We start from the raw sequence: 56205 nt of genomic DNA, 5'->3' as shown, positions 1-56205 counted from the left end.
TCCGCTGCCCTCCGGCACCACGACGAGGCACACGGTTCCGTTGGCCCCGCGCGCGGCGTAGTACGGCGAATCCGTCAGGCCGTCGGCGTCGCGGTCCGTCCATCCCGCCGAGCCCAGATAGCGGAAGGACTCGGGGTCGAACGTCTCGGGCATCGGCACCAGCGGGATATCCCTGGCGGTCTGGATCCGGTCGAAGACCCGGCCGACCTGCGCCGACTGGTCGTCCGTCGGGGTTGGGTCGCTTGCCGTCGTCGCCGGCGGTTCCCCGCCGGCCGAATTCACCGCGGTCGTGACGTTGCTGCCCAGCAGCGCCCCGAGCAGCACAGCGCCGGCCAGGCCGGCAGCCACCAGCACCCGGCCATGGGGGTGCAGCCCGGAACCCTTCTTCTCGGGCAGAGTCTCCGGCGACGGCCACGGGCCGGCCGCGTCCGGCTCCGGCCCGGCGGATGGTCCGGCGGCTGGCGCGGCGGCTCCTCCCGGCGGCTCCGCGATACCGGCGCGGGCCGCGTCGATTGCCGCTCCGATGGCCGACCGCTCCGCCGCGATGTCCGCCTGGAGCTCCAGCAGCGCCTCCGCAACGGCCCGGTCGCCGGCGGCGTCGCCGTCCGCCGCGAACACCCGGCGCTGCAGCGCGCGCAGCCGCTCCACGGGTGCCGGCCGGCCGTCGGGCGCCGGGTCATCCGGGTGCGCCTCCCACCACAGGGCGTCGAGGACCGCCAGCCGGCCGCGGTAGACCGCACCCACCGCTGTGAGGAAGGCCGGATCGTCGAGGGCCTGCCGATACGGATCATTCTCACGCTGCGCCTCTGCCACGACACTCCCGTCGTTGTTGCGCACATCCTGCCACGGGCCGGCGATTCCGGCCGCGCTAGGCCGGCCGGAGTCAACAGGGGCGGGGGAGGTCGGTGGGGCACAGGCCCCTCCGCCACGTGCGCCGGGGCGGGTCGGCCGACTCCACCTCGAACCGCCCGGCCGGGGTCCACTCGAGCACCAGATTCTGCGTATGCGGCGTCGCAGTGGCATCGACGGCGACGTCAGTGGTCCAGAAGAGCCGCATCCCGGTTTCGGCGAACTCAGCCGTGCTCACACAGGTGGATGCATGGCGGGCGTCGGTGACCATCGCCAGGAGGCACACCCGGCCGCCGGCGCCCCGGGCGACGAAATACGGGGGCTCCGCCCGGGGGCCGGCAATGTCCCAGCTCACCGACCACACCGCACGCAGCGACGACCGGTCGAAGGAGGACGGCACCGGCGTCGGTGGGATATCTGTCACAATTCGCGCGCGGTCGAAGATGGCGAGGGCCAGAACCGGGGCCTCATCGATGTCGTCCGCTGCCGTCGACGACGTCGGCGGCAGGACCGCGTCACGCGCGGGCGTCGCGGCCAGCTGGCCACCGATCACCAGGCCGACCAGGACGGCCGCGGCGAGGTAGGCCGCCAGGCGAACTCTCGCCGGGCGGCCGGGCGCGAGCGGGCCCGGCGCCACAGGCACGGGGAAAGCTGCCGGGGCCTGCACCACCGGGGGCGCGGCAGGGGCCTGCACCAACAGGGGCGCACCGACGCGGCGGCTCTCGTCGAACCGCACGGCAACGACGGCCGCGTCAATCGCCATCCGCTCCCGGGCGATCTCACTCTCCAACTCTCGCAGAGCGCCGATCACGGCGGGGTCGCCGACGGCATCGGCATCCGCGGCGAACACCCGCCGCTGCAGGTCCCGGACCCGCGCCTGGGGCGCGGCCGTGCCGCTGGGCGCGGTGTCGTCCGGATGCGACGCCCACCACAGCGCGTCGAGGACAGCCCAGCTCCCCCGGTGTGCAGCGCGTACCGCCTCGAGGAACAGCGGATCACGCACCGCCCGTTCGAAGGCGTCGTCCCTCGGGCCCGGCACCGGTACAACCATGATCGGGCACCTCCTGACCACGGCCAGAGGGCTCCTGCGCTGAGCGGGGTGGAGTCCAGTCACCGTCCTGCACATTTTGGCACGATGGTCGTGTTCCAGCCCCCTTTGATGGGGTGAAAAAGCACCCAACCGGTAGAGTTCCATGCCGGCGGCCGTCCTTGGCGTGCCACAGTGCCGGTTGCAAGATGCCCGCATGATCACCACCGAGAGGCGGCCGGACCGGTGGGGTGGCCCGCGCCAGGCGCACTGGCAGCAGGCCACGGACTGGCCCCTCAGCATCGCGGCCCTGGTCTTCCTGGCCGCCTACTCGGTCGTGGTCATCGCCCCCGTCGACCTGGCGACCGCGGGCGTCCTCAGGCTGCTGATCCTGGTCACCTGGGCGCTCTTCCCGGTGAGCTACGTCGTGAACCTCGCCCTCGCAACGCACCCCTGGCAGTGGGCGAGGCGGCATCCGCTGGCTCTGCTCTTCGTGCTGCTCCCCTTGCTGCGCCCGCTGCGACTGCTCCGGGTGATCGCTCACAGCAGCGTCTTCCAGTCCTCCGCCGGCGCCGCGTTTCGCGCCCGGGTACTGGTCTACCTCGCCAGCGCCGCGGTGCTGGTCACCTATATCGCCGCATTGGCTGTGCTCCAAGCCGAGCGGAACGACCCCGCCGCGAACATCACCTCGTTCGGCGACTCGCTCTGGTGGGCGGCGGTGACCGTGACGACGGTCGGCTACGGGGACTTCACGCCGGTGACCGTGCGGGGGCGCGCCATCGCCACCGGCCTGATGCTGGGCGGCGTGGCCGTGCTCGGTGTGCTCACCGCGACGCTGTCGTCCTGGATCGTGCAACGGGTCACCGAACTCGAGAAGGACGGCTCCGGTAACGAATAGGGCCAGCGAGGCGGGAATGATACACTCTCTGAATACCCTTAACGAACCGCTGTGCCATTTTCAGTCGCATGCTGTACCCGGTGATCCGCCCCGAGTGCGTCCAATCGGCTGTCGCAGCACCGCGGTGGAGCACGTCCGCGCCCGGCGCTGACGTTCGGGTGATACGTCAACCACGCTCAAAGAATTATGAGGCTGCATCAGATGATTTTCGAAGTCGGCGAGACCGTCGTCTATCCCCACCACGGCGCAGCAACGATCACCGCGGTCGACACCCGCACGATCAAGGGTGTCGAGAAGCGGTACATCACGCTCACCGTGCACCAGAGTGATCTGGCCATCAACCTGCCCATCGACAACGCCGAGCTCGTCGGCGTTCGCGACGTCATCGACGCCGCCGGTGTCGAGGCCGTCTTCGACGTGCTCCGCAGCGAGGTCGAGGAAGAGCCCAGCAACTGGTCGCGCCGGTACAAGGCCAACACCGAGAAGATGGGCAGCGGCAGCGTCTACCGCGTCAGCGAGGTCGTTCGCGACCTGTGGCGCCGCGACCGCATCTCCGGCGTCTCCGCCGGCGAGAAGCGGATGCTCATCAAGGCCCGCCAGGTGCTCGTCTCCGAGCTCGCGCTCGCGCAGAAGTCCACCGAAGAAGAAGCCTTCGTCACCCTCGACGACGTGCTGAACGCCAGCGTCGCCGAGGTCGCCTAACCTCTCGCCCGCGGCATGCGGATGACCAGCCGCACATCCCCCGGGCGACAGGTGTCGCCCGGGCTGGTGCCCGTGCTGGTCACGGCGCTGCTCCTGGGCAGCTGCGCGGCGCCCGCGCCGGCAGCCCCGGCGGCCCCGCCCGCCCTGCCACCCGCCGGGGTCGGTCTGGACTATCAGCTCGGCGGCGCATACGACCCGCCGGCCGGCGTCGGCGTCATCGTGCGCGACAGCACCGAATCACCCGCCGCCGGCTTGTATTCGGTCTGCTACCTGAACGGGTTCCAGACCCAACCGGCCGACTCGGAGCGGGTCCTGACCGACTCCCCCGACCTGGTCCTCACCGACGGCGGCGAGCCCGTCCGCGACGAGAACTGGCCGGACGAGTTCCTGTACGACACGAGCACCGCCCAGTCCCGCTCCGCCATCGCCGCACTGCTGCTGCCGGCGATCACGGCCTGTGCCCGCGACGGCTTCGACGCCGTGGAGATCGACAATCTCGACTCGTTCACCCGATCGGCCGGTCTGCTCACCGTGGATGACAACCTCGCCCTGGCGGGCCTGTTCGTGGCGGGCGCGCACGCCGCCGGCCTCGCCATCGGACAGAAGAACGCCGCCGAGCTGGCGGGCGAGCTGGCCGGCACGTTCGATTTCGCCGTCGTGGAGGAGTGCGACCGCTGGCAGGAATGCGGGCTGTACACCGGGGCCTACGGCGACCAGGTGTGGGCGATCGAGTACGCGGACGACCTTCGGCTGGACTTCGCGTCGGCCTGCGCCGAACCGGGCCGGCCGCGGTCGATGATCTTGCGCGACCGCGACCTCGTGGCCGCCGGCGCCCCCGGCTACGTGTACTCACGCTGCTGACGGGCTCGTTCAGGCTCGCGTGGCGGTCCGCCGCTCCGGCCGGGTCCGGAGCAAGGCATCGAGTTTGCCGAACGACTGCCGCCAGCCCACTGCGCCCTTATCGCTCAGCTCCTCCGGGAAAGGTCCCTGCACGATGCGCAGCAGGGTGCCGTCGCCGTCGGGGGTGAACTCGATGCTCAGGACGAGGCGGGTGCCGTCCCGCACCCCCGGCATCCCCCTCGCATCCTCGTACCCGACGAGCCTGGCGTTCTCGTCCACCTCGGTGAAGACGGAGTCGACGGGCGAGGTGATGGCCGGGTTGTCGTTGTTCACCATGACCAGGCGCCAGTAACCGCCGGGCCTGGCGTCGACGCGCACGGTGGAGCGGGGCACGTGGAACCCGAGCGGGCCGAACCACTCGGCGAGTTGCTCCGGATCGGTGAAGGCCCGGTACACCCGGTCGGGCGGCGCGTCGAAATACCGTTCGAGCCGCATTTGCGTGATGGTTTGTTGAGACATCGGTGACGTCCTCTCCGGCATCCGGGTGGTGCCGACACGTTGACTATGCGCGCACCCGTCAGAACTGGCAAGGTGTTGATTCTTCGCGGTTCACCGGGCGGATGCGCCGCCGGACCAATCCGCCGGCCCGAGGGTGGCGAACCAGTAGTGCGAGGCGATCCGGCCTCCGGTCAACCACCAGGAGCTCCCCATGCGTTTCATTCCCACCAAAGTGCACGCCGTTCTCGACTATGTCGTGGCCGTCGCCCTCATTTTCGCCCCGACCATCTTCATGTTCGAGGAGGTCGGCGGCGCCGCCGTCATCATCCCCCGCGTCCTCGGCGTGGGGCTCATCCTCTACAGCCTCTTGACCCGATACGAGCTCGGCCTGGTCAAGGTCATCGGCATGCCGGTGCACCTGGTCTTCGACGTGCTGGCCTCGGTCTTCCTGATCGCCTCGCCGTTCCTGTTCGGCTTCGCCGACGAGGCCCCGAACGCGTGGGTCCCTCACATCGCTGTCGGCATCGCCGTGATCCTGGTCGTGCTCTGCTCCAAGAGCCAGCCCGGCGCCAGCGTGACCGACACCCGCACCAAGTCCCACGCCACCACCGCAGCCTGACCCGTCCCCCGGGATGACTGGCCCATTTCCGCTAGTGCAGCAGCCGCTGCAACCAGCGAAAATGGGCCAGTTTTGTGTGGGTCACCGGCGGGGACGCAGCAGGCGCCAGAGCAGGGCGCGCTCGGTGACGCTCCAGAGCGCGCTGACCGTGAGGTAGAGCGCGGCAGCGAGCGGCACGAAGGCCGCGAAGACCACGCTGATCAGCGGCAGCCAGCTGAGCGCGCGGGTCATGGTGAGCTGTGCCGCCGGGGACAGCCCGGCGGCGGCGGGCGACGCGGCCGGTGGTGCGCCGACCGCGGGCGTGGTCGCACCGGCGGCCGCGGCCCCCTGGGCGAGCATCAGCCGCCGGCTGAGCAACTGCGCCACCAGAAGCACCGCCAACAGGAGCAGGCCGACAGCGAGGACGGCCGGCGCCTGGCCGGCACCCCAGCCGGTGAGGATGCTGGCGCCCAGAGGGCTGCCGAGCAGCCCGCCGGCCAGCAGGGCGTTGTCGTGCCCGTTGATGTCCTGCAGCACGAACAGGCCGTAGACGATGGAGAGCACGGGCGCTTGCACGAGCAGGGGCAGGTAGCCGGCCAGCGGCGACGCGTTCTCGGCCGCATAGAGCGCCATCGTCTCGCGTTGCAGCCGGGCGGGGTCGGTGCCGTGTCGGCGGCGCAGCTCGGCGAGGCGGGGAGCCAGCCGCTGGCGCAGCTGCTGGGCACGGGCCTGGGAGACCCCCACCGGGATCAGTACCAGGCGCAGGGTGACGGTGACGACGATGATCGCCAGGGCGGCCGCATCGGCCGCGGCGAGCGGAGTGAGGAACAGGGTGAGGTTGTGCAGAACGCGGTAGGCCGCGTCGAGAACGGCCGCAATGGGGCCGAAGGCATAGATGTCCATGGGAGTCTCCCGGTCGGAAATACGGAAAGTGGGAACCGTGTGGTCGCGACAGGGTTGGCGCGCAGAGCAGGCACCCGATGGGGTGCGGTGCGCAGAAGGCGCCCTAGGCGACCGGGAGGGCGCGGCCCGGGGCGCGCGGTTGAGGCTTGCCCGGAGCATCCGGAACACTCTGGCCGACCTGGGAGGCCAGTTCGGGGTAGGGCCGGGCGACCGGTGTGCCGGCGCCGCTGAGCACCATGACCAGGATCGCCAGCACCTGCTGGGCGGCGCCGGTGACGGCCAGGGCCGAGGCGCACAGGGTGAACAGGGCCGCGAGGGCGAGGAATTCACCGAAGCCGCGGCTGCCCAGCGGCAGGGCGGCGAGGCTGAAGCCCGCGCCCGCTCCGAGGCCAAGGGCGACCCACAGCCGGGCGGTCGGCGACGCGGGCGGCATCGGCATCCGTGCGCGCATCCGTGTCCTTTCCCAGTCACCGTGCCAGTCGTGCCGGCCAGCCTGGTTCGGCCGCCCGCGAGTGGGGTGCGAGCTCAGAGGGCCCGCATCGAGTTGTTGCGTTTTTCGTGCGTCAGCTCGGCGACGCCGAGGTGCTCGAGCAACGGCGGCAGGTACATGCCGAAGCGTCCCCGATACCCCTTGCGCAACCCGTACCAGCCGCCGACGGGGTTATCCGACGACCGCCCCCAGGCTTCGACCGAGCCCTCCGGGGCGGGTTTCTGCTCGTCGGCCGCGCCCAGCGACACCCAGTCGCCCTGCGCGACCAGCCAGGCGTGCAGGTCGTCGATGGCCCTGGCCTGGTACTTCAACGTGGTCGAACCGACCTGGCAGACGAGCTCGTCACCCTCCCGGTACATCGAGTAGGCAGCGGTGCCCGGCGCGGTGGTGAGGCTCCACGGTTCCGCTTTACTTCCCTCGACCATGGGGTCTCCCGTTCACACGCGTCACCGGCCGCGTCCGGGTCGGGTGCACCGTTGATCGCCAGCCTAGGCACTCCGGTGGGCGGGCCGCTATGGGCGCCGGCCGGCCGGCGAGTACGCTGAGCCCACGCACACGACCCGGACGGAGCGCTTCATGGCGAAGAAGTCGGCAGACGCCACCCCCCGCATGAACAAGAAGATCTACGAGGCGGAGCTGAAACGGTTGCAGGCCGACCTCGTCACCATGCAGGAGTGGGTGCGCGAATCCGGCGCCCGGATCGTGGTGATCTTCGAGGGCCGGGACGCCGCGGGCAAGGGCTCGGCGATCAAACGGGTGACCCAGTACCTCAACCCCCGCATCGCCCGGGTGGTCGCCCTGCCGGTGCCCACCGAACGCGAACGCGGCCAGTGGTACTTCCAGCGCTACATCAAGAACCTGCCCACCTCGGGCGAGATCGTGCTGATGGACCGCTCCTGGTACAACCGCGCGGGCGTCGAGAAGGTGATGGGCTACTGCACTCCCGATGAATACCGCCGGTTCCTGCACCAGGCGCCACTGTTCGAGCGGATGCTGGTGGAAGACGGGATCCTGCTGGTCAAGTACTGGTTCTCGGTCTCGGACACCGAACAGGAGGCCCGGTTCCGGTCCCGCCAGGAGGACCCGATGCGCCGGTGGAAGCTCTCCGAGACCGACGTGCTCTCGATCACGAAGTGGGTGGACTACTCGAAGGCGAAAGACGAGATGTTCGTGCACACCGACATCGCCGAGGCCCCCTGGTGGGTGGTGGAGAGCGAGGACAAGCGCGCCGCGCGCCTGAACATGATCAGCCATCTCCTGTCCGTGGTGCCGTACGAGGACATGGAACCGCCGGTCGTGCACATCCCGCACCGGCCGCCGGGGTCGGATTACGAACGGCCGCCCCGGGAACTGAACCGGCCGGTGCCCGACCACGCCGCCCGGCTCGAGGACCAGGCCGGAACGAAGAAGAAGGGCAAGACCGGGAAGGGCTGACCGGGTCAGGACTGGGTGGTTCGTGGCGCGGCGCCGAGCATCAGCTCGAGGGCGGCGTCGAAGACCCCGCTCATGTCGATCGAATTGTCGTGCAACCACTGCAGCTGCAGTCCGTCGCTGAGTGCGGTGGCAGCCCGCGCCAGCACCATCGGATCGATGTCGGCGCGCACCGTGCCATCCAGCTGGCGCTGCCGCACGCTGTCGGCGAGAGACCCCACGATCTGATCGTACCGCTCGCGCACGTACTCGTGCGCCGGATGCTCGGGGGCCTCGGCTTCGGCAACCAGCCGGGAGTACAGCTGCACGAGCCCTGGCACCGTGCCGTTGTGCTCGATGGTGCGGCTCAGTGTGTCCAGGATGTCGTGCTCGGCGCCTTCGAACGCCGCCCGGTCGTGCTCGTCTCGTTCGCTGACGACCTCGGCCATCAGCTCCTCGCGGGAATCGAAGTAGTGCAGCACCCCGGCCTTGGTGAGGTTGACGGCATCCGCAATCTCCTGCAGCGAGGAGTTGCGGTAGCCGTGCTTGGCGACGACGGCCAGGGCCGCGTCGAGGATCTCGCGTCGCTTGGCGGCACCCTTGGCGTACCGTCGTGCCGGGCCGTGGATGCTCATGCCGTCACCCTACCGCCGACCAACCTGACCACAAACCTACCGTTGGTAGGTTCCGCTGGTACGCTACCACCACCGTCGGTACCGCCGGTGGCATCGTGAGCGGGCATCGACGCCCGCTGGAAGAAGGACTCTCACCATGACGTACACCTCAGCGGCGGACACCGCCCGCCTGACCGCGCTTCTCGAGCGGCTCACCCTCGACGAAAAGGTGCAGCTGCTCACCGGCCGGGACTTCTGGACCACCTGGCCGATCGAGAAGATCGGCCTGCGCCGTTTGCTCGTCTCCGACGGCCCCAGCGGCGTGCGCGGCGAGGTCTGGGACGAACGCTCCCCGTCACTGAACCTGCCCTCCGGTACGGCCCTGTCCTCGAGCTGGGACGGCGAGATGGCCGCCCGTTACGGCGCCATGTCGGCCGTCGAGGCCCGTCGCAAGGGCGTGGACGTGGTGCTCGGCCCGACCATCAACCTGCACCGCTCGCCGCTCGGCGGACGCCACTTCGAGGCGTTCAGCGAAGACCCCGTGCTCACCGCCGAGATGGCCGCCGCCTACGTGGCCGGCGTGCAGGACAACGGCGTGGGCGCGACCCCGAAGCACTACATCGCCAACGACTACGAGACCGAACGCTTCACCGCCAGCACCGAAGTGAGCGATCGCGCCCTGCGAGAGCTGTACCTGCTCGCGTTCGAGAAGTCCGTCACCGACTCGCACGCCTGGCTGGTGATGAGCTCGTACAACTCGATCAACGGCGTCACCGCCACCGAGAACGACCTGCTCGAGACCCCGTTGAACTCCGAGTGGGGATTCGACGGCGTAGTGGTCAGCGACTGGACCGGTGTGCGCAGCACCGCCTCCGCCCGCGCCTCGCAGGACCTGGAGATGCCCGGCCCGGACGGGTTCTGGGGCGCGGCCCTGGTCGCCGCCGTGCGGGCCGGCGACGTCGCCGAGAACGACATCGACCGGAAGGTGCTGCGCATCCTGCGCCTGGCCGCCCGGGTGGGCGCCCTGGCCGGCTTCGACGCCGTACAGGCCGCGCCGGTGACCGTCGAGGACGGCATCGCGTTCGCCCGGGAGGCATCCTCGGCCGGCAGCGTGCTGCTGCGGAACGTCGATCAGGCACTCCCGCTTGCGGCGGAGAGCCTCCGCAGCGTGGCCGTGATCGGCCACAACGCCCTGCACGCCCGAACCCAGGGTGGCGGCAGCGCCACCGTGCTGCCGGAGAAGATCGTGACACCGCTGGACGGCATCCGCTCGGCCCTCCCGCACGCCGAGGTGAGCTACTCGGTGGGCGCCGTCGTGCAGAACGGCATCGCCGAGCTTCCGTTGGACTCGATCGTCAACCCGGCCACCGGCACCGCCGGCATGCTGGTGCGTTTCCTCGACGCGGATGGCGCGGAGCTGTTCCGCGAAGACCGGCTGGCCACCGCGCTCATCTACTTCGGCGGCAACGCCCCCATCCAGACCGCGCACACCATCGAACTGTCGATGACGTGGACCCCGACCGATTCGGCCACCGTGCCGTTCGGCTTCGCCGCCGTGGGGCGTGGCCGCATCTTTGTGGACGGCGCCGTGGCCCACGAGGGCGAGGGCCTCTCGGTGGGCGGCACGCTGGGCGCCAACATGATGGCCCCGCCGTCAGTGGTCACCGCCGTGGCGGCGGTCGCCGGCCGGCCGGTCGCGTTGAAGGTCGAGTTCGACCTGTCGACCCGCGACATGGACCTGCCCGGGGTGTTCGGTATCAACGTCGGCGTCGAGACCGACGATTCCGGCCCCGCGGCGCTCCTCGCCGCCGCCGTCGATGCTGCCCGCGCCGCCGATGTGGCCATCGTCGTGGTGGGCACCAACGCGCAGGTGGAGTCGGAGGGCTTCGACCGCAGCGATCTGGATCTGCCCGGCCGCCAGGACGAGCTCGTGCGCGCTGTGGTCGACGCGAACCCGCGCACCATCGTGGTCGTCAACTCGGGTTCCCCGGTGCTGCTCCCCTGGCGCGACGAGGTGCAGGCGATCCTGCTCAGCTACTTCGGCGGTCAGGAATACGGCAACGCCCTTGCCGACATGCTCTTCGGCCAGGCCGAGCCCGGCGGCCGCCTGCCCACCACCTGGCCGAAGGAGCTGACCGATGTGCCGGTGCTCGACGTCACCCCGGAGGACGGGATCCTGCGCTACGACGAAGGCATCCACATCGGCTACCGGGCCTGGCTCAAGGCCGGCACCGAGCCGGCCTTCGAGTTCGGCTTCGGCCTGGGCTACACCGAGTGGGAGCTCGCCGACCTGACGGTGGCGCCCACCGTGTCCGCGGACACCGACGGCTGGCTGAGCCTCTCCGTGACCAACACCGGCGAGCGGGCCGGCAAGCAGGTGGTGCAGGTGTACCTGAGCCGCGCCGACAGTGCGATCGACCGACCGGTGCGCTGGCTGGCCGGCTTCGCCGCGGTCTCGCTGGAGGCCGGCGCATCCGCCCTACTCGAACTGGCCCTGCCCGCCCGCGCCTTCGCGAATTGGGACGAGGGATGGCAGTACGAGGCCGGCGCCTTCGCGGTGCACGTGGGCACCTCGGTCACGGACACCCCCCTCACCGGAACCGTCGACCTGGTCTAAGCCCTCGCGAGAGCGGCCGTGTGGTTACTTCAGCGCGCTGAGGTGACCACATCCCCGCTCTCGCGAGATCACTCGGGGAGGGCCGCGGCGGCGGAGGTGGCGGCGGGGGCCGCCTCGGCCAGGAGGGCCCGGGCGGCCAGGCCGATGATGGCACTGTAGGTGGGGTAGGCGAAGCGCACGTGCGCGAGGGTGGCCACATCCACGCCGGCGGCGATCGCCGTGGTGACCGATTGCACCACCTCGATCGCGTTCTCCCCCACCGCGTGCGCGCCGAGGATGAGGTCCCGGCGGCGGTCGGAGATGAGCATCAGGAAGCCGCGTTCGCGGTCGTCGATCACGGCCCGGTCCAGGCTCGAGTACGGCACCGTCGCGACCACGCAGAGCGGGTCGCGGGCGCGGGCCTCAGCTTCGGTGAGCCCGACCCCGGCGTAGTCCGGGTCGGTGAACCCGCCGGCCGGCAGCAGGTGGTGCGGGGTGCGCCGGTTGGTGCCGAGCACGGCGTTCTCGGCCGCGGCCTCCCCCTCGAACTGCGCCGCTTGCACGAGCATGTCACGACCGTTCGCGTCGCCGACGGCGAAGATGTGCGACACCTCGCTGCGGAAGTACTGGTCGACGGGGATCGCGGAGCGCACCGTGGCCACGCCGGCCGTCGCCAGGCCGAGGTCGTCGACATCCGCCGGCCACCCGGTGGCCATGATCACGGCGTCGAAGCTGTCGGCGACGGCTTCTCCGGCCATCCGCCAGGTGAGGGTGAGCGAGCCGTCCGGTTGCCGCTCGAGGGACTCGACGGTGTCGATGCCGGTGTCCACCCGGGTGCCCTGCTCGCGGAACGCCTTGGTCACCGCCGCGGAGATCGCGGCGTCCGAGGCCATCAGGATGCGCGGGGCCACGTCGAGCAGCGTCACCCGGGAGCCGAACGAGCTGAAGATGGTGACCAGCTGGGCGCCGGTGTTGCCGCCGCCGATGACCGCGAGGCGTTCGGGCAGGGCGGGCAGGGTGAGCACGTGTTCGGGCACCGTCGCGAGGTCGGCGCCGGGGATCGGCAACCGGCGTGAGTGCCCGCCGACGCAGACCAGGATGTTGTCCGCGCTGATCCGGCGGCCGGAGTCGAGCACCACGGTGTGCGCGTCGACGAACCGGGCCCGGCCCTCGAGGACCAGGTCGATACCGGCCGCACTGAACCGCTCGGCCTCCCGTTTGATCGCCCGCACCCGGTCCACGGACCCGGTGACCCTGGCTGCGGTGGTACGCCAGTCGAACCGTTGGATGACGGCCTCGATGCCGTAGGTCTCCGCGGTGCGCACCTCCCGCATCAGCCGGGCCGCCTTGGCGAGCGCCCGGGTGGGCACGCAGCCGGTGTTCACACAGGTGCCGCCGGTGCGGTCGGATTCGACCACCACCACCCCGGCGCCGAGCTCGGCAGCCCGCAGGGCCGCCGCCGTGCCGGCGGGGCCGGCTCCGATCACGAGCACGTCGTAGTGTGAGCGCATGCGAACCTCCAGACAACAGAATGGAGCACCGATCCTGTCAGTGCGGCCTGGGAGAAGACCCTGACCAGCAGGCTAGGCAGCCCCCGCCGCACCCTTGGCGGTCTTGCCCCGGCCGGCCTTGGCCGTCCGGCCGGCCTTGCGCAGGGCGCGCTGGCGGGCATCCTCGGTTTTCATCAGCGTGCGGGTCTCATTCAGATCGCCGAGCAGGGGGCGCCACCAGGCGGCCGCGGGGTCGGCGTCCACCAGGATCGTGCGGATCAACAGGGTGAGCGGGATCGCCAGGATGGCGCCGATGGCGCCGAGCACGATGGCCCAGAACAGCACGGATGCGAAGGTGAGCGACTGGCTGAGCGCGACGGCGTTGCCCACCACCCGGGGCTGCACGATGGACTGCACGACGGCATTCACGATCGCGTAGATCACGATCACGGGCAGCGCGAGCGCCCAGCCGCCGACGAGGAACCCGAACACCGTCGGCGGAATGATGGCGAGGAAGTAGCCCACGTTGGGGATGAAGCTGCGGAGGAACGACGACAGCCCCCACAGAAAGGCGCCGGGCACCCCGAGCAGCACCAACGCGATCGCGTTCAGCGCCCCTTGGGCGATTCCCAGGAGAGTCGTGGCCACCAGGTAGCGGCGCACGCTGGACGCGAAGTTCGTCAGGGCCTCGACCAGCGTCGGCCGGGAGGGTCGCAGCTGACGCAGCAGGTTGGGCAGGTAGCCGGCGTCGGCGGCCATGAGGATGAGCATGGTGAGCACGATCACGAGGGCCACGGTGATGTTCGTGATGCTGCCGAAAAGTTCGGACGCGAACGAGAGTAGGTTACTCGGGTCGAAGCTCGCCTCCACCGCCTGCACCTGCGCGGTACCGAAACCGAGGCTCGCGAGCCAGGCGGACGCGTTCGCGCCGATGTCGCTGATCTGCTCGCGAATTGCGGCAGCAGAGCGGCGAACTGGCCGAGCGCGAGCCCCAGGACGAACACGAAGGCCGCCAACACCACGAACACCGTGATGACCACCGATCCGGTCGCGAGGCCGCGCGGGACCCCGTGGCGTTCCATGCCGCGCCGCACCGGGTGCGCGCAGATGGTGAGCACCAGCGCCAGGAGGATCGGCGCCGCGATGCCGGCGATCGCGGCCAGGCCGAACACCACCACGGTGGCTCCGCCCAGCCCCATGAGAATCGACGCGCTGCGGTGGGTTACCACCGGCGCAGCCGGTATGGCCGGGCGCGCCGCCCGCCGGGCGTTCTCGGCGCCTGATCGGGTCCTGGCTCGCCGCTACATGGGCTTCCCTTCGCTTGCGGTCAGCGTCAGGCACAGTGTCCTCCAGCGCATCCCGCCCCGGCGTCACCCGTTTCGGGTGAGCCGGGTGGCGTCCGAGCCGGATAGCCGCCGGATGCTGAACCTGGCCATCTGCACGGCCGCGGCAACTGTACGGTCAGCGAACTCTCAGCCGCCCGTAACCGGGGGTTCGTTCCCCGCCCACCCGGATCCCTAAGCTCGAGGGATGAGCCTTCGCGACATTCCGCTGACCACCGCCTCCGGAGACACCGTCACCCTCGCCGACTACGCCGACCAGGTCGTGCTCGTGGTGAACGTGGCCTCGAAGTGCGGATTGACCGTGCAGTACGAGGCGCTCGAGGAGCTGCAGAGGACCTACGGCCCGCGCGGTTTCACCGTGCTCGGGTTTCCCTGCAACCAGTTCAAGGGCCAGGAGCCCGGCAGCATGGAGGCCATCCTGGAGTTCTGCTCCACCACCTACGGGGTGACCTTCCCGCTGTTCGACAAGGTCGAGGTGAACGGCGCCGACCGGCACCCGCTCTACGCCGAACTGACCCGGGTGGCGGATGCCGACGGCACAGCGGGTGATGTCGGCTGGAACTTCGAGAAGTTCCTGGTCACCCCGGCGGGCACGGTGCACCGGTTCCGGCCGGCGACGGTGCCGGGTGCTCCGGAGATTCTCAGCGCCATCGAGGCCGGGCTGCCCGTTGCGGCCTAGACCCCCACGTCGCGCTGCCGAAGCGTGAGCGCCGCCAGGACCCCGAGTACCAGCGCGGCCAGGTAGAACAGCGCCAGCGTCCAGGCATCCGCGCCGTGAATCAGAGGGTGGTGGCCGTAGGCCGCGTAGTAGGGCGACAAGGCGTGCAGCCAGGCCAGATCGGTGCTCTGGTTACCGACGGCGTTGAAGACATATCCGCCCACCGCCACGGCGGTCCCGCCGCCGATGCCCCAGATGCGGCGCCCGGTGAGGGCCCCGCAGAGTAGCGCGGTGCTGCCGCAGACCAGCGCGTGCCCGGCGAAGAGCAGGCAGGTCGAGGCGAGGTTCGCTGCGTCGATGTCGAGCTCGGCGGGGCCGTTCCAAAACAGCACCATCCGGAACGCGACCGCCGCCAGCGCCAGGATCTTGACCGCCAGCGCGGCGAAGCGCTGCACCGCCACCTCCATCCGGGTCACCGCGTGCGCGAGGGTCAGCTCCAGCTGGCCGGATTCCTCGTCGCCGCCAATGGCCGCCGCACCCCAGCTGATCGCCGCGATGCTGATGAGCAGGAAACCCATCAGGCCGAAGAAGGTGGACTGGGCGTAGCCGGCGCCGGTGCTGATGTTCTCGTAGTTGATGGTGCGGGTCAGCGCTGGCGGCAGGCTGTCGATGAGGTCCTGCATCTGCGAGTTGCCGCTCATGCTCGGAAAGATCGGCAGGTAGAGGCTGAGCGCGGCGATGAAGCCGAGCGACCATCCCACCAGGGAACGCCAACTGTCGGTGAGCGACTTGGTGAACACCGGCAGCGGGCTGCGCCGCTCCAGCGGAGCCGGCACAACGGCCGGACGGGCCGAGGTGGCCGTCATCGCCGGGCCGCCGGTGCTGCTGATGCCGCGGGGGATGATGCTGGAGCGGAGTACAGCCGCAGCACCGACTCCTCCAGGTCGGGCTCCTCCACCACCAGGTCGGTGAGGTTCAGGGGGGCGATCGCCTGGACGAACGGCGCGATCGCACCGCTGAACACGGCGGTGGCCTCTGTGCCGGTCGCCGCGACCGGCAGTCCAGCTCCGCCATCCCGGTGAGCGGCGCCAGCCGGCTACGCAGTTCGGCCACGCCCACACCGGTGGCGCTCATCCGCAGGTGCCGGATCGCGGAGCCCCGCAGCGCTTCGACCCCGGCCACCGTGATGATGCGGCCGTCCCGCAGGATCGCGACCTCGTCGGCGGCCTGTTGGATTTCGCTGATCATGTGGGAAGAGAGGAAGACGGTTTGACCGGCGTCGCGCGCCTCGCTCACCAGGCTCAGGAACTCCTGCTGCATCAGCGGGTCGAGTCCGCTGGTCGGCTCGTCGAGCACGAGCAGGTCCGGCTGGTGCATGAACGCCTGCACGATGCCGAGCTTCTGCTTGTTGCCCTTGGAGAGGGTGCGCACGGTGCGGTCGGGGTCGAGCCCGAACCGGTCGGCCAGGTCGTCGACGCGGCCCTGGACGACGGGTCCGGAGATGTTGGCGTAGTGCCCCAGCAGCCGGCGGCCGGTGGTGCGGCCCTCCAGGATGAGTTCCCCGGGCAGGTAGCCGATGCGGCGGCGCAGTTCGGGACCGGCGTTACGGGAATCGGTGCCGAGCAGTGTCGCCCGGCCGGAGCTGAGCCGGATGAGATCCAGGAGTGCCCGCATGATAGTGGTCTTGCCCGCCCCGTTCGGCCCGATCACCCCGAACACGCTGCCGCGGGCGATGCTGAAACTCACGCCGTCCAGGGCCACTGTCGTGCCGAACCTCTTGACCAGGTGGACCGCTTCAATTGCGGCTTTAGCGGCGGGCAGCGACGAACGCAGGGTCATCACAGTGCCGAGCTTAGGCAGCCGCGGTGGCCCTCACAAGGCTCCTGCACCCCTGTGCAGAAGTGCTCAGTCGCCCTGGTAGACCCGGTGCGCTGAGCGTGCTGTTGCGCCCAGCCTAGCGGCCCCGCCCCTCGCATGCGGGCGGCTCGGGAGGATGCGATGTGCAGGTTGTTTTCAGCTTTTCTCACCCGATCCGGGTGATTCAAAACGGCGCAGGGTGATTAGCGTGGTGGTCGAGAGAAAGGCGCCGCCATGAGCTTCTGGTCGAGTTTTTGGGATTTCATCGGGTTCTTCTTCTGGACCTTCGTGTTCGTGTCCTATTTGTTCGCGCTGTTCGCAGTGATCGGCGACATCTTCCGGGACCGGGAGATGAACGGCTGGGTGAAGGCGGTGTGGCTGATCTTCCTGGTCTTCGTGCCCATACTGACCGTCCTGGTCTACGTCATCGCCCGCGGACGCAGCATGGCGGAGCGCCAGGTGAGCGCCGGGATGGCGCAGAAGCGCTCCACCGACGAGTACATCCGGTCGGTCGTCGGCGTCAATCCGGCGCAAGACATCGCCCAGGCCAAGCAACTCCTGGACTCTGGAGCGATCTCGCAGGGCGAATACTCGGTACTGAAGGACCGTGCTCTGGGCAACACCCAGGCCGGTCCGACACCGTCTAGCGCTCAGCGAGGCGACGGGCGTTCAGCCACAGGTCGAGTTCAGCGGCCGGGATGGGCTGCGACATGAAGAAGCCCTGGGCGTGGTCGCAGCCGTATCGGGCGAGTTCGTCGTAGGCGGCGCCGGTCTCCACGCCCTCGGCCACCATGCGCAGGCCCAGGCTGTGGGCCAGGTCGATGGTGGCGGCGACCAGCGCCGCCGCCTTGGCGTCGTTATTCATGGGCAGCACAAAGGATCGGTCCAGTTTGAGTTCGTCGATAGGCAGTTCGCGCAGGTAGGACAGCGAGCTGTACCCGGTGCCGAAGTCGTCGACGGCGACCTGGATACCCGCCTCCCTCAGCCGGGTGAGCACCGAGCGGGCACGTTCCCGGTCGCTCATCAGGAAGTCCTCGGTGATTTCGAGCATCAGCGCCGATGCCGCCAGCCCACGCTCCGTCGCCATCCCGATGATCTGCTGGGGAAGGTCGATGTTGACCAGGGAACTCGCCGACATATTCACGGCGATGGTGAGGTCGTGCCCGCTGGCGTGCCACTCGGCGGCCTGGTCGAGGGCCTTGGTCAGAACGATCCGGGTCAGGGAATGCATGAGCCCGGACTCTTCGACGAGGTCGAGGAAGTCTTCGGGCAGCAGCAGTCCCCGCTCGGGGTGCTGCCAGCGCACCAGCGCCTCGACTCCGGTCACCGCCCCGGTGAGCAGGCTGACCTTGGGCTGGTAGTAGACCCGGAGCTGGTCCTGGCCGAGAGCCAGGCGCAACTCCTGCAGGGTGCGCAGCCGCGCATCACCGTGGCTGTCGTCCTCTGACCGATAGATGTGCGCCCCCACGTGCGTGGCTTTGGCCTTGTACATCGCCATGTCTGCGCGGCGCAGCAGGTCGCTGAGATCGTGGCCCTGCTCGGGGAAGAGCGCGATGCCGATGCTGGCGCGGGTCTGGACGGAGAGGCCCTCCAGCACAAATGGCGTCTCGAGGGCGTCGCTCAGGCCCAGCGCCACCGCCATGGCCTCCGCCTCGCCGGCCCCGCCGAGAAGGACGGCGAATTCGTCGCCGCCCAGTCGGGCGAGCATGGCATTCCGCGGCAGCGCGGCGCTCAGCCGACCACTGACCTGCACGAGCAGCTGGTCGCCCACGTCGTGGCCCAGGCTGTCGTTGACCTCCTTGAACCTGTCCAGGTCGAGCAGCAGCAGGGCGCACTGCCGTTGCCGGGCGGCGACCCGGCTGACCGTGAGCAGCGCCGGCGCATCGGCATACAGCGCCCGTCGGTTGGGCAGCCCGGTGAGGTCATCGGTGCGGGCCTGCCGGCGCAGCAGACGGTGCCGGAACACGAGCGGAATGGCCGCGAGGGACACCGTGAGGCCGGCCAGGACCACGGCAGCGACGGGCTGGACGATCTGGGTGCCGACCACCAGCACGCCCAACCCGGCTGCCACGGCCACGGCGGGGACGAAGAGTGCCGGGGTTTTGGTGTCGGCGAGGACCCTGCCGGAGCGCGGCCGCCCGATGGCGTGCACCCAGACGGCCATCAGCGCCAGGCCGAACGCCCACGCAGCGTCCATGGGCAGGCCGGCGAAGTAGCTGCCGCTGACCTCGAGAAGCGCGAAGACGACGTCGGCCGCCGCGAAGAACAGGAGGCCCCCGACCAGATAGATCCAGCGCGGACCCATGGTGAGCCCGGGCGAGGACGCGATGCCGGCGATCGCGGCCACGAGCAGCAGGTCGAAGATCGGGTACGCCACCGCGACGCCGGTGGCCAGGGCCTCCGACTCGTCGATCGCCGAAGAGAGCACCGGGCCGAGGAGGGCGGCGAGGATCGCCGCGGAGCCGAGCGCTCCGACCGCGCTGTCCAACAGCACCGACCAGGCAAGCCCGCGCATCTGGCTTCGGATCAGGGCGACCAGGGCGGCGAGCATCAGCGGATAGAAGAGCAGATATCCGATGTCGGCCGGCGAGGGGAACGGCGCCTGGCCGGCCGCATCCATGGAGAACACATAGTAGGTATCGGCGGCGGAGTTGAACGTGACGGCGAGCGTGGCGAAGAGCACGTCGGGGCGGCGGAAGCCCGTGCGCACGGTGGCCATCCAAAACACCGCGGCGGGGACCCACTGGGTCAGCTCCCCCAGCACCACGTCGACGAAGGCGTTCGGGCCCTCTCCGTGCAGCAGGAGCCCCACGGTGTACACCGCCACCAGGGCAAACATGGCCCAGATCAGCCAGCGGTCGGCGCGCAGACGGGAACGGGTGTCACGCAGTGGTGCTCGCACGTGACTCTCCCCCAGGTCTCGGCCCCAGCCTAGCAACAGGGACCGAGAACCGCAGTCGCGCCGCCGCGGTTCGCGGTTAGCGGGCGCCGGCGATGAGTGCCCGCACGAGGTCGAGCTGGGCATCGTCGGCGAACGCGCCGGAAAGTCCGACGACGCTGGTGCCGGCGGCCAGGAACTCCGGTGCGTTCAGGGCGGTGACGCCGCCGGTGGCGATGAAGTTCGTCTCCGGGTACGGGCCCTTCTGTGCCTTGACCCAGGCGGCCCCGAGCAGGGCTGCCGGGAAGGCCTTGACCCAGGTGAGGCCCAGGGCGCGGGCCTGCAAGATCTCGGTGGCGGTGGCGATGCCCGGCAGGTGCGGAATGCCGCGGCGGACGCTCTCGGCGACAATCGCCGGGTCGAGGCCGGGCGAGACCGTGAACGCGACGCCCACGTTGGTCGCGGCGTCGAGCTGCTCCAGGGTGGTGACCGTTCCGGCGCCGACGACGAGCCCGCGCTCGGCGGCGGCGTCGGCCACGGCCTGCAGCACGGGAACGGCGTCGATGGTCTGGATCGGGATTTCAACGTGCTCCACGCCGGCGTCCCAGGCGCGCGCCGACAGGCGCACGGCCTCTGCGGCGGAGAGGCCGCGGAAGACCGCGATCACGGGAACCGTGAAGAAGTCGCCGGGGAACCACTGGGTGGGAGTGATGGCGGTGCTGGTCGATGCGAACATGCGGGTTATCTCCTCGGTTCGAGTGCGGGGTCGGAGCTCAGGGCGACGCTGGCCAGATCCACGCTGTGGGGTTCGTCGGCGTGCAGGCGTCTGCCGAGACCAGGCCGGAAGTCCTCCCGGCTGCCCAGCGCCCAGGCCGCGCGGGAATGGCCGCGGGCGAGGCACTCCGCGGAGCCCTCCCCGCTGATCAAGCTGGACAGGTAGCCGGCGGCGAACGCGTCACCGGCGCCGACGGGTTCGACCACGTCGACCTTGCGAGCCGGCACCACCGTGACGGTCTCGGTTCCATCGGCGGCCAGCGCGAACTCGGTGGCGTCGATCGACGAGTCCTTCACCACCAGGTAGGGCAGGTCGGGTAGCAGGGCGCGCACGTCGGCAGCGGTGACAGAGCCCCACAGCACGGCGGCTTCGTCGAGTCCGACGAGCACGACGGTGGCCTTGCGGGCCAGGGCGAGCAGCCGCGGTGCGGCCTCCTCGACGCTCCAGATGCCCGGCCGGAAGTTGATGTCGAACGAGACCGTGGCGCCCCACCCCGCCGCGCTGTCGAGGACGTGCTCCACCAGGGCGGAGCAGGTCCCCGACAACGCGGGAGTGATACCGGTGGTGTGGATCCACCGGGCTCCGGCCAAGGGCCAGTCGACGGCATCCGCGATCTTCAGCGTGGATGCCGCCGAGCCTGTGCGGTAGTAGAACACGTGTGCTCCACTGCCGGTGTCGGGCTCCTTGAGGTAGAGCCCGGTCGGTGCGTGGGCCGTGCGGCCGGCCCACCGGGTGTCGACGCCGGCACCACGCAGGGCGTCGATGATCTTGGTGCCGATGGGGTCGGTGCCGACCTTGCTGACCCAGGCCACGCGGTGGCCGAGCTCGGCCAGGTGCATGGCCACGTTCGACTCCGCACCGCCGGTACCGAGGGTGAAGCCCGTGGCGGTGTTCAGCGGAGCGGTGCTGGTGGGCGTGAACATGCCCATCGTCTCGCCGAAGCACACCACGGTGGGCTGCACGGCGTCGTTCTCCTGGGGAGAGGCCATCACGTCACGGCTCCGATGTGCCACGGCACGAACTCTTCCTGGCCCACGTCGAACTCTTCGCTGACGGTCTGGGTGCCGCTGGCGACGGCGATGATCATCTCGAGGATCTCGGCGCCGACCTCGTCGACGGTGGCATTGCCGTCCGCGATGCGGCCGGCGTCGATGTCGATGTCGCCGCCCTGGCGCACGAACAGTTCGGTGTTGGTGCCGACCTTGATGCTCGGGGTGGGCTTGCAGCCGAAGACCGAGCCACGACCGGTGGTGAAGACCACCACGGTGGCGCCGCCGGCGACGAGGCCGGTGACCGACACCGGGTCGTAGCCGGGGGTGTCCATGAAGCCCAGACCCCGAGTGTCGATCGGTTCGGCGTACTCGTAGACGGCGGCGAGGTCGGCGTGGCCGGCCTTGGCCACGGCGCCCAGCGACTTCTCCAGGATGGTGCTGATGCCGCCCTCCTTGTTGCCCGGGGACGGGTTGTTGTCCATGGTGCCGCCGTTGGCGGAGATGTAGGTCTCCCACCAGTCGATCCGGTCGATCAACTTGTGGCCGACCGCGGGGGTGGTGGCCCGGGCGGTGAGCAGGTGCTCCGCACCGTAGATCTCCGGGGTCTCGGCGAGGACGGACGTGCCGCCGTGCGCGACGAGGACATCGGACGCCCAGCCCAGGGCGGGGTTGGCGGTGATGCCGGAATAGCCGTCGGAGCCGCCGCAGTTCAGGCCCAGCACCAGCTCGGAGATGTCGATGGGTTCGCGGTGGCGGGTGTTGATCTGCTCAGCCAGGGCGAGGATCTTCGCAACGCCCGCGGCGACGGTGTTGCGCATGCCGCCGGTCTCCTGGATCGACAGGGACTCCACGACGGTGTCGGCGGGCAGGGTGCCCTCGCCCAGCACCAGGCTGGTGGGGGTCATCTCGCAGCCGAGGCTGAGCATCAGCACGCCGGCGATGTTGGGGTGCCTGGCGTAGCCGTTCAGGGTGCGCAGCAGCACCTGGGCGCCGTCGCTCCCCAGCACCAGGCCGCAGCCGCTCTGGTGGGTGAGGGCGATGACGCCGTCGACGTTCTCGAACTCGTCGAGCGCGCCGTGCCGGAACTTGTCGGCGATGAGCTTCGCGGTGGTGCCGGAGCAGTTCACCGTGGTGAGGATCGCGATGTAGTTGCGGGTTCCGGCGCGGCCGTCGGCCCGGCGGAACCCCTGGAAGGTGCGCCGTTCGGTCGGGGCCCGCAGTTCCGTGTGCACGGTGCCGAATTCATGGGTGCGGGCGGCGAGGTCCATGCCGATGTTGTGGCTGTGCACCTGTTCGCCCCGACGAATCGGCGCCGTGACGACGCCGATGGACTGGCCGTACTTGTGCACGGTGGCGCCGACGCTCAAGTCAGTGAGGGCGACCTTGTGACCGCTCGGCACCAGCGTGGTGACGGTCAGGACACCCTCGCCGACCGGGAGGGACTCCCCCGGCAGCAGGTCCCGGAGGGCGACGGCGACGTCGTCGCCCTCCGCCATGACCAGTACGGAGGTGCCGGTGGCGATGCTTTCGATGTGTGACATGAGAATCGATTCCTTTGGTGGGTACCGGGCGCGGCCGGGTTAGAGACCGAAGTAGTTGTCGGCGTTGTTGAAGCAGATGTCTTCGACCATCTGGCCGAGGATCGCCTCGTCGTCGGGCACCTCACCGAGCTCGACCCATTCGCCGATCAGTTCGCAGAGGATGCGGCGGAAGTACTCGTGCCGCGGGTAGGAGAGGAAGCTGCGCGAGTCGGTGAGCATGCCCACGAAATTGGACAGCAGGCTCTCGTCGGCGAAGGTCTGCAACTGCAGCCGCATGCCGCTGCGGGTGTCGTTGTGCCACCAGGCGCTGCCCAGCTGCATCTTCTGCACGGTGTCCTTCTGGTACGAGCCCATCAGGGTCACCAGCGGCATGTAGTCATTCGCGTTCAGCGAGTAGAGCATGGTGCGCGGGATGGAGTTCTCGGACTCCATCGAGTCGAACAGCGCGGCGAGCGGCTCGGCCACCGGGCGGTCGTTCAGGCCGTCGTAGCCGGTGTCCGGGCCGAGCTTGCCGAGCATCACCGTGTTGGTATTGCGCAGGGCATGCAGGTGCAGCTGCATGGTCCAGTTCTTGACCGTGTACATCCGCATCAGCGCCTGAAGGATCGCGGTGCGGTACTGCGCGTTTTCCAGGGAGCTCAACGCGCCGCCGCCGATGGCGGTGGTGACGATGGCGTCGAGTTCGGTCTCGGTGGCCTCGGCGTAGACGACGGTGTCGAGGGCGTGGTCGGAGAGGCGCCCGCCCATCGCATGGAAGAAGTCCACCCGGGCGGACAGGGCTGACACGATGTCGGCGAATGCGCCGATCCTCACGCCGGCCGCCGCGCCGAGGGTGACCAGGTAGTCGGCGAAACCGGCCGCGGAGATGTTCATGGCCTTGTCCGGGCGGAAGGCCGGGACGACGGTGAACGACTTCTCGCTCTGCAGGAGCTCGTGGAAATGCAGGTCGTCGGCCGGGTCATCCGTGGTGCAGATGGCGGTGACGTTGCTGGAGCGGATCAGGCTGCGGCGGGAGAACTCCGGCGTGGCCAGCAGGGCGTTGGCCCGGTCGTAGACCTCGCGGGCGGTGTCGCGGCTGAGCACCAGGTCGATGTCGAAGAAGCGCCTCAGCTCCAGGTGGGTCCAGACATAGAGCGGGTTGCCGAGGGCCTTCTCGACGGTGCCGGCCCAGGCGTAGAACTTGTCGAAGTCGTCGCCGTCGCCGGTGATGAGCTTCTCCGGAACTCCGTTGGCGCGCATCAGGCGCCACTTGTAGTGGTCGCCCTTCAGCCACACCTCGGTGATGCTGCTGAAGTTGTCGTCTTCGTAGATCTCCTGGGGGTTCAGATGACAGTGGAAATCGATGATGGGCATGTTCTTGGCGTGGTGGTGAAACAGCTTCTTCGCCATGGCGGTGCCGAGCAGGAAATCATCGTTCAGGAGCATGTTCTTACCTTGTGTCGTTGCAGTGGGGGCGGTGAGGGTGGGAGCACTCATGCGGGCACCGCCACGTCCGCGAGGGTGGCCCGAACGCCCTGGGTGCGGAGGCTGGTCACGCCGGCCGAGACCAGGTCGACGAGGCCGTCGATGGCGGTGAGGTCACTGCCCCACAGCGTGGTGTCGGCCAGGATTGTGGCGACGTAGGCAGCCGTGTCATCGGCGGCAGCGGCGTACGCGGCGTGGAAGGCCGCGATGGTCTCGGCGCTGTCGACCGGGGTGACGGTCGCTGCCGGGTCGCCGCTGTAGGTGAGCAGCAGGGCGGACAGCGCCAGGGTGACGCGGCGCGGCAAGGTGCCGTTCTTCGCGTGGAAGCCGAGCAGCACGGGCAGCAGGCGGCTCGTGAACTTGGAGGCGGTGTTCAGCGCGATCGCGGCGAGTTCGTGGTGCATGAACGGGTTCTCAAAACGTTCCTTGACCGACTCGGCGTATGCGGCGAGTTCGTCGTGCGGCAGGTCGAGCACCGGCATGATCTCCTCGTACATGACGGCTTCGACGAGCGGGCCGAAGTCGGCGTCGAGCATCACGTCGCGCACCGTCTCGACGCCGGCGAGGCGGGCCAGGGTGGCCATGGTGGTGTGCGGGGCGTTGAGCAGGAACACTTTGCGTTCGCGGTACGGGGTCATGTCGTCGGTCACGGTGACGTTGAGGCCGGCCTTGGCCAGCGGCAGGGTCTCGGTCAGCTCAGACGGGCCTTCGATGACCCAGAGCAGGAACGGTTCGGCCGTGACGATGAGGCGATCCTCGAAACCGAAACCGGCGCACAGTTCTTCGGCGCGGTCCTTCGGGTAGCCGGGCACGATCCGGTCGACGAGGCTGGAGTAGAACGTGTTGTCGGTGTCGACCCAGGCCACGAACGCGTCGCTGAGTTGCCAGTTCGCGGCGGTGGCGAGCACCGTTTCCTTGAGCTTGGCGCCGTTGTGCTCGATGAGTTCGCACGGGATGAGCGTGAATCCCTTCTTGCCGAGTTCGAAGCGGCGCTGGAGCAGCGCGGTGAGCTTGCCGGGGAAGCTGGCGTGCGGGGTGTCGCCGAGTTTGTCGTCGGCGTTGTAGACGATGCCGGACTCGGTGGTGTTGGAAAAGATGAACTCGATGTCGTCGTCGTCGGCCAGGTCGAGGTAGGCCTGGTAGTCGGTGTACGGGTTGACCGTGCCGGTGACCACGGTGATGACCTCGTGGCTCTGGACTTCTGCGCCGTCCTGCTTGCCCTCCAGCAGCACCGTGAAGAGGTTGTCCTGCTCCTCGAGCATGGCGACCAGGCCGCCCGCGAGGGGCTGCACGATCTTGACGCCGCCGTCGAACAGGCCTTGCTTGTTCAACTGCTGCAGCTGCCAATCGACGAATCCGCGCAGGAAGTTGCCCTCACCGAACTGGATGGCTCTGGTGGGCAGTTCCGGCTTCGGGTAGATGGTGCTGGTAAGTCTTTCCATGACTTTCGCTTCCTCAATTGTGTGGTCGTGCTGCGCGGTGCGGGTGTTCGGAGTGCTCAGGAGGAGCGGGGTGAGCGTGACGGTGACGCGCATCCGGTGGCTGGCGGCTGGGGCGAGCACCATGGCCTGGTCCCGGACGTTGCACGCCTCGACGCACACGGTCTCGGTCCACTCGTCGTCGCCGTAGTCGCCCATGGCCGCCGCCTTGACGATGCCCGGGTTCCACACCACGGTTTGAGCGGCGTCCGTGTGGCCGACCTGGATGCTGCGACCGTTCTGGGTGTCGTCGATGGTGACGACGCGGGGCATCGGGTAGATCCTGTCGATCTCGGCGCCGATGATGGCCACCGGCAGCGCCGAGCTCGCTGTGGCCGGCGGGGTGAGAGTGCGGTCGAGGTAGGGCAGGTCGGCCAGGCCGCGGATGTGAGCCGTGCGGGCGTCTCCCACGGCGAAGTAGGTGTGGAACGCGGCTTCGACCGTCACTGCGGCATCACCGTCGTTCAGCACGGTCAGCGCCAGCGCCAGGGCGGCACCGATGGAGACCGTGTACTGCAGGGCGACCGGCTGTGCGGTGCCGGCTGGGTCGCTGTGCGTGCCGGCCAGCTCGAAGGTGAGATGGGCGTCGCCTCCGACGAGGGTGGCGGCGGTGAGCGTCCACGGTGAGATGCGGGCCCAGCCGTGGTTGGGGGCGCTGGCGTCGGTGGGGTTGGGGCCGAACCAGGGGAAGCAGATGGGGATGCCGCCGCGGAGAGCGGCGGTGGGTGAGAAGGCGCTGTTCTCGCTCATCCACAGCACCGGCTTCTGGCCGGCCGGGATCCACTGGGCGACGTGCGCTCCATGCAGGTAGACGAGAGCCGTGGCACTCTCGATGGCCACCTCGAGCGCGGGCAGACCGCCCTGAGCGGTGACCAGCCGGATGCCGGCCGGCAGGACCAGACCGCCCGAAAGGGCCGATGTGGCTTCGTTCGCAGTTCCCTGCATTACTTCCTCCTCGTTGAGAATCAGCGGAGTTCGCTTTCCGCTGTTCCGCCTGACAGAATGGTAGTCCGTCACATGAACTCACCATATCCGCGCGCGAAGAGCTTTGGCAACTCCCGGTGGCCAAATATTCGACCGGGGCCTCATGCGAGGGCGTCACCCAGACGAATGCTGCTTTGTCAAGAGTCCGACGTCGGGGAGTACCCCGATCGAGGTCGTTCGCGCTGCCTCTATTCCACATTCATGGTTAACTGTCCATACGACAGAACTTCAAGCAGGTGGGATTCATGGCGCACACGGCAGTTAATGAGATGGCGAGCAGAACGCGGGACGCTTCGGCCAAGGACAACGCGGCCCAGAAGCTCCTCCGAGTACTCGAGGCAGTGTCGAACACCGGTCATGCCCACCGGCTCAGCGACCTCGTCAAGGAGACCGGGCTCGCCAAGACCAGCGTGTTCAGACTGCTGTCCGAGCTGATCGACAGCGGCTACGTCAGCCGCCGCGACGACGGCACCTACGCTCCCGGTCGCGCCCTGCGCCTCCTCGCGCTCAAGCTCACGGCCGCGCACACGGATACCGACCTGGTCGGCGAGCGGCTGCGACGACTGCAGACCGACGTGCACAGCACCATCCACTTCGCCCTGCGCACCGGTGACACCGCCACCTACGTGGAAAAGATCGAAGACACCGCGCAGCCAATCCAGATCGCGTCCCGGGTCGGCGGGCAGATCCCCCTGCACTCCACCGCGATCGGCAAAGCGGTCCTCGCCCACCTGAGCGAAAGCGAGGTGCGCGCCTACGCTGCCCGCACCGGGCTGCCTACCCGCACCGAATACACCATCACCGACGTAGGCAGCCTGTTGACCGATGGCGCCCTGGTGCGCAACCGCGGGTTCTCGATCGATGACCAGGAGAACGAGGAGCACATTCGCTGCATGGCAGTTCCCGTGTTCGACATGCAACAGAACCTCATCGGCGGGATCGGGATCACGACCATCGCTCCGCTGGTGCCGAGGGAGAAGCTCGAGTCGTACGCCCCGCTGCTGATGACGGCAGCGCGCGACGTGATGACGCTGCTCTGAGGGACCCTAGGGCTCCAACACCCGTCGGGGACCCGAACCGTCGCTGCGCAGGCGGTCGTCGGAGTTGACTACGGCGCACCGGGTCTGCGAGAGGCAGCCGCAGCCGATGCAGCCCGTGAGCTCGGCCTGCATCCGTTCGAGCACCGCCTGCTGGCGGGCGAGGTGCTCGCCCCAGGTGGCGGAGATGGCGCTCCACTCGGCGCGAGTGGGTGGACGGCTGTCGGGCAGGTCCTTGAGCAACTCGGCGACCTCGGCCAGGGAGATGCCATAGCGCACCGACACCTGGATGAGCGCGATTCGGCGCAGCACATGTCGTGGAAAAAGACGAACATTACCGTTCGAGCGCACGGCGGGGATCAGGCCCAGCGTCTCGTAGTACCGCACGGTGGAGACCGGCACGCCTGCTCGGGCCGCCACCTGCCCGATCGGCAGGAGATCATTGCTGGACAAGTGCTCTGACACGGGGCCTTCTCCTTGATCTCAAGTGCACTTGAGACGATATCGTAAGCAAATGACCGCATACACGCTGCCCCCGCTGACCTATGACTACTCCGCCCTCGAGCCCGCTATCAGCGGGCGCATTATGGAGCTCCACCACAGCAAGCACCACCAGGCCTACGTGACCGGCGCCAACACCGCGCTCGAGCAGCTCGCTGAGGCTCGCGAATCCGGCAACCTCACGTTCGTCAACAAGCTGCAGAAGGACCTGTCCTTCAACCTCGGCGGCCACGTCAACCACTCCATCTTCTGGACCAACATGTCCCCGAACGGTGGCGACAAGCCCACCGGCGAGCTCGCTGCCGCCATCGACGACACCTTCGGTTCGTTCGAGAAGTTCCAGGCTCACTTCACCGCGGTCGCCATGGGCGTTCAGGGCTCCGGCTGGTCCATCCTCGCCTGGGACACCCTGGGCCAGCAGCCCATCATCGTGCAGCTCTACGACCAGCAGGGCAACCTCCCCGCCGGGATTGTTCCGCTGCTGATGCTCGACGTCTGGGAGCACGCGTACTACCTCGACTACCAGAACGTGCGCGCCGACTACGTGAAGGCCTTCTGGACCGTCACTGACTGGGCGAACGTCTCGGCTCGCTTCGAGAAGGCGCGCGACACGACCTCCGGTCTCATCACGCTCTAAGACTGACCGAAGAAGGGTGCCCGGCCACAGGTCGGGCGCCTTTTTTTTGGGCGCGCACCTGCCGGCCACGCCGTTGCGGGCGGCGGCGCTCCTGCCTACCGTGGGATGTATTCCACCGCTGAACCGACGAGGGAAGGACCACACCATGCCCGCCGCACAGGAAATGCCCGCCACGATCGCCCGATCTCCCCAGCACGCTCAGGCGATCTGGACGGAGGCGCACGATTCCGCCGTCGAGTCCTACGGCGAGGGTGAGCGCGCGCACCGCACCGCCTTCGCCGCGCTGAAGCACTCCTACGAGAAGGTCGGCGATCACTGGGAGGAAAAGGCGGAGCGGGGGCCGTCCGACGCCAAGGCGGCCGGCGGGGTCGACAGCCCGGAGCCCACCGAGGAGGGCGTGGACGCCAACGCCTCCATGGCCCACCTCTATGAGATTGCCGGCCGCCTCAAGATCACCGGTCGCTCGTCGATGACCAAGGCCCAACTGGTGGAGGCGATCAAGAAGGAGAACGCCAGACTGACCCGGGCTGCAACGAGGTAGCAGTCACAGTCGCGCTCAGAAGGGCGGCGGTTCGTCGGCTAGCTGAGCAGGGGGCGCTGGGAGTGGACCGGTCGGTGGCGCCGGTAGTGCGCCGTCGGTGCCGGGTTTGCTGGGGTATTTCTTGCCGCCGGGGCTGGTCCAGGTGAGGACCCCGCCATGGCCTTGGCTGGTGCTGAAGGCGGATTGGTGTTTCAGCCGGTGGCAGCCCTTGCAGAGGCAGACGAGGTTGTCGACGTGGGTGGGCCCGCCGGTACTCCACGGCTGGGTGTGGTCGATCTCGCTGAGCGTGGCCCGCCGGTTGCAGCCGATGCCCTGGCAGGTTTCGTCGCGGATCTGCACGTACCGGCGCATGTCCGCCGGCGGCGCGTACTGCTCTCGGCCGACGCTGAGCCTGCACCCGGTCTCCGGATGGGTCAGGATCCGGGTCCAGCTGGTCGCGGTGCCCGCGATCCGGCGGGCGGTCTCCGGGTCGATCGGCCCGTAGCCTTCCAGGATGGCGGGTTCGTCGCTGCGGCCCAGCAGTGTGAGCGCGGGAACGGTGATGTGCACGGTACCGCGGATGCCCTGGCCGAGCCCGCCCGGCCCGATACCGTGCAGGAGCAGGTCCCGGTAGGCGTCCGCGCGGCGCTGGTCCGTGGTGCGGAGCACCGGGACGGAGGTGTCGGCGTCATCGAGGTCCGCGGCGATCTGGCTGAGCCGCGCATACGCGGCCTGGGCCTCGTCCGCCTTCAGGTAGGCGTTCAACCACGCCATCCCGTCCGCGTCGGGCCGGAACATCACCCGCCGTGTGGCGAACCCGGCGTCGACGCGTTCCTGCAACGGCACCGGGTGCATGCGCTCCCGCACCTTGAGGGCGACCTTGACGAACTGGGTGGAGGTGCGCTGCTCCGCCGCCGACAGCACTGCCGCTTCGAACCGGGGCAGCACTTCTTCGGGCAGGTTCACGGTGAGCTCGAGCATCTTCAGCGCGTGCCCCCAGGTGATCCGGCCGTCGGTGAGGGCTTCGTGGAAGGCGGGCAGCTGGTCGGTGAGTCGGGTGGCGTCGAAGATCATGCAGCCGGCGGTGTTGGCGCGCAACCGCAACGCCGCGCCGGCCTCGGCGGCCATGGTGCGCCGGGCCAGTTCCTCGTCGTCCCAGGCCGGGCCATGCGCCTGCGTGTCCGGATCGTCCCGGCCGGACTCGACCGGATCTCCGCACAGGCCCGCGATCATGCCCGGCTCGTGACCCAATCGGTCCAACGCCGAGAGCAAGCGGGTGCGTTCGGCGTAGCAGCCGGCCAGCGCCTTCTCGTTCTCGATCAGCGGATCGATGATCGCGCTGATTGCCGCCGCGACCGGATCAACCGCGGGATCGTCGGCGCCGTTCGGGGTGTCTTCGGGTGTGGCATTCGAGGGGGCCATAGGAACAGTGAACCACTCACCACCGACATCCCCGAGCCCAGTCAATCACTGGTGGACAAGGTCAAAAACTCCTACCTGTGGAGGAGCGGCGGTTCACCACAGATGGTGCCGAGGCGGCGTCGGTGCTAATCGGTGTGAGTGCCGCCGTCTCGCACCGACCAGGCCGTGACCGACACGTCGCCGCCCGCGATGATGTCGAGCGTCGCCGGCCAGGAGCCGCGTTCCAGTCCGGGATACAGAGCCCCGTAGAGGGTATAGGCGACCAGCTCGCCGTCGGTCGGCATGGCGTTCCAGGCGATGCGGGTCACCGCGTAACCGCCTGCCGGAACGGTGACCGCGGGCCGACGCGAAGCCAGCAGCGCTGGAATCCAGCCCCAGAGCAGACCCCAGTACCCGCTCTGCAGCATCACCGAGCCGGCCGGATCGAGGATGAACGCGGCCCGGGCCGGCGGGAACTCCGTGACGATCGCGCTGAGGGCGAAGGGGGCGCTGGCGAGCACCGCAGTCGCCACAGCGGCGAACCAGAGCGCGAAGAACAGGGTGATGCGCGGTCCGGACGAGCCACGGCCGACCAGGTCGGCCAGCAGCAGGTGCACGAGGAACACAGCCACGGTCGAGACGACGGCGACCAGGGCGACCCACGGCCCGGGCAGGTTCCACACGCCCGCCGGCATCCCCTCCGCCACGGCGTGGGCCAGGATCTGGCGAGGGAGCCGATCGCGCCAGGTGAGGTAGCCGAAGGTGGCGGAGCAGACCAGCCACAGGACGGCCGTGACCACGCTCGGACCCCAACCCAGCCGCGCCCGCCCCTCCGATGACATGACTCGAGCCTAGGGGAGCGGGACGTCTACGGCTCCCGTGCGCAGTCGATGCACAATTCTGCGGCCGGGCGGGCCTCCAGGCGGCCCCGGCCGATGGGTTCACCCCGCCGCAGGCACCGGCCGTAACTGCCGTCATCAATGCGTGCAAGGGCGGCGTCGATCGCGGCCAGGGCTGCGGCAAGCTCGGCGTGCACCCCCGACCGGAGCGACCACTCGTCGGAGAGGGTGGGGCCCTCGGGGTCGTGCTCGTCGTCGGCATCACCGCCGCTGCGGGCGGCACGCACGGCGTCGAGGGAGTCGCCCTGCCGGCCCAGCTCCAGCTCGAGATCCCGGCGTTTCCCGCGCAGTAGCGTTTCGAAGTGGGCACGGTCGGCCGCGGTGAGCTCCGCGGCGGGTTCGGCCACCATCAGGGCACCGAGACGCTGACCTCGTGCAGCCCGGTGGCGCCGTCCGGTGCCACATCGGCGAGCTTGCTGGTCTGCACCGAGCCGTTGGCATCCGTCGCGCGCACCCGGATCGAGTGCGAACCCGCGGTTGCCGTCCAGTCCCAACGCCACTGCCGCCAGGTGTCCACGGAGATGGCGTCGGCCAGCGTCGCCGCGTTCCACTCGCCGTCGTCCACCTGCACGTCCACGGCGGACACCCCGACGTGCTGGCTCCAGGCCACACCCGCGACCGTCACGGTTCCGGCGGCGGCGGTGGCATTGTCCCGGGGGACGTCCACCCGCGACGACAGCTTGACCGGTCCCTCCTCCGACCAGCCGCGCGTGGACCAGTACGCCGTCTCCGTGTCGAAGCGGGTGACCACGAGCTCGGTGACCCATTTGGTGGCGGACACGTAGCCGTAGAGGCCCGGCACGACCATCCGCACCGGATAGCCGTGCTCCAGGGGCAGCGGGTCGCCGTTCATGCCCACGGCGAGGATGGCGTTGCGGTCGTCGGTGAGCGCCTCGAGCGGGGTGCTGGCGGTCCAGCCGTCCTGGCTGCGGGAAAGCACCATGTCGGCGTCGCTGGTCGGCGCGGCCCGCTTGAGCAGCTCGCGAATCGGGTAGCCCAGCCACACGGCGTTGCCGATCAGGTCGCCGCCCACGTAGTTCGACACGCAGGCGAGGGTGGTGGTGCTCTCTTCCAGGGGCAGGGCGAGCAGCTCGGCGAAGTCGATTTCCACGTCGTTCTCGACCAGCCCGCTGATCTTCAGGGTCCAGGTGGACGGGTCGATGCGGGGCACGGAGAGCGCTGTGTCGATGCGGTAGAAGTCGGCGTTGGGAGTGATGATCGGCGCGAGACCGTCGATGTCGAAGGATGCCCCGGCGGCGATCGGCGCGCCCGGAGTGCTGGGGGCGGGCAGGGTGAACAGCGCCCTGGCGGCGTCCGCTGCCCGGCTGCCGGCCGTGAGCAGCTGGCCGCCGATCGCCGCGAGCACGCCGGCGCCGGCGCTGACCCCGGTGTACAGGAGAAACCGGCGCCGGTCGAGGGCGGCCCGGGCGGCCGCGTGGGGGGTGACGGATGCGATGCGGCCGGTGTGGGCGGTCGCGGCGGCGGCGGCCTCGGCGGGCGCGGTGCTCGCGTGCAGCCGCTTCAGCAGCATGGTGAGCACGAGGGCGGCGACCACCATGGCCAGCACCGGTGGCACGGCGTCGAACGGGGACGCGTCGGCTCGGGTGAGTGCCGCGACGAGCGCCACAAGGCCCGCGATGACCACCACGAACCGCCCGAACGGCGGCCGGCGGTATTCGAGAACTCCGGCCGCGGCGGCCAGGGCCGCCGCGACCAGGGCGATGAAGACGATCAGCGCCACCTTGTCCGCGGTGCCGAACAGACCGATCACCAGCTCTTTCACCGGCGCGGGCGCCAGATCGATGAGCAGGGCGCCGACCACCAGCACCGGGCTGGCACCGGGGGCGATGAGCCCGGCGACAAGCTCGCCCAGGCCGAACCCTGCCAGCACCGCGGCCAGTCCGGCCAGCGCCGGCCACCAGCAGCGTGCCGACGTGTTCCCGCGCGGGCGCACGGATGGCTCGGTGGGCGGCGGGGCGGCCGGTGCCGGGGGAGTGCTGGACATGCTCTCAGCTTAGGTTTGCCTGCTGCCGGAAGCGCTGGGGGTGGCTTACGAATCTCTTACGAATGTGCCTGACGCCCGCCCTGCCCGCACGGCCCCCACCCAGGTGACACAGCGAAAGCCCCGGTTACCAGCATGTTACGAACAGGAAAACCCTCCGCTTGAAAGTGCACGAAGCCGTGCGTCCGTGGTGTCGATCTGCTTACAGTGACGCCAGGTCCATTCGGCCGGTCACCCGCCAATGCCGAAGGATCCTCAACGATTCCGCTCCATCGATACCTCGCCCCATCGAAGCCGGTTTCCCTCGCCGGCGGCCAGTTTCCGTCCCCGCGTCCCTAGCGCCCCCGGGACTGGCAGAGCACACCCCGCGAGCCTCGCCCGAGACCACGCTCGCGAACCCCGGACCCGAATCCGGCAGCCGAAATGAGAACCGGATGACCTCTCTTCATCCCCGCATCGACGACCCCGCGCTGATGCACCGCATCCCACCGCACCGGCAGCTCGCGGACCCGAAATCGGGGCGACCGCCGCGCGCCGGGCATGACCACTCGCCCTCGCTGGTACTGCTGGTGCTGGTCGCGACCATCGGCATCCTGGCCTACGCCAACTTTCTGTTGAACCCGGCCAGCCGCGGCGACTGGCTGCCGTACACGCTCGTCATCGTCGCGGAATCGAGCCTGATCTTCCAGGCGCTGCTGTCGATGTGGACCATCCTCTCCGGCTCCCAGGACCCCCGCGACTTCGCCTTCCACCAGGCCCAGGCCGCCCTGTTCGCGACCAGGTCGAACCCCCGGGGAGCGGGGACGTCCGGCGCCGACCGGCGGCAACTACACCTGTGCGGGCAGCCCACCAGCATCGACGTGTTCATCACCACTTACGGCGAGAGCCTCGACGTGATCCGGGACACCGTCACCGCCGCCCTCGCCATCCGGGGGGCGCACCTCACCTGGATCCTCGACGACGGCCGGTCCGACGACGTTCGGGCCCTGGCGTCCGACCTCGGCGCGCGGTACCTGCGTCGGCTCAGCCCCAACGGGGCGAAAGCGGGCAACGTCAACCACGCGCTGACGGCGAGCTCCGGTGAGTACTTCGTGATCTTCGACGCCGATTTTGTGCCGGAGCCGGAGTTCCTGGTGGAGACGCTGCCGTTCTTCAGTGACGACAGGGTCGCCTTCGTGCAGACGCCGCAGGCCTATCGGAACCTGCACAACGTGATCTCGCGCGGCGCCGGGTACATGCAGTCGGTGTTCTATCGGTTCATCCAGCCCGGCCGCAACCGGTTCAACGCCGCGTTCTGCGTGGGCACCAACGTGATCTTCCGCCGGGACGCCATCGTGGATGTCGGCGGCATGTACACCGACTCCAAGTCGGAGGACGTCTGGACCTCGCTCAAGCTGCACGAGCGGGGTTGGAAGACAATTTTCATCCCGATGGTGCTGGCCACCGGCCACGCACCGGACACCGTCGAGGCCTACACCAAGCAGCAACTGCGTTGGGCGACGGGCGGGTTCGAGATCCTGCTGACCAGCAACCCGCTCAGCCGCCGCCGGCGTCTCACCTTCGACCAGCGCCTGCAGTACCTGGTCACCGCGTCGTTCTACCTCACCGGTATCGCCCCGCTGCTGCTGCTCATCGTGCCGCCGCTGGAGATCTACTTCGACCTGCGGCCGATGAACCTGTCGACCACCCTGGGCACCTGGCTGCTGTACTACGCGGGGTTCTACCTGATGCAGGTGGCGCTCGCGTTCTACACGATGGGCTCCTTCCGCTGGGAGACCCTGATGCTCGCCGCCGCGTCGTTCCCGATCTACCTGGCCGCCCTGGTCAATGTGGTCATCGGCAAGGAACAGCAGTGGCGGGCAACGGGCAACAAGTCGACGGTGTCCTCACCGTTCAACTTCATGATTCCGCAGGTGCTGGTGTTCGTGTTCCTGCTACTCACCTCGGTCGTGGCCCTCTGGCGGGACGTCGGCATCGGCGCCCCCACCCTGGCCACGGCGTGGAACGTGACCAACACCGTGATTCTCGGCAGCTTCATCGGCGCCGCGCTGCACGAGAGCCGCGCCACCCGGTTGAGTCTCGCGGCCGAGCGACGGATGCTGCTCGGGCGGCGCCGGGTGACCCAGTGGGCCGGCCCGCCGCTGCCGGCGGATGCGCCCGGCCGCGAGGCGGTGACCGCATGACCTGGGCCAACCGTGTCCGGCTGTTCGTCGGCCTGGTCGGGGTCGTCGCACTCGTCGCCGTGCTCACGGTGCTCTTCAACCAGCGCCAATCGCAGGTGGCCAGCGCATCCGCATCGATCCAGGCCGCCCAGTACCCGGTCGGCACCGACTACGGCGGAATCGTGATCGATCGCCTCATCGACGAGGGGGACACCGTCACCGCCGGGCAGCCCCTGTTCACGGTGCAGAGCCCCACCCTGCAGGCGGACGTCGCCGAGGGGCTGGTGAGCCTGGAGAACGTTGCCTATTCGGTGTCCGGCGACGGGGTGCTCACCCTCACGGCCTCCATCGACGGCACCGTCACCGGCATCAAGACCGAACGGGGCTCGTTCGTGCAGGCCGGCCAGGTGCTCGCCACCATCGACCGGGGTGGGTCCCTGTTCGTCTCCGCCCAGTTCGTGCTCACGAGCACCGACTACGCCAGGGTCGAGGATGGCGCGACGGTCGACATCGTGCTGCCCAACCAGGCCAGGATCGCCGGCACCCTGGAGTCCGTGGAGGTGACCACCGTCGACGGCCAGGCCGAAACCACCGCCCGGGTGGTCACCGCCGGGCTCACCGACGGTGAATACAACGGGCTCGCCGCACCCGGGACCCCTGTCTCTGCCACCCTGACGCTCCGCGATGACGGGCCCCTCGCCGGCGTCAGCGACGGGTTCTTCGGCTTCCTGCGCACGATCGGACTGTGAGCATGGCGACAAGATTCCGAGCAGTGACGGTTCTGGTCGCCGCCGCCACCCTCGCCGCCGCGGCCGGGCTGGTGGCCTGCACGCCCACGGCCGGGCCGCCCGCCGCCCCGCCCGCCGGCAGCGCCCAGCCGACCGACCCGATCTTCCCCACCGCAGAGATCGGTCCACTGGTCAACGCCCTGCCCGAGCGAACGATCAAGCCGTTGCCGGCAGCACGCCTGGCCGACGGCCTCATCCCGCCCACAAATCGCTGGTTCTCCGGTCTCGTCTTCGGCGATGAGCCGATGCCGGTGTTCCCGCTGCCGCTGTCCTTCCAGCTCACCGGCACCGGCCTCGCCTTCGGGCTGCCCACCGTGACCAGTGACAGCGCGGTCATCCTGGGCGGCAACACCCCCGCCATCCGCATTTCCCTCGCCGCGGACGGCCAGGCCCTCGAGCAGGTCGTCACCGCCTACGACGAGGCGTCGGTCACCATCACCCAGCGGAGCGCCGGAAACGACCTCGGTTCGACGGTGATCGCGGAAGGCTCCCCGTTTGTGTCCTTCACCGCCGCGACCGACGTGGACCTCACCCTGCCGGCCGGGTTCACTGCGGCCGGGGACGGCGTCTGGAGAGCCGAGGTGGACGGCACCGAGTACGGGCTGGTATCGGCGGGTGCCCTCTCCGGCACCGGCCTGGCGGTGCCGCGAGGCAGTACCGCCACCTGGTTCGCGGTGCCCGCCGACGGATCGCTGGCCACCCTCGCCGAAGCGGCCGGGCATCCGGTCACCGGCACCCGCCTCGAGTACGGCAGCACGACGGATGCGGCCGCCACCACCATCGCCTACGACACCGTGGACGGCGGCGACACCCTGGTCGCGGCGATGCCGCACCAGCAGGCCGGCCTCGCCGCGGACGCCCGCTGCGACGCCGGCAGCTACCCCAGTATCTACGGCACCCTCACCCTGTGCGCCGGCACCGCGCTGACCTGGACGGTGCCCACCGTGCAGCCCAGCGGGACACTCGACCTGTCCGCCGTCGAGGGCGAGGACCGCCAGCGCCTGGCGGACCAGGTGCGCGCCGACGTGGACAGCACGGGCACCTTCGCCGCCGACACCTATTTCGGCGGCAAGTCGCTCTACCGGGCGGCGAACCTCTTGGCCGTGGCGCGTCAGGTGGGCGCCGACGACGCCGCGGCCGACCTCACCGACCGGCTCGCCACGGCGCTCGACGAGTGGCTGGAGGCGGCCGGCTGCGTGGACCGCACCGAACGGTGCTTCGTCTACGACCCGCAAGCCCGGGGGATCGTGGGCCTGGCGACCTCGTTCGGCTCGGAGGAGTTCAACGACCACCACTTCCACTACGGCTACTTCTTCTACGCCGCCGCCGTCGTCGCGGCCGGCGACCCCGCCGCCGCCGAACGCTGGGCGCCGGTGCTGAACCTGCTCGCCGCCGACCTCGCCACCAGCGGCGACAGCGAGTACTTCCCCACTCGACGGGTGTTCGACGCCTATGCCGGCCATTCCTGGGCCAGCGGCACCTCGCCGTTCGGCGACGGCAACAACCAGGAGTCCAGCTCGGAGGCGGTCACGGCGTGGAACGGCCTGGCCCTGTGGGCCGCCGCCAGCGACCAGGCCGGCCTGCAGGCCGAGGCCGAGTGGATGCTCTCCAGCGAGGCTGCCTCCGCCAGCGCCTACTGGACCGACTTCGACCTGGCCGACCCGGTCTACGCGAGCTTCGACCACACCGTCACCTCACTGGTGTGGGGTGGCAAACGCGACTACGCCACCTGGTTCAGCGCGGAGCCGAGCGCCATGCTCGGCATCCTGGTGCTGCCGATGAGTCCGGTGGCCGGGTACCTCGGCCGCGACCCGGCCCGGGTGGCGGCCAACCTGGCCGACTCGGTGCCCGGGGGCAGTTACGACGTGATGTTCGGTGACTACCTGCTGATGTACGCGGCCCTGCAGGGCCCGGACGCGGCGGCCGCCGCCCTCGAGGCCGCCGACACCCTGCCGGCGGCCCGGATCGACGACGGCAACAGCCGGGCCTACCTACTCGCCTGGCTGATGCAGTGGAGGACGCCGCCAGCCGGATAGGGGAGGATTAGGGAATCATGGCAACCCTCAGCGCCCTCCCGCACGTCACCGATCCCGACGTCCTCTTCGAAGCGTTCGAGCTGTGGGCCGCGGATGCGGGCCTCCGCCTCTACCCGGCGCAGGAGGAAGCCGTCATCGAGATCGTGTCGGGGGCGAACCTGATCCTCTCTACCCCCACCGGAACCGGGAAGTCGCTCGTGGCCGTCGGTGCCCACTTCGCCGCGCTCTCCGCCGGCAAGCGCACCTTCTATACCGCCCCGATCAAGGCGTTGGTGAGCGAGAAGTTCTTCGCCCTGGTGGAGATCTTCGGCGCCGAGAACGTCGGCATGATGACCGGCGACTCCTCGGTGAACTCCGACGCCCCGATCATCTGCTGCACAGCCGAGATCCTCGCCAACCTGGCGCTCCGGAACGGCGCGGACACCCCGGTCGACCAGGTCGTGATGGACGAGTTCCACTTCTACTCCGACCCCGACCGCGGGTGGGCCTGGCAGGTGCCGCTGCTGCTCTTGCCGCGGGTGCAGTTCATCCTGATGTCGGCCACCCTCGGCGACGTCACCGACATCGCCGCGGACCTGTCCCGCCGCACCAACCGCGACACCGCCGTCGTCACCGGCGTCGAGCGACCGGTGCCGCTGCACTACTTCTACGAGACCACCCCGGTGCACGAGACCGTGGAGGACCTGCTCAAGACCGGCCAGGCGCCCGTCTACATCGTGCACTTCGCCCAGGCCGCCGCCCTCGAGCGCGCCCAGGCGCTCTCCAGCGTGAAGGTGGTCACCAAGGAGCAGAAGGAGGCCATCGCCGACCTCATCGGCGAATTCCGGTTCACCACCAGCTTCGGCAAGACCCTCTCCCGGCTGATCCGGATGGGCATCGGCGTGCACCACGCCGGCATGCTGCCCAAGTACCGCCGACTGGTCGAGCAGCTCGCCCAGCGTGGCCTGCTGCGGGTGATCTGCGGTACCGACACCCTGGGGGTGGGCATCAACGTGCCCATCCGCACCGTGCTCTTCACGGCGCTGACCAAGTACGACGGTGTGAAGATGCGCCAGCTCAACGCCCGTGAGTTCCACCAGATCGCCGGCCGCGCCGGCCGGGCCGGCTTCGACACCGCCGGCACCGTGATGGTCCAGGCCCCGGACCACGAGACCGAGAACCTCAAGGCCATCCAGAAGGCCGGCGACGACCCCAAGAAGAAGCGCAAGATCATCCGCAAGCGCGCTCCGGAGGGCTTCGTGTCCTGGGGAGAACCGTCGTTCCGGCGCCTCGTCGACGCCGAACCGGAGACCCTCACCTCGAGCATGCAGATGACCAGCGCCATGCTGATCAACGTGATCGCCCGCGGCGGGGATGCCTTCGCGAACGTCTACTCGCTGGTGTTCGACAACCACGAACCGTTCAAGCGGCAGCTCGCCCACGCCCGGCGGGCCCTGGGCATCTACAAGACCCTGCGCGCCGCGGGGATCGTAGAGCAGGACGCGGATGGCAGCATCCGACTGACCGTCGACCTGCAGGCCAACTTCGCGCTCAACCAGCCGCTGTCGCCGTTCGCGCTGGCCGCGTTCGACCTGCTCGATATCGAGGCGCCGACCTACGCCCTTGACATGATCTCGGTGCTCGAGTCCACCCTCGACGACCCCCGGCCGGTGCTGATGGGCCAGCAGTTCGCCGCTCGCGGCGAGGCCGTCAACGCCATGAAGAGCGAGGGCATCGAGTACGACCAGCGCATGGAGCTGCTCGAGCAGATCACCTGGCCGAAGCCCCTGGACGAGCTGCTCAGCTACGCGTTCGAGACCTACAAGCAGTCCCAGCCCTGGATCGCCGACTTCCCGCTGCGCCCCAAGACCGTGGTGCGCGACATGTACGAGCGCGCCATGTCGTTCGGCGAGTTCGTGGCCTACTACAAGCTTGCCCGCAGCGAGGGCGTGGTGCTGCGCTACCTCTCGGACGCCTACCGCGCCGCCCGGCAGACCATCCCCGACGAAGCCAAGACCGAAGACCTGCTCGACCTCATCGAGTGGCTGGGGGAACTAGTGCGCCAGGTGGACTCCAGCCTGCTCGACGAGTGGGAAGAGCTGATCCACCCCGACCTGGCCGCGCACGAATCGACCGCGCACACCGTGGTGCCGCCCGCTCCGCACCGGCTCACCACCAACACCCGCGCGTTCCGGATCCTGGTGCGCAACGAACTGTTCCGCCGGGTGCAGCTGGCCGCGCGGGAGGACTACGACGCCCTCGGCGAGCTCGACCGCGCGCACGGCTTCAGGGCGGATGTCTGGGCTGACGCCATGGACGGGTACTACGCCGAGCACGACGAGCTGCTGGTCGGGCCGAATGCCCGCGGCGCTGGCCTGCTGATCCTCGACGAGGGCGCCGAGGTGTGGACCGCCCGGCAGATCTTCGACGACCCGGCCGGCGACCACGACTGGGGCATCAGCGCCACCGTCGACCTGGCCGCCAGCGACGAGGCCGGCGTCGCCGTGCTGAAGGTCACCGGCGTGAACCGGCTGTAGCCGCGGGGCGCTGAACCGCTGAACGTGATCCAACCGGGCGAACAACGATGACCCGCACTTTCACCTAGACACGGACGGGCGCCGTGGCACTGGCACTGATCCTGGGTGCCTTCTCGCGGACTTCACCTTCGACTCGTTCGACGCCGACCACACCGCGGGCTCCTTCGCCCGCACGGTGTCGCCGAGCTCTGGGTCTGGCTTGGGCTGGTCGGGTTCCGGCGGCCCCGGGCCACAGGCGTACGCTCGAAGAATGCCCTCCGCACCCAGTGACCTGCCCCGTACCGTTCCGATCCGCGCCGGCGTTCTCGGCTACGGCCTGTCCGGGCGGGTGTTCCACGCGCCGTTCCTCGCGGCCAATCCGGACTTCTCACTCGACGTCATCGTGACCTCGAACGCCGAGCGCGGCGCATCGGCCCGGCAGAGCTATCCCGGCGTGCGGGTGCTGGCCAGCGCCGAGGAGCTCTTCGCCCGCGGTGACCTGGACCTCGTCGTGATCGGTACGCCACCGGAAACCCACGTTCCGCTCGCGCACGCGGCGCTGGACGCGGGCCTGGCCGTGGTGATCGACAAACCGTTCTCCACCACCTCCGAGGCGGGTTGGGAGCTCGTCAACCGCGCCCACGGCCTCGGCCTGCCGATCACGGTGTTCCAGAACCGGCGCTGGGACGGCGACTTCCTCACCCTGCGGGCCCTCCTGGCCGAGAACGCCCTGGGCCAGGTGTACCGGTTCGAGTCCCGGTTCGAGTCCTTCAAGCCGGGTCCGCCGCGCAGCTGGAAGGCGCAGGCGACGCCGGCGGCCGGCGGCGGCATCCTCTTCGACCTCGGCGCGCACCTCATCGACCAGGCGGTGCTCTTGTTCGGGCCGGTCGACGACGTGAGCGCCGAGGTGACCACCCGGTATCCGGACGGAGCCGCCGACGACGACACCTTCGTGTCACTGCACCACGGGTCCGGGGTGCGGTCGCACCTCTGGATGAGTAAGTTCGCCGCCCAGGTCGGCCCCCGATACCGGGTACTGGGCGCCGCTGCCGCCTACGTCAAGTGGGGACTCGACGGTCAGGAGGAAGCCATCCAGGCCGGTCATCTGCCGACCGAGCCGGACTTCGGCCTGGAGCCGGAAAGCGCCTGGGGCACCCTCGGCACCGACGGTGCCACAACGGTGGTCCCCACCCGACGTGGCCGGTATGTCTCCTTCTACGCGGAACTGGCCGACGCGCTCCTGCGCGGCGCGGCGCTGCCGGTGGATGCCGGCGATGCGCTCCGCACCATCGAGGTGATGGAGCGCATCCACGCCCTGACGCGCTGACCGCCGTTATCAGCCGGTCTTGGTCCAGTCCAGGTTGAGAACCTGACGGATGTAGATGTCCTCACCGATGCCCGAGACCTTGGGGTTCATTTTGAGCAGCTGCTGCATGGGCACGTTGAAGCGCTGCGCGATGTCGAAGAAGGAATCGCCCTCGAGCACCTTGTAGCTGATCGGCACTCCGGCGCCGTCGAGCACCGGGGCGCCTTGCGCACCGAGGATGGCGCCGAGGTCCTGGGCCGGGCCCTCCGGCAGGGGTTCGGCGGGCAACTCGGGGTTCGGGTCCAGGGACGGGTCCTCCGGGACGACCTTGGCGGCGGCCGTGGGAGTGGGCGTCGGCGTGGCAGTCGGCGTCGGCGTGGGGGTCGGCGTCGGCGTGGCGGTGACGACCACGGTCTGGGTCACCACCGGTGCCGGTTCCGCCGCGCATCCCGTGAGAGCCAGGCCGGCGATGACCGCCAGGGCAGGGAATGCCAGGCGAGTGGCGCGACCAGACGCGCCGGTGCGTGCGGAAGAGCGCAAATCGTTGATGGTGTACCCCCAGGGAATCTAGTTTAGGCCAGGGACCGCACTGACGTGGCATCCGGTGCTGCCCCCGTTCGAGTGGCCGGTCAGCACTCGATGACGTTGACCGCGAGGCCGCCCTCGCTGGTCTCCTTGTATTTGGTCATCATGTCAAGGCCGGTCTGCCGCATGGTCTCGATCACGGTGTCGAGCGATACCAGATGGGTGCCGTCCCCGTGCAGGGCGAGCCGGGCAGCCGATACCGCCGTGGAGGCGGCGATGGCGTTGCGTTCGATACAGGGCACCTGCACCAGCCCGCCGACGGGATCACAGGTGAGGCCGAGGTGGTGCTCCATGGCGATCTCGGCCGCGTTCTCCACCTGCCGGGGGGTGCCGCCGAGCACGGCGCAGAGCGCGCCGGCGGCCATGGCGCAGGCGGAGCCGACCTCGGCCTGGCAGCCGCCTTCGGCGCCGGAGATCGAGGCGTTCGCCTTCACCAGCGACCCGATCGCCACGGCGGTGAGCAGGAACCGGCGGATGCCAGCCGGGTCCGCCCCGGGCACGAACCGCAGATAGTAGTGCGCGACCGCCGGGATGATGCCGGCGGCCCCGTTGGTGGGCGCCGTGACGACCCGGCCGCCGGAGGCGTTCTCCTCGTTCACGGCCAGGGCGAAGGCGTGCAGCCACTCGGTCGAGGTGTCCCGTTCACGTTGCCGCAGGCCGTCGTATTCTTCCAGCTGCATACGAACAGCGGCGGCCCGGCGCTTGACGCCCAGCCCGCCGGGCAGGGTGCCGGACGCGTCCAGGCCGGCCTCGACGCAGGCGTGCATCGCGGTCCAGATCGCATCGAGGCCGGCATCCAGGCGGTCGGCGCCGTGCACGGCCTCCTCGTTGGCGCGGGCGACGTCGCAGATGCCGATGCCGTGGCCGTCGCAGAGCGCCAGCAGGGCGGCGCTGGAGGCGTACGGCATCGGCTGCGCCACCATGGCGACCGGGCCCACCGGGTCGCCGTCGCGGCGGATGAAGCCGCCGCCGATCGAATAGTAGGTCTCCTCGAGCAGGGCGGGGCCGGTCGGGTCCGCGCCCCAGGCGGAGAGGGTCATCGCGTTGGGGTGCCCGGGTAGTCGGGTGCGCGGCTCGAACACCACGTCGGTCTTGTTCACCGCCACCGGGTGGGTGCCGTTCAGCAGCAGCGTGGTTTCGCCCTCGAGGTGCGCCCACCGGTTGCGCACATCGGCGGGGTCGCAGACCTCCGGCGTCAGGCCGGCCAGGCCGGCCAGGATGGCGTCGGGGGTGCCATGGCCGAGGCCGGTGGAGCCGAGCGAGCCGAACAGTGAGCAGCGGAGTCGACGGACCTCGGTCAACCGGCCGCTGCCGGCGAGGTGCTCCGCGAAGGCCTGGGCGGCGCGCATCGGGCCGACCGTGTGGGAACTGGATGGACCGATTCCGATGGAGAACAGGTCGAGAGCCGAAACGTACGCTGTCACCTGCCCCATCGTACGCGGGCGGCTCCGCTCGGGATGGTGCTGCCGCCCCGGGGCGTGTGCGGTACGTCTAGCGGATGGTCTTGCGAGCTGTGATCTGCCCGGTGTCGAAGCCGAGCAGGTGCAGCCCGCCGTGGAAGCGGGCATGCTCGATCTTGATGCATCGGTCCATCACGATGGTGATGCCCTTCGACTCTCCGTACTCGGCGGCCTCCTGGTTCCAGATGCCCAACTGCACCCACACCGTCTTGGCGCCGACCGCGAGGGCGTCGTCGATGACGGACGGGATGTCCGATGCCTTGCGGAACACGTCGATAATGTCGGGCACCTCGGGCAGGGAGGCGAGGTCAGGGTAGGCTTTCTGGCCCAGGATGGTGTCCGCGCGCGGGTTGACGAAGTAGACCCGGTAGTCGCTCGACTGCTGCAGGTAGGTGCCCACGAAGTAGCTGGACCGGGCCGGATTGGGCGAGGCGCCCACGATGGCGACCGACTTCGCGCGGCGCAGGATGCCCAGCCGCGCCTTGGCGTCCGGGCCCTCCCAGGTGCGCTGGGTGCGCAGCAGCTTGGCGAGCGGGGAGTTGACGGGAACGCTGCAGCTCAGGCCGTTGGTGAGCTGGACGGTCTCGTTCCCGGCGCTGACGGTGTCGGTGCTCATGCGTGTCCTCCCGTTCCGGCGGCCTGGGCCAGGGCCTGGTCGAGATCGTAGATGATGTCGTCCACGTCTTCAATCCCCACGCTGATCCGCACCAGCCCGGCCAGCACGCCGGCGTCGACCAGCTGCTGCTCGCTGAGCTGGGCGTGGGTGGTGGAGGCGGGGTGGATCACCAGGGTCTTGGCGTCGCCGATGTTGGCGAGGTGGCTGGCCAGGTCCACGGATTCGATGAAGGTGCGGCCGGCATCGCGGCCGCCCTTCACGCCGAAGCTGAACACCGATCCCGGACCCTTGGGCAGATATTTGAGGCCGCGTTCGTAGTGCGGATGGCTGGGCAGGCCGGCCCAGTTGACGAAGTCGACGCGCGGGTCGGCCTCGAGCCACTCGGCCACGATGCGGGCGTTGTTCACGTGCGCCTGGAGGCGGTACGGCAGGGTCTCCACGCCCTGGGCGAGCAGGAACGCGGAGTGCGGGGCCAGGACCGGGCCGATGTCGCGCAGCTGCTCAGCGCGGAGCCGGGTGAGGAAGGCGTACTCGCCGAAGTTGCCCGACCACTCCAGGCCGCCGTAGCTGGGCACGGGCTCGGTGAAGAGCGGGAACTTGTCGCTGTGCCAGTTGAACCGGCCACTTTCCACCACCACGCCGCCGAGGGTGGTGCCGTGGCCGCCGAGGAACTTGGTGGCGGAGTGGATGACGATGTCGGCGCCCCACTCGATGGGCCGGCAAAGGTAGGGCGTGGCGATGGTGGAGTCGATGATCAGCGGGATGCCGGCGGCGTGCGCGACGGCCGCGAGGCCCTCGATGTCGGCGACCTCGCCGGAGGGGTTCGCCACGGTCTCGGCGAAGATCAGCTTGGTCTGGGGCGTGATCGCCGCGGCGTAGTCGGCCGGGTCGGCGGACTGCACGAAGGTGGTTTCCACGCCGAACCGACGCAGGGTCACGTCGAGCTGGGTGATCGAGCCGCCGTAGAGGTTGGCGCTGGAGACGATGTGGTCGCCGGAACCGGCCAGGCTGGCGAAGGTGATGTACTGCGCGGCCAGACCGGACGCGGTGGCGACGGCGCCCAGGCCGCCCTCGAGGCTGGCGATGCGTTCTTCGAACGCGGCCACGGTGGGGTTGGCCAGCCGGGAGTAAACATTGCCGTACTTCTGCAGGGCGAACCGGGCCGCGGCATCCGCGGTGTCATCGAAGACGAAGGCACTGGTCTGGTAGATGGGCAGGGCCCGCGCCCCGGTGACGGCGTCGGGGATATTCCCGGCGTGGATTGCCCTGGTGGTGAAGCCGTACTCGCGATCTGCCATGGGAGTACGCTACCCGTCCGGTGCGGGCTCCCGTGTCGCACGGCGTAACAGAGCGCCACATGGACGGCGCTCGTGCGGCGCTCCGGTGGTTCAGCTGATAGAGACGGCCGCCAGGGCCAGCGCGGCGATGAGCAGCCAGGAGCCCAGGCCCACTCCGAGTGCCCGGCCGCCGGTGCGCAGCAGGGTGCCGAGCCGCACCGCGGTGCCGAGGCCGAACAGCGCCATGGCCAGCAGAATCATCTGTACCAGGTCGGCGGCGCCGAGGACGGCATCCGGCAGGGGCAGGACCGTGCGCGCGAGCACCATGGCGAGGAACCCGGCCACGAACAGCGGGACCGCCGGCGGGCGCCGGGCCGGTGCACGGCCGGTGGCGGGGGAGTCGACCGGGCGCCCGGCCGGAGCCGTCGCGGCCACCCGGCGGCGTTCATAGACCGCGACACCGGCCACGAGCGGGGCGAGCATCAGCACCCGGGTGAGTTTGACCACCACGGCCACGGCCAGGGCGGCCGAGCCGGCGATCTGCGCCGTCGCGACGACCTGGCCCACATCGTGCACCCCGGCGCCCACCCAGTGGCCGAATTGCAGTGCGGTCAGGCCCAGCGGATGCCAGAGCACCGGCAGCACGCCGATCGCGAGGGTGCCGCACAGGGTCACGAGGGCGACCGGGGTGGCGGTCTCGTCGTCCTTGGCCTTGACCACACCGCTCATGGCGCCGATGGCGGAGGCGCCGCAGACGGCGAAGCCGGTGGCGATGAGCAGCGGTTGATGGCCGGGCAGGCCGGCGACGCGGCCGAGCCAGAGGGTGCCGAAGAAGGTGAGCACCACGATCAGCACGGTGGTGGTGATGGTGACCCAGCCCAGGCCCGCGATGTCGACCAGGCTGAGCTTGAGTCCGAGCAGCACCACGCCGATCCGCATCAGGCGTTTGGCAGCGAGGGACAGGCCGGGCCGCAGCGGGCCGGTGACGTACGGGCGCAGCACCGGCAGTTGCCCCACCACGATGCCGAGCACGACGGCGGCGGTCAGCAGCGGCACCGCCGGGGCGGCGGCATGCACGCCCCACGCCACCAGGGTGGCCCCGGCGGCGACGGCAACTCCCCAGATCCACATCCCCCCAACCCTACCCATCGGCCCGCGAGGGGGCGCGTCAGCGGTGGTGGAAGCGCTGCACCATCGGGCAGTCGAAGGGGTCGCGGGCCGCGAGGCCCACCTTGTTGAGGTAGGCGATCACGATGCCGTAGGACTCGAACAGGCCCGTCTCGGTGTAGAGGATCTTGTTCGACTCGCAGTATTCCTTGGTGATCTCCTGCGCCTTCTTCAGGTGTGGGCGGGCCATGTTCGGGAACAGGTGGTGCTCGACCTGGTAGTTCAGGCCGCCCATGAAGGTGTCCATGAAGCTGCCGCCGCGGATGTTGCGGCTGGTGAGCACCTGGCGGCGCAGGAAGTCGACCTTGCTCTCGTGCGGCAGCTGGGGCATGCCCTTGTGGTTGGGGGCGAAGGAGGCGCCCATGTACACGCCGAACACCGCCATCTGCACTCCGATGAAGGCGAACGCCATGCCCAGCGGCAGGAAGTAGAAGATCACGGCGAAGTAGATCACGATGCGGCTGGTGAGCATGGTGATCTCGAGCCAGCGCTTGTCGACCCGGCCCTTGCCGAACACGGTCTTGAAGCCGTGGATGTGCAGGTTGATGCCTTCGAGGGTGAGCAGCGGGAAGAAGAGGTAGCCCTGCTTCCGGGTGATGAAGGAGGTAAGCCAGTTGACCTCTGACGCGTCCTTCTCGTTGAAACGGATGACGTCCGGCTCGATGTCCGGGTCCTTGCCGACCACGTTCGGGTTGGCGTGGTGACGGCTGTGCTTGGTCATCCACCAGGCGTAGCTGATGCCGACGAAGAGGTTCGCGAGGATCCGGCCGGCCCGGTCGTTCGCCGGTCCGGACTCGAACACCTGGCGGTGCGAGGCCTCGTGGGCGAGGAACGCGAACTGGGTGAGGATGATCCCGAGTACACCGGCGATGATCAACTGGTACCAGGAGTCGCCCAGCAGCACGAAGCCGACGCCGAGGCCGGCGGTGATCAGTACCAGGGCGGCGAAGACGCCCCAATAGAAGGCCGTGGCCCGCTGGAGGAGGTCCAGGTTCCGCACGGTGTGCAGGAGCGAGGAGTACTCGGTGGTGGGGTTCTTGGAGTCGCCACCCTTGCGAGTGCGGACAATACGCACCGTGGGTGCGGCAGATGCTTCCGACATGAGGCCTTTGGTTTGTATCTGGACTTCTCAGTCGGGAATAGAGCAAACACTCGTCAAGCAGATACCGGATATCCTACGGGTCGCGGGCTTCGAAAAGACGAAAATTTACAGGCCTTTAACAGGCGACGTATTCCAGTTTTGGCATATGTCCGGCCGCTTGCAGAGGCTGCAAATTCTGCGAATGTGCTGGTCACCGCCAGCTGGGCAGCCAGATATGCAGTTGCCAGAAGGCGAAGGGCACCTGGGTGCCCATCCAGAGCGGCAGGAAGAAGGCGCTGACCAGTGTCGCCACGCAGAGGAACGCGACGACGATGACCAGTCCCGCGGTGCCGGGACCCGCGGTGCCCGCTTGGGCGGCCGGTGGCACCTGAGCGCATTCGGCCGGCTCTCCGGCGGGACCGTGAGGCGCCGCCCGGTCGGCCAGCTCCGGCCGGTCCAGACGCACCTTGGGACCCGCTCGGCCGGCCGGAGTGGTGGTGATGCCCAGCAGCATCCCGATGGCCAGGGTGAGGCCGAGGATCAGGTACGGCTCGAAGGCGATCGTGTAGAACTGGAACACCGTGCGATTCAGGTATCCCAGCCACGGCAGGTAGCCGGCGACCATGCCCATCAGGATCAGCCCGACCTGCCACTGGCGGTAGCGGACCAACCGGTATACCAGGTACAGGATCGCCGCGGTGGCCCCCCACCAGATGATCGGGTTGGCGATGCCGGTGATGGCCTCGGAGCAGGTGGCGTAGTCGCAGCCCCTCTCGCCCAGGGAGCTGCCCTGGTAGTACATGCTCGTCGGGCGGCTCAGCAGCAGCCAGGTGAGCGGGTTCGCCTGGTACGGATGCGGGGTGACCAGCCCGATGTGGTAGCCGTACGCGGCCGACTGGTAGTGCCAGAAGCTCTGCACGGAGTGCGGCACCCAGGCCAGCGCCCCGGTCCAGGCCTGGCCGGCCTGGTCGGCGAAGTCGCGGTAGTAGCCGCCGCCGGTCACGAACCAACCGGTCCAGGACACCAGGAAGGTGGCCACGGCGACCGGGACCAGCAACAGGAACGTCACCGGTCCCTGCTTGAGGATCGCGCCGCTGATCCAGAACGGCAGCCCGGCCCGGCGCCGGGCGAGCGCGTCGACGACAACGAGGTAGATGCCGAATGCGGCCAGGAAATAGGCCCCGGACCATTTCACCGAGCAGGCCAGCCCGAATGCGAGCCCGGCGGCGAGAACCCACGGGCGCCACCACAGGGCGGGTCCCCAAGTGGATTCGACCTCGTTGTCCCGGCGCTCGGCGAGCCAGGCGGCCAGCCGGGTGCGCTGCTGGGCGCGGTCCATCAGGACGGCGCCGAAGCCGAGCAGGGTGAAGAACATGACGTAGTTGTCGAGGAGCGCCACCCGGCTCATCACGATGGCGTTGCCGTCGATGGCGAACAGGAAACCGGCGATCGAGGTCAGCAGCACCGACCCGAAGAGCTTCTGCGCGATCAGCATCAGGACCCCAACGGCGAGCAGGCCGACCAGTGCGGTCATCACCCGCCAGCCGACCGGGTTGTCCGCGCCGAACACGGCCATGCCCAGGGCGATCAGCCATTTGCCCAGCGGCGGGTGCACCACGAACGACGCGGTGGTGGCGAAGATATTGCTCTGACCGGCGGCGAACAGGGCGTCGGCCCCCTCCGGCCAGGTGCACTCGTAGCCGTTGTTGAACAGGCTCCAGGCGTCCTTCACATAGAAGGTCTCGTCGAACACCAGGCTGGCGGGATGGCCGAGGTTCCAGAACCGCAGCAACGCGGCCAGGATCAGCACCAGCGCCGGACCGGCCAGGCGCACCCAGCGGTGGGACCACAGGCGCTTCAGGCGGTCGGTCGCGCGGTCGGTCTCGCGGAGGGTGGTGAGCACGTGACCATCGTAGTGAGCCGCCGTACGGGCCTGCGTGCTGCGAGACTGGGACCATGATCATTCTGGCAGCCACCCCCATCGGAAACCTCGGGGATGCCTCGAGTCGACTCATCGAGGCGCTGCGCACCAGCACCGTCATCGCCGCGGAGGACACCCGGGTCACCGTGCACCTGCTCAAGGCGCTGGGCGTGGAGAACCGGCCGCGGCTGATCGCCCTGCACGACCACAACGAACGGGGCAAGGCCGCCGAGCTGGTCGAGCTCGCCCGCGACGCCGACCTGCTGGTGCTCAGCGACGCCGGCATGCCCACAGTGTCCGACCCGGGCTTCCACCTGGTGGATGCAGCGATCGCCGCCGGCGTCGTCGTCTCCGCCATCCCCGGCCCGTCCGCGGTGCTCACTGCTCTGGCGGTCTCCGGGCTGCCGACCGACAGGTTCACCTTCGAGGGATTCCTTCCGCGCAAACACGGTGAGCGGATGCAGGCCCTGCGCGAGGTGGCCACGGAGCGTCGCACCATGGTCTTCTTCGAATCGCCCAACCGGCTCGCCGCCTCCCTCACCGACCTCGCCGCGGTGCTCGGCGACGGGCGGCGCGTGGTGGTGTGCCGGGAGCTGACCAAGTTCTATGAAGAGGTCAAACGCGGCACCGCCGCCGAACTCGCCGTCTGGGCAGCCGAAGGCGTTCGCGGTGAGATCTGCGTCGTCGTGGCCGGAGCCGAGGCCAAGGTGCTCGACCTCGCCACCGGTGTGGAGGAGGTCCTCGCCCTCGTCGCCGGCGGCGCCCGCCTGAAAGACGCCGCGGCCGACGTCTCCGCCGCATCCGGCCTGGGCAAGCGTGACCTCTACGAAGCGGCCCTCACGGGCAAGTCCGGTGGAACCGGTCCGGCGCGGGCCAAAGCGGCCCCGCAGCCCGATTTCCCGTTCTCCTGACCGGCCGCCCCGGCGCGCGGCGTCACAGGGTCGGCCGCTTTGGTGACGCACCATAAGATGATGAGCATGTCCGACGGCTCTTCTTTCTACATCACCACGCCTATTTTCTATGTGAATGATGTCCCGCACATCGGGCACGCCTATACGGAGGTGGCCGCGGATGTGCTTGCCCGCTGGCACCGCCAGCGCGGGGAGGACGCCTGGCTGCTCACCGGCACCGACGAGCACGGCCAGAAGATCCTGCGCACCGCCACCGCCAACGGGGTCACCCCGAAGGAGTGGGCCGACCGCCTGGTCGAGACCGCGTGGAAGCCGCTGCTGAAGACCGTCGACATTCAAAACGACGACTTCATCCGCACCACCGACGTGCGCCACGAGGTGAACGCGCAGAAGTTCCTGCAGCACCTCTTCGACGCCGGTCACATCTATACCGGCGAGTACGAGGGCTTCTACTGTGTGGGCTGTGAGGAGTACAAGCAGCCCAGCGACCTCGTCGACGGCACCGGCGAGTTCATCGGCCAGCAGGTCTGCGCCATCCACTCCATCCCGGTCGAACTGCTGCACGAGAAGAACTACTTCTTCCGGATGAGCACCTTCACCGACCAGCTGCTGGCGCTCTATGAGGCGGACCCCACCTTCATCCAGCCCGAGTCCGCCCGCAACGAGGTCATCTCGTTCGTCAAGCAGGGCCTGAGCGACCTGTCGATCTCGCGCTCGAGCTTCGACTGGGGCATCAAGGTGCCCTGGGACGAGAGCCACGTGGTCTACGTGTGGTTCGACGCGCTGTTGAACTACATCACCGCCGCCGGCTACGGCCAGGACGATGAGAAGTTCAGCCGCCTCTGGCCGGCCACCCACATCGTCGGCAAGGACATCCTGCGCTTCCACGCGGTGATCTGGCCGGCCATGCTCCTGGCGGCGGGGCTCCCGGTGCCCGCCAAGGTCTTCGGGCACGGCTGGCTACTCGTGGGCGGCGAGAAGATGAGCAAGTCCAAGCTCACCGGCATCGCGCCGAACCAGATCACCGACACGTTCGGTTCCGACACGTTCCGCTACTACTTCATGCGCGCCATCAGCTTCGGCCAGGACGGCTCGTTCTCCTGGGAGGACCTCTCCGCCCGCTACCAGTCCGAGCTCGCCAACGGCTTCGGTAACCTCGCCTCCCGCGTCATCGCCATGGTGGTGCGCTACTGCGACGGCGAGATCCCGGCCGGCGGCACGCCGACGGACGCGGATGCCGCCATCCACGCCACGTCGAGGCGGGTCACCGAGGCCGCCGGCGAGGCCATCGACAGGTTCGCGCTGCACGAGGCGCTCGCCTCGGTGTGGGAGCTCGTCGACGAGCTCAACGGCTACATCACCGCGCAGGAGCCATGGGCGCTGGCGAAGAACCCCGACGATCGCGAACGCCTTGAGACCGTGCTGCACACCGTGGTGCGCGGCCTCGGCACCCTCGCCGTGCTGCTGTCCCCGGTGACCCCGCAGGCCACCGCAACCCTGTGGACCGCCCTGGGCGGCACCGGCGCCGTCGAGGAGTCCCGCATCGACCGGGCGTGGGAGTGGACCGGTGGCACCCACGTGTCGCCGCTGGCCGCCCTGTTCCCGCGCATCGAGGCGACTGTTGGCTAACGAGCCGCCCGGCACCACCCACATCCGGTCGCGAGCGGCGACCGAGGGGCGGGACCTGGTCTACCCGCCGGCCCCGGCGCCCCTGGTCGTCGGCGTGTACGACAACCACACCCATTTGGAAATCTCGGACGGCATCACCCCGCTGACCGTGGCGGAGCAGCTCGACCTGGCCAGCGGCGTGGGTGTGCGCGGCGTCATCCAGGTGGGCACCGACGTGGCCACCTCCCGGTGGTCGGCCGAGCTGGCCGCACGGGAGCCGCGGATGCTCGCCGCCGTCGCCATCCACCCCAATGACGCGCCGGCGCTGGAGGAAGCGGGCACCCTCGACGAAGGCCTCGCCGTCATCGACGAACTCGCGGGCCGGCCCCGCGTGGTCGCGGTCGGTGAGACCGGCCTGGACTTCTACCGCACCGCGCCCGAGGGCCGGGCGGCTCAGCACCGCTCGTTCGAGGCGCACATCGAGATCGCCAAGCGGCACGGCCTGGCCCTGCAGATCCACGACCGGGACGCCCACGACGAGGTGGTGGAGACCCTGCTGCGGGTGGGCGCGCCCGAACGCACCGTGTTCCACTGCTTCTCCGGCGGCGCCGACCTGGCCCGGCTGTGCGCCGAGCACGGCTGGTACATGTCCTTCGCCGGCCCGGTGAGTTTCAAGAACGCCGCCCCCTTGCGCGAAGCGCTCGACGTGGCACCGCGCGCGCTGCTCCTGGTGGAGACCGACGCGCCGTACCTCACGCCCAGCCCGCACCGAGGCCGGCCGAACGCCCCCTACCTGCTGCCGTACACGCTGCGCGCGATGGCCGATCACCTGGACACGGATGTCTCGGTGCTCGCCGCCCAGATCACCTCGAACACCGAACTCGTCTACGGCCGCTGGGATGCGGAACCCGTGGTGTTGCCCGACACCCGCCGAGACCCCCGCATCAGCCCGGCCGGAGGCCTCGCATGACCGACTCTGCTCCCCAGCCCGCCAAGGACCCCGCCGCACCCACCCTGCTCGGCCCCGCGGAGATCCGCGACCTCGCCGAGATGCTGGGCGTGAACCCGACCAAGAAGCTCGGCCAGAACTTCGTCATCGACGGCAACACCGTGCGCCGCATCGTCAAGGTCGCCGCCGTGCAGTCCGGGGAAACCGTCGTCGAGGTGGGCCCCGGCCTCGGCTCGCTCACGCTGGGCATCCTCGAGGTGGGCGCATCCGTCGTGGCCGTGGAGATCGACGACCGGCTCGCCGAGCAGCTGCCGCTGACCGTGCAGCTGATGCAGCCGGAGGCGTTGCTCACCGTCATCCGCGCCGACGCGCTGAAGATCGCCGAGCTGCCGGGCGACCCCACCCGCCTGGTGGCGAACCTGCCGTACAACGTGTCGGTGCCGGTGCTGCTGCACCTGCTCGAGCACTTCCCGTCCATCCGCGCCGGCGTGGTCATGGTGCAGGCCGAGGTGGGCGAGCGGCTCGCCGCGGCGCCCGGATCGAAGATCTACGGCAGCCCCAGTGTCAAGGCCGCCTGGTACGGCTCGTTCCGCACCGCGGGCAAGGTGAGCCGGCAGGTGTTCTGGCCGGTGCCGAACGTGGACTCCATCCTCATCGCCTTCGACCGTCGCAGCGCCGAGCTCGACTCCGAGGAGCTGCGCCTGGCCACCTTCGCGCTCGTCGACGGCGCGTTCCAGCAGCGCCGCAAGATGCTGCGCCAGTCGCTTTCCACGGTGCTGGGCGACTCCACCCGGGCCACCGCCGTGCTCACGGCCGCGGGAATCGACCCCACCGAACGGGGCGAGCAGCTCACGGTGAACGACTTCCTCACCATCGCCAAGGCCTGGCTGGCGACCTAGGCGATGTCCCGGGGCGCCGGTGCCGCTGGGCTAGGTTAGAAACATGACCGACACGGCGACCTCACCTGTTGTGCATGCGAGGGCACCGGGCAAAATCAACGTCTTCCTCAAGGTGGGGGCCGTGATGGACGACGGCTACCACGATCTGGCCACCGCCTTCCAGGCGGTCTCGCTCTACGAGGACGTCCGTGCCACGGCGGCGGAGGGGTTCAGCGTCGCCTTCACCGGGTCCATCGACACCTCTGGCCTGGCCGTCGACGAGAGCAACCTGGCCATCAAGGCGGCCCGCGCCCTGGCGAAGGCCACCCGGTATGCCGGCGGGGTGCACCTCGAGATCGACAAGAACGTTCCCATCGCCGGCGGCATGGGCGGCGGTTCGGCGGATGCGGCGGCCACGCTGCTGGCCTGCGACGCACTCTGGGGCACCGAGGCGAGCAAGGAAGAGCTGCTGCGGATCGCGGCGACCCTCGGCGCCGACGTGCCCTTCGCCGTCACCGGCGGCACCGCCGTCGGCACCGGCCGCGGCGACCAGCTCAGTCCGGCGCTGGCCAAGGGCCAGTTCCACTGGGTGCTCGCCCTGGCCGAGTTCGGCATGTCGACCCCGTCGGTGTACAGCGAACTGGACCGGCACCGCACCCGGCACGCCCAGGACATCTTCCCGGCCAGCCGGCAGCCCACCGTGGACGCCAACGTGCTGCAGGCCCTGCGCGCGGGCGACCCGGCGATGCTGGCCGAGTCGATGCACAACGACCTGCAGGCGCCCGCGCTGCAGCTCGCGCCCGGCCTCGGCACGGTGCTCGAGCTCGGCGAGGCCAATGGCGCCCTGGCGGGCATCCTGTCCGGTTCAGGACCCACCGTGGCGTTCCTCGTGCCCGACCTCGACGCGAGCCTTGAGCTGCAGGTGGCCCTGAGCGCCGCGCGCCTGCGTGTGGTGCGCGCCACCGGCCCCGTCCACGGCGCCCGCATCATCCACCCCTAGCGCCAGCCGCTGCGCCCCGTCCCCGCCACCGCCCACGCCGGCGAGAGCGCCCGCGCGAGATGCACGGGTTGCGCGGGTCAGGC

The 56205-nt window shown here is 69.5% G+C and carries 51 protein-coding genes (1 of these 51 only partly in view); 21 read left to right on the top strand and 30 right to left on the bottom strand.

Features of this window, described 5'->3' with window-relative positions; all coding sequences use genetic code 11:
- Positions 1–837: the 5' portion of a hypothetical protein gene (locus JWP54_RS09200; protein ID WP_297370759.1), read on the bottom strand. 189 nt of this gene lie to the left of the window's left edge; the window shows 837 of its 1026 coding nt (coding positions 1–837); its start codon is at positions 835–837; its stop codon lies off the left edge, out of view.
- 46 nt (positions 838–883) lie between these two features.
- Positions 884–1900, bottom strand: a complete 1017-nt coding sequence (locus JWP54_RS09195) for a hypothetical protein (RefSeq protein ID WP_297370756.1) — start codon at positions 1898–1900, stop codon at positions 884–886.
- Between the two features lie 193 nt (positions 1901–2093).
- Here JWP54_RS09195 and JWP54_RS09190 point away from each other — a divergent pair, with 193 nt between their 5' ends.
- From JWP54_RS09190 to JWP54_RS09180, 3 genes are all read left to right on the top strand, one after another.
- Entirely contained in the window at positions 2094–2774 is a 681-nt protein-coding gene (locus JWP54_RS09190) for a potassium channel family protein (protein WP_297370753.1), read from the top strand.
- Between the two features lie 201 nt (positions 2775–2975).
- Positions 2976–3476 (top strand): CarD family transcriptional regulator, encoded by a 501-nt coding sequence (locus JWP54_RS09185; RefSeq protein WP_297370750.1) that lies wholly within the window; start codon positions 2976–2978, stop codon positions 3474–3476.
- Positions 3477–3497: 21 nt separating this feature from the next.
- Complete coding sequence (locus JWP54_RS09180) at positions 3498–4337, top strand: endo alpha-1,4 polygalactosaminidase (protein WP_297370748.1); 840 nt, start codon at positions 3498–3500, stop codon at positions 4335–4337.
- A 9-nt stretch (positions 4338–4346) separates the two neighbouring features.
- Here JWP54_RS09180 and JWP54_RS09175 read toward each other — a convergent pair whose 3' ends face one another.
- Positions 4347–4835: an SRPBCC domain-containing protein gene (locus tag JWP54_RS09175; RefSeq protein ID WP_297370745.1), complete on the bottom strand. Its 489-nt coding sequence runs from the start codon at positions 4833–4835 to the stop codon at positions 4347–4349.
- Positions 4836–5025: 190 nt separating this feature from the next.
- Here JWP54_RS09175 and JWP54_RS09170 point away from each other — a divergent pair, with 190 nt between their 5' ends.
- The gene (locus JWP54_RS09170; RefSeq protein ID WP_297370743.1) at positions 5026–5433 is read left to right on the top strand and encodes a hypothetical protein; all 408 of its coding nucleotides are present in this window, start codon (positions 5026–5028) and stop codon (positions 5431–5433) included.
- An 81-nt stretch (positions 5434–5514) separates the two neighbouring features.
- On the opposite strand, the gene JWP54_RS09165 is transcribed toward JWP54_RS09170, so the two are convergent.
- The 3 genes from JWP54_RS09165 to JWP54_RS09155 form a co-directional block, all read right to left on the bottom strand.
- Positions 5515–6315 (bottom strand): membrane protein insertase YidC, encoded by an 801-nt coding sequence (locus JWP54_RS09165; protein WP_297370740.1) that lies wholly within the window; start codon positions 6313–6315, stop codon positions 5515–5517.
- Between the two features lie 103 nt (positions 6316–6418).
- On the bottom strand, positions 6419–6754 hold the full coding sequence (locus JWP54_RS09160; protein WP_297370737.1) for a DUF6412 domain-containing protein: 336 nt from the start codon (positions 6752–6754) through the stop codon (positions 6419–6421).
- Between the two features lie 86 nt (positions 6755–6840).
- Positions 6841–7230, bottom strand: coding sequence for a DUF6855 family protein (locus JWP54_RS09155; protein ID WP_297370734.1), 390 nt, complete (start codon positions 7228–7230; stop codon positions 6841–6843).
- A gap of 151 nt (positions 7231–7381) precedes the next feature.
- Between JWP54_RS09155 and ppk2 the strand changes: the two genes are divergently transcribed.
- Positions 7382–8239, top strand: coding sequence for a polyphosphate kinase 2 (gene ppk2, locus JWP54_RS09150; RefSeq protein WP_297370732.1), 858 nt, complete (start codon positions 7382–7384; stop codon positions 8237–8239).
- 5 nt (positions 8240–8244) lie between these two features.
- Here the strand turns inward: ppk2 and JWP54_RS09145 are convergent, their stop codons facing one another.
- Positions 8245–8850: a TetR/AcrR family transcriptional regulator gene (locus JWP54_RS09145; protein ID WP_297370729.1), complete on the bottom strand. Its 606-nt coding sequence runs from the start codon at positions 8848–8850 to the stop codon at positions 8245–8247.
- Between the two features lie 136 nt (positions 8851–8986).
- Between JWP54_RS09145 and JWP54_RS09140 the strand changes: the two genes are divergently transcribed.
- Positions 8987–11446: a beta-glucosidase gene (locus JWP54_RS09140; RefSeq protein WP_297370725.1), complete on the top strand. Its 2460-nt coding sequence runs from the start codon at positions 8987–8989 to the stop codon at positions 11444–11446.
- Between the two features lie 68 nt (positions 11447–11514).
- Here the strand turns inward: JWP54_RS09140 and JWP54_RS09135 are convergent, their stop codons facing one another.
- The 3 genes from JWP54_RS09135 to JWP54_RS17710 form a co-directional block, all read right to left on the bottom strand.
- Complete coding sequence (locus JWP54_RS09135) at positions 11515–12936, bottom strand: NAD(P)/FAD-dependent oxidoreductase (protein ID WP_297370723.1); 1422 nt, start codon at positions 12934–12936, stop codon at positions 11515–11517.
- Between the two features lie 72 nt (positions 12937–13008).
- Positions 13009–13785, bottom strand: coding sequence for an AI-2E family transporter (locus JWP54_RS09130; RefSeq protein ID WP_297370720.1), 777 nt, complete (start codon positions 13783–13785; stop codon positions 13009–13011).
- The gene (locus JWP54_RS17710) at positions 13698–14114 is read right to left on the bottom strand and encodes an AI-2E family transporter (protein ID WP_367274203.1); all 417 of its coding nucleotides are present in this window, start codon (positions 14112–14114) and stop codon (positions 13698–13700) included. Before JWP54_RS17710 ends, JWP54_RS09130 begins: the two co-directional genes overlap by 88 nt.
- Positions 14115–14445: 331 nt before the next feature.
- Here JWP54_RS17710 and JWP54_RS09120 point away from each other — a divergent pair, with 331 nt between their 5' ends.
- Positions 14446–14937: a glutathione peroxidase gene (locus JWP54_RS09120; protein ID WP_297370714.1), complete on the top strand. Its 492-nt coding sequence runs from the start codon at positions 14446–14448 to the stop codon at positions 14935–14937.
- Here JWP54_RS09120 and JWP54_RS09115 read toward each other — a convergent pair.
- Positions 14934–15782 carry an ABC transporter permease subunit gene (locus tag JWP54_RS09115; RefSeq protein WP_297370711.1) on the bottom strand — a complete coding sequence of 283 codons (849 nt, stop codon included), beginning with the start codon at positions 15780–15782 and terminating at the stop codon, positions 14934–14936. The two genes, JWP54_RS09120 and JWP54_RS09115, sit on opposite strands and share 4 nt — an antisense overlap.
- A gap of 109 nt (positions 15783–15891) precedes the next feature.
- Entirely contained in the window at positions 15892–16755 is an 864-nt protein-coding gene (locus tag JWP54_RS09110; protein ID WP_367274202.1) for an ABC transporter ATP-binding protein, read from the bottom strand.
- Positions 16756–17007: 252 nt separating this feature from the next.
- Here JWP54_RS09110 and JWP54_RS09105 point away from each other — a divergent pair, with 252 nt between their 5' ends.
- On the top strand, positions 17008–17487 hold the full coding sequence (locus JWP54_RS09105; protein ID WP_367274201.1) for a PLD nuclease N-terminal domain-containing protein: 480 nt from the start codon (positions 17008–17010) through the stop codon (positions 17485–17487).
- On the opposite strand, the gene JWP54_RS09100 is transcribed toward JWP54_RS09105, so the two are convergent.
- The 6 genes from JWP54_RS09100 to JWP54_RS09075 form a co-directional block, all read right to left on the bottom strand.
- On the bottom strand, positions 17417–19675 hold the full coding sequence (locus tag JWP54_RS09100) for an EAL domain-containing protein (protein ID WP_297370708.1): 2259 nt from the start codon (positions 19673–19675) through the stop codon (positions 17417–17419). The two genes, JWP54_RS09105 and JWP54_RS09100, sit on opposite strands and share 71 nt — an antisense overlap.
- Before the next feature lie 76 nt (positions 19676–19751).
- Complete coding sequence (locus JWP54_RS09095) at positions 19752–20387, bottom strand: bifunctional 4-hydroxy-2-oxoglutarate aldolase/2-dehydro-3-deoxy-phosphogluconate aldolase (protein ID WP_297370705.1); 636 nt, start codon at positions 20385–20387, stop codon at positions 19752–19754.
- A 5-nt stretch (positions 20388–20392) separates the two neighbouring features.
- Entirely contained in the window at positions 20393–21439 is a 1047-nt protein-coding gene (locus tag JWP54_RS09090; RefSeq protein WP_297370702.1) for a sugar kinase, read from the bottom strand.
- The gene (locus JWP54_RS09085) at positions 21415–22959 is read right to left on the bottom strand and encodes a UxaA family hydrolase (protein ID WP_297370699.1); all 1545 of its coding nucleotides are present in this window, start codon (positions 22957–22959) and stop codon (positions 21415–21417) included. Before JWP54_RS09085 ends, JWP54_RS09090 begins: the two co-directional genes overlap by 25 nt.
- Before the next feature lie 39 nt (positions 22960–22998).
- Positions 22999–24384, bottom strand: coding sequence for a glucuronate isomerase (gene uxaC / locus JWP54_RS09080; protein ID WP_297370696.1), 1386 nt, complete (start codon positions 24382–24384; stop codon positions 22999–23001).
- A gap of 47 nt (positions 24385–24431) precedes the next feature.
- The gene (locus JWP54_RS09075; RefSeq protein ID WP_297370692.1) at positions 24432–26846 is read right to left on the bottom strand and encodes a tagaturonate reductase; all 2415 of its coding nucleotides are present in this window, start codon (positions 26844–26846) and stop codon (positions 24432–24434) included.
- 308 nt (positions 26847–27154) lie between these two features.
- Between JWP54_RS09075 and JWP54_RS09070 the strand changes: the two genes are divergently transcribed.
- The gene (locus JWP54_RS09070; RefSeq protein WP_297370688.1) at positions 27155–27925 is read left to right on the top strand and encodes an IclR family transcriptional regulator; all 771 of its coding nucleotides are present in this window, start codon (positions 27155–27157) and stop codon (positions 27923–27925) included.
- 6 nt (positions 27926–27931) lie between these two features.
- Here the strand turns inward: JWP54_RS09070 and soxR are convergent, their stop codons facing one another.
- The gene (gene soxR, locus JWP54_RS09065) at positions 27932–28387 is read right to left on the bottom strand and encodes a redox-sensitive transcriptional activator SoxR (RefSeq protein WP_297370685.1); all 456 of its coding nucleotides are present in this window, start codon (positions 28385–28387) and stop codon (positions 27932–27934) included.
- Positions 28388–28436: 49 nt separating this feature from the next.
- On the opposite strand from soxR, the gene JWP54_RS09060 reads away from it, so the two are divergent.
- Together JWP54_RS09060 and JWP54_RS09055 are read left to right on the top strand one after the other, a co-directional pair.
- The gene (locus tag JWP54_RS09060) at positions 28437–29060 is read left to right on the top strand and encodes a superoxide dismutase (protein ID WP_297370682.1); all 624 of its coding nucleotides are present in this window, start codon (positions 28437–28439) and stop codon (positions 29058–29060) included.
- 145 nt (positions 29061–29205) lie between these two features.
- Positions 29206–29601, top strand: a complete 396-nt coding sequence (locus tag JWP54_RS09055) for a ChaB family protein (protein WP_297370679.1) — start codon at positions 29206–29208, stop codon at positions 29599–29601.
- A 15-nt stretch (positions 29602–29616) separates the two neighbouring features.
- Here JWP54_RS09055 and JWP54_RS09050 read toward each other — a convergent pair whose 3' ends face one another.
- From JWP54_RS09050 to JWP54_RS09035, 4 genes are all read right to left on the bottom strand, one after another.
- A complete protein-coding gene (locus JWP54_RS09050) occupies positions 29617–31002 on the bottom strand; it encodes an HNH endonuclease signature motif containing protein (RefSeq protein ID WP_297370676.1) in 1386 nt (461 codons plus the stop codon).
- A gap of 125 nt (positions 31003–31127) precedes the next feature.
- The gene (locus tag JWP54_RS09045) at positions 31128–31823 is read right to left on the bottom strand and encodes a hypothetical protein (RefSeq protein ID WP_297370672.1); all 696 of its coding nucleotides are present in this window, start codon (positions 31821–31823) and stop codon (positions 31128–31130) included.
- A 26-nt stretch (positions 31824–31849) separates the two neighbouring features.
- Positions 31850–32230 (bottom strand): TraR/DksA C4-type zinc finger protein, encoded by a 381-nt coding sequence (locus JWP54_RS09040; protein WP_297370669.1) that lies wholly within the window; start codon positions 32228–32230, stop codon positions 31850–31852.
- Positions 32230–33885: a molybdopterin-dependent oxidoreductase gene (locus JWP54_RS09035; RefSeq protein ID WP_297370666.1), complete on the bottom strand. Its 1656-nt coding sequence runs from the start codon at positions 33883–33885 to the stop codon at positions 32230–32232. The genes JWP54_RS09040 and JWP54_RS09035 overlap by 1 nt, the downstream gene beginning before the upstream one ends.
- Positions 33886–34316: 431 nt before the next feature.
- Between JWP54_RS09035 and JWP54_RS09030 the strand changes: the two genes are divergently transcribed.
- From JWP54_RS09030 to JWP54_RS09010, 5 genes are all read left to right on the top strand, one after another.
- Complete coding sequence (locus JWP54_RS09030; RefSeq protein ID WP_297370662.1) at positions 34317–36065, top strand: cellulose synthase catalytic subunit; 1749 nt, start codon at positions 34317–34319, stop codon at positions 36063–36065.
- Positions 36062–36793, top strand: coding sequence for an HlyD family efflux transporter periplasmic adaptor subunit (locus JWP54_RS09025; protein ID WP_297370659.1), 732 nt, complete (start codon positions 36062–36064; stop codon positions 36791–36793). Before JWP54_RS09030 ends, JWP54_RS09025 begins: the two co-directional genes overlap by 4 nt.
- A 23-nt stretch (positions 36794–36816) precedes the next feature.
- Positions 36817–38868, top strand: a complete 2052-nt coding sequence (locus JWP54_RS09020; protein WP_297370656.1) for a glycosyl hydrolase — start codon at positions 36817–36819, stop codon at positions 38866–38868.
- Positions 38869–38885: 17 nt separating this feature from the next.
- Positions 38886–41384 carry an RNA helicase gene (locus JWP54_RS09015; protein ID WP_297370653.1) on the top strand — a complete coding sequence of 833 codons (2499 nt, stop codon included), beginning with the start codon at positions 38886–38888 and terminating at the stop codon, positions 41382–41384.
- Positions 41385–41634: 250 nt separating this feature from the next.
- Positions 41635–42690, top strand: coding sequence for a Gfo/Idh/MocA family oxidoreductase (locus JWP54_RS09010; RefSeq protein WP_297370650.1), 1056 nt, complete (start codon positions 41635–41637; stop codon positions 42688–42690).
- 9 nt (positions 42691–42699) lie between these two features.
- On the opposite strand, the gene JWP54_RS09005 is transcribed toward JWP54_RS09010, so the two are convergent.
- The 7 genes from JWP54_RS09005 to JWP54_RS08975 form a co-directional block, all read right to left on the bottom strand.
- Complete coding sequence (locus tag JWP54_RS09005; RefSeq protein ID WP_297370647.1) at positions 42700–43209, bottom strand: LysM domain-containing protein; 510 nt, start codon at positions 43207–43209, stop codon at positions 42700–42702.
- An 89-nt stretch (positions 43210–43298) separates the two neighbouring features.
- Positions 43299–44678 (bottom strand): L-serine ammonia-lyase, encoded by a 1380-nt coding sequence (locus JWP54_RS09000; RefSeq protein ID WP_297370644.1) that lies wholly within the window; start codon positions 44676–44678, stop codon positions 43299–43301.
- Between the two features lie 67 nt (positions 44679–44745).
- Complete coding sequence (locus JWP54_RS08995; protein WP_297370641.1) at positions 44746–45330, bottom strand: CoA-binding protein; 585 nt, start codon at positions 45328–45330, stop codon at positions 44746–44748.
- On the bottom strand, positions 45327–46628 hold the full coding sequence (locus tag JWP54_RS08990; RefSeq protein WP_297370639.1) for an O-acetylhomoserine aminocarboxypropyltransferase/cysteine synthase family protein: 1302 nt from the start codon (positions 46626–46628) through the stop codon (positions 45327–45329). Before JWP54_RS08990 ends, JWP54_RS08995 begins: the two co-directional genes overlap by 4 nt.
- A 90-nt stretch (positions 46629–46718) precedes the next feature.
- Positions 46719–47738: a putative sulfate exporter family transporter gene (locus tag JWP54_RS08985; protein WP_297370636.1), complete on the bottom strand. Its 1020-nt coding sequence runs from the start codon at positions 47736–47738 to the stop codon at positions 46719–46721.
- Positions 47739–47775: 37 nt separating this feature from the next.
- Complete coding sequence (locus JWP54_RS08980; RefSeq protein WP_297370633.1) at positions 47776–48876, bottom strand: acyl-CoA desaturase; 1101 nt, start codon at positions 48874–48876, stop codon at positions 47776–47778.
- 190 nt (positions 48877–49066) lie between these two features.
- Positions 49067–50758, bottom strand: coding sequence for a phospholipid carrier-dependent glycosyltransferase (locus tag JWP54_RS08975; protein ID WP_297370630.1), 1692 nt, complete (start codon positions 50756–50758; stop codon positions 49067–49069).
- Positions 50759–50811: 53 nt separating this feature from the next.
- Here JWP54_RS08975 and rsmI point away from each other — a divergent pair, with 53 nt between their 5' ends.
- The 5 genes from rsmI (at position 50812) to JWP54_RS08950 (ending at position 56122) form a co-directional block, all read left to right on the top strand.
- Positions 50812–51687 carry a 16S rRNA (cytidine(1402)-2'-O)-methyltransferase gene (gene rsmI, locus JWP54_RS08970; protein WP_297370626.1) on the top strand — a complete coding sequence of 292 codons (876 nt, stop codon included), beginning with the start codon at positions 50812–50814 and terminating at the stop codon, positions 51685–51687.
- Between the two features lie 66 nt (positions 51688–51753).
- Positions 51754–53316 carry a methionine--tRNA ligase gene (gene metG, locus JWP54_RS08965; protein ID WP_297370623.1) on the top strand — a complete coding sequence of 521 codons (1563 nt, stop codon included), beginning with the start codon at positions 51754–51756 and terminating at the stop codon, positions 53314–53316.
- Positions 53309–54265, top strand: coding sequence for a TatD family hydrolase (locus JWP54_RS08960; RefSeq protein ID WP_297370620.1), 957 nt, complete (start codon positions 53309–53311; stop codon positions 54263–54265). The genes metG and JWP54_RS08960 overlap by 8 nt, the downstream gene beginning before the upstream one ends.
- On the top strand, positions 54262–55143 hold the full coding sequence (rsmA, locus tag JWP54_RS08955; protein ID WP_297370617.1) for a 16S rRNA (adenine(1518)-N(6)/adenine(1519)-N(6))-dimethyltransferase RsmA: 882 nt from the start codon (positions 54262–54264) through the stop codon (positions 55141–55143). Before JWP54_RS08960 ends, rsmA begins: the two co-directional genes overlap by 4 nt.
- Before the next feature lie 43 nt (positions 55144–55186).
- Positions 55187–56122, top strand: a complete 936-nt coding sequence (locus tag JWP54_RS08950; RefSeq protein WP_297370614.1) for a 4-(cytidine 5'-diphospho)-2-C-methyl-D-erythritol kinase — start codon at positions 55187–55189, stop codon at positions 56120–56122.
- The last annotated feature ends 83 nt before the right edge of the window (positions 56123–56205 follow it).

The sequence above is a fragment of the Cryobacterium sp. genome, assembly GCF_025463825.1.
Taxonomy (GTDB): domain Bacteria; phylum Actinomycetota; class Actinomycetes; order Actinomycetales; family Microbacteriaceae; genus Cryobacterium.
This window is presented reverse-complemented; position numbering and strand designations above follow the sequence as displayed.

Bases quoted from the DNA above. Each gene is read 5' to 3' on its own strand.
- JWP54_RS09050 (WP_297370676.1), bottom strand. From the start codon at position 31,002: ATGGCCCCCTCGAATGCCACACCCGAAGACACCCCGAACGGCGCCGAC.
- JWP54_RS09165 (WP_297370740.1), bottom strand. From the start codon at position 6,315: ATGGACATCTATGCCTTCGGCCCCATTGCGGCCGTTCTCGACGCGGCC.
- JWP54_RS08980 (WP_297370633.1), bottom strand. From the start codon at position 48,876: ATGTCGGAAGCATCTGCCGCACCCACGGTGCGTATTGTCCGCACTCGC.
- JWP54_RS09120 (WP_297370714.1), top strand. From the start codon at position 14,446: ATGAGCCTTCGCGACATTCCGCTGACCACCGCCTCCGGAGACACCGTC.
- JWP54_RS09040 (WP_297370669.1), bottom strand. From the start codon at position 32,230: ATGGTGGCCGAACCCGCCGCGGAGCTCACCGCGGCCGACCGTGCCCAC.
- JWP54_RS09105 (WP_367274201.1), top strand. From the start codon at position 17,008: ATGAGCTTCTGGTCGAGTTTTTGGGATTTCATCGGGTTCTTCTTCTGG.
- JWP54_RS09155 (WP_297370734.1), bottom strand. From the start codon at position 7,230: ATGGTCGAGGGAAGTAAAGCGGAACCGTGGAGCCTCACCACCGCGCCG.
- JWP54_RS08950 (WP_297370614.1), top strand. From the start codon at position 55,187: ATGACCGACACGGCGACCTCACCTGTTGTGCATGCGAGGGCACCGGGC.
- JWP54_RS17710 (WP_367274203.1), bottom strand. From the start codon at position 14,114: ATGGGGCTGGGCGGAGCCACCGTGGTGGTGTTCGGCCTGGCCGCGATC.
- JWP54_RS09060 (WP_297370682.1), top strand. From the start codon at position 28,437: ATGACCGCATACACGCTGCCCCCGCTGACCTATGACTACTCCGCCCTC.
- JWP54_RS09085 (WP_297370699.1), bottom strand. From the start codon at position 22,959: ATGTCACACATCGAAAGCATCGCCACCGGCACCTCCGTACTGGTCATG.
- JWP54_RS09055 (WP_297370679.1), top strand. From the start codon at position 29,206: ATGCCCGCCGCACAGGAAATGCCCGCCACGATCGCCCGATCTCCCCAG.
- JWP54_RS09185 (WP_297370750.1), top strand. From the start codon at position 2,976: ATGATTTTCGAAGTCGGCGAGACCGTCGTCTATCCCCACCACGGCGCA.
- JWP54_RS09170 (WP_297370743.1), top strand. From the start codon at position 5,026: ATGCGTTTCATTCCCACCAAAGTGCACGCCGTTCTCGACTATGTCGTG.
- JWP54_RS09095 (WP_297370705.1), bottom strand. From the start codon at position 20,387: ATGTTCGCATCGACCAGCACCGCCATCACTCCCACCCAGTGGTTCCCC.
- JWP54_RS09045 (WP_297370672.1), bottom strand. From the start codon at position 31,823: ATGTCATCGGAGGGGCGGGCGCGGCTGGGTTGGGGTCCGAGCGTGGTC.
- metG (WP_297370623.1), top strand. From the start codon at position 51,754: ATGTCCGACGGCTCTTCTTTCTACATCACCACGCCTATTTTCTATGTG.
- JWP54_RS09015 (WP_297370653.1), top strand. From the start codon at position 38,886: ATGGCAACCCTCAGCGCCCTCCCGCACGTCACCGATCCCGACGTCCTC.
- JWP54_RS09110 (WP_367274202.1), bottom strand. From the start codon at position 16,755: ATGACCCTGCGTTCGTCGCTGCCCGCCGCTAAAGCCGCAATTGAAGCG.
- JWP54_RS09140 (WP_297370725.1), top strand. From the start codon at position 8,987: ATGACGTACACCTCAGCGGCGGACACCGCCCGCCTGACCGCGCTTCTC.
- JWP54_RS09025 (WP_297370659.1), top strand. From the start codon at position 36,062: ATGACCTGGGCCAACCGTGTCCGGCTGTTCGTCGGCCTGGTCGGGGTC.
- JWP54_RS09135 (WP_297370723.1), bottom strand. From the start codon at position 12,936: ATGCGCTCACACTACGACGTGCTCGTGATCGGAGCCGGCCCCGCCGGC.
- JWP54_RS09010 (WP_297370650.1), top strand. From the start codon at position 41,635: ATGCCCTCCGCACCCAGTGACCTGCCCCGTACCGTTCCGATCCGCGCC.
- uxaC (WP_297370696.1), bottom strand. From the start codon at position 24,384: ATGCTCCTGAACGATGATTTCCTGCTCGGCACCGCCATGGCGAAGAAG.
- JWP54_RS08990 (WP_297370639.1), bottom strand. From the start codon at position 46,628: ATGGCAGATCGCGAGTACGGCTTCACCACCAGGGCAATCCACGCCGGG.
- JWP54_RS09160 (WP_297370737.1), bottom strand. From the start codon at position 6,754: ATGCCGATGCCGCCCGCGTCGCCGACCGCCCGGCTGTGGGTCGCCCTT.
- JWP54_RS09180 (WP_297370748.1), top strand. From the start codon at position 3,498: ATGACCAGCCGCACATCCCCCGGGCGACAGGTGTCGCCCGGGCTGGTG.
- rsmI (WP_297370626.1), top strand. From the start codon at position 50,812: ATGATCATTCTGGCAGCCACCCCCATCGGAAACCTCGGGGATGCCTCG.
- JWP54_RS09145 (WP_297370729.1), bottom strand. From the start codon at position 8,850: ATGAGCATCCACGGCCCGGCACGACGGTACGCCAAGGGTGCCGCCAAG.
- JWP54_RS08985 (WP_297370636.1), bottom strand. From the start codon at position 47,738: ATGTGGATCTGGGGAGTTGCCGTCGCCGCCGGGGCCACCCTGGTGGCG.
- JWP54_RS09075 (WP_297370692.1), bottom strand. From the start codon at position 26,846: ATGCAGGGAACTGCGAACGAAGCCACATCGGCCCTTTCGGGCGGTCTG.
- ppk2 (WP_297370732.1), top strand. From the start codon at position 7,382: ATGGCGAAGAAGTCGGCAGACGCCACCCCCCGCATGAACAAGAAGATC.
- JWP54_RS09175 (WP_297370745.1), bottom strand. From the start codon at position 4,835: ATGTCTCAACAAACCATCACGCAAATGCGGCTCGAACGGTATTTCGAC.
- rsmA (WP_297370617.1), top strand. From the start codon at position 54,262: ATGACCGACTCTGCTCCCCAGCCCGCCAAGGACCCCGCCGCACCCACC.
- JWP54_RS09115 (WP_297370711.1), bottom strand. From the start codon at position 15,782: ATGACGGCCACCTCGGCCCGTCCGGCCGTTGTGCCGGCTCCGCTGGAG.
- JWP54_RS09190 (WP_297370753.1), top strand. From the start codon at position 2,094: ATGATCACCACCGAGAGGCGGCCGGACCGGTGGGGTGGCCCGCGCCAG.
- JWP54_RS09070 (WP_297370688.1), top strand. From the start codon at position 27,155: ATGGCGAGCAGAACGCGGGACGCTTCGGCCAAGGACAACGCGGCCCAG.
- JWP54_RS09195 (WP_297370756.1), bottom strand. From the start codon at position 1,900: ATGGTTGTACCGGTGCCGGGCCCGAGGGACGACGCCTTCGAACGGGCG.
- JWP54_RS09030 (WP_297370662.1), top strand. From the start codon at position 34,317: ATGACCTCTCTTCATCCCCGCATCGACGACCCCGCGCTGATGCACCGC.
- JWP54_RS09035 (WP_297370666.1), bottom strand. From the start codon at position 33,885: ATGTCCAGCACTCCCCCGGCACCGGCCGCCCCGCCGCCCACCGAGCCA.
- JWP54_RS08995 (WP_297370641.1), bottom strand. From the start codon at position 45,330: ATGAGCACCGACACCGTCAGCGCCGGGAACGAGACCGTCCAGCTCACC.